The organism is Variovorax sp. RCC_210, assembly GCF_041355175.1.
Taxonomy (GTDB): Bacteria; Pseudomonadota; Gammaproteobacteria; order Burkholderiales; family Burkholderiaceae_C; genus Variovorax.
Map to the genome: position 1 here is coordinate 451850 of NZ_JBFUPJ010000003.1, position 55969 is coordinate 507818.

The 55969-nt window shown below is 69.4% G+C and carries 53 protein-coding genes (2 of these 53 cut by a window edge); 18 read left to right on the forward strand and 35 right to left on the reverse strand.

Features of this window, described 5'->3' with window-relative positions; translation table 11 throughout:
* The 3 genes from AB6807_RS14100 to AB6807_RS14110 all read right to left on the reverse strand — a co-directional run.
* Positions 1-97 carry the 5' portion of a hypothetical protein gene (locus tag AB6807_RS14100; RefSeq protein WP_286515072.1) on the reverse strand. It extends 191 nt beyond the left edge of the window, so only the first 97 of its 288 coding nucleotides appear in the window; the start codon lies at positions 95-97; its stop codon lies off the left edge, out of view.
* Positions 98-247: 150 nt separating this feature from the next.
* Positions 248-1738 (reverse strand): ATP-binding protein, encoded by a 1491-nt coding sequence (locus tag AB6807_RS14105; RefSeq protein WP_371085055.1) that lies wholly within the window; start codon positions 1736-1738, stop codon positions 248-250.
* Entirely contained in the window at positions 1735-2469 is a 735-nt protein-coding gene (locus AB6807_RS14110) for a response regulator (protein ID WP_371085056.1), read from the reverse strand. The genes AB6807_RS14105 and AB6807_RS14110 overlap by 4 nt, the downstream gene beginning before the upstream one ends.
* A gap of 232 nt (positions 2470-2701) precedes the next feature.
* Here AB6807_RS14110 and AB6807_RS14115 point away from each other — a divergent pair, with 232 nt between their 5' ends.
* From AB6807_RS14115 to AB6807_RS14130, 4 genes are all read left to right on the forward strand, one after another.
* The gene (locus AB6807_RS14115; protein ID WP_371085057.1) at positions 2702-3883 is read left to right on the forward strand and encodes an ABC transporter substrate-binding protein; all 1182 of its coding nucleotides are present in this window, start codon (positions 2702-2704) and stop codon (positions 3881-3883) included.
* Between the two features lie 4 nt (positions 3884-3887).
* A complete protein-coding gene (locus AB6807_RS14120) occupies positions 3888-4991 on the forward strand; it encodes a FecCD family ABC transporter permease (RefSeq protein ID WP_371085058.1) in 1104 nt (367 codons plus the stop codon).
* Positions 4988-5818: an ABC transporter ATP-binding protein gene (locus AB6807_RS14125; RefSeq protein WP_371085059.1), complete on the forward strand. Its 831-nt coding sequence runs from the start codon at positions 4988-4990 to the stop codon at positions 5816-5818. Before AB6807_RS14120 ends, AB6807_RS14125 begins: the two co-directional genes overlap by 4 nt.
* 147 nt (positions 5819-5965) lie before the next feature.
* Positions 5966-7540 (forward strand): diguanylate cyclase, encoded by a 1575-nt coding sequence (locus AB6807_RS14130; protein ID WP_371085060.1) that lies wholly within the window; start codon positions 5966-5968, stop codon positions 7538-7540.
* Positions 7541-7580: 40 nt separating this feature from the next.
* Here AB6807_RS14130 and AB6807_RS14135 read toward each other — a convergent pair whose 3' ends face one another.
* The 4 genes from AB6807_RS14135 to AB6807_RS14150 all read right to left on the reverse strand — a co-directional run bounded on the left by AB6807_RS14135 (position 7581) and on the right by AB6807_RS14150 (position 14417).
* Positions 7581-11636: an amino acid adenylation domain-containing protein gene (locus tag AB6807_RS14135; RefSeq protein ID WP_371085061.1), complete on the reverse strand. Its 4056-nt coding sequence runs from the start codon at positions 11634-11636 to the stop codon at positions 7581-7583.
* A 179-nt stretch (positions 11637-11815) separates the two neighbouring features.
* Positions 11816-12115 (reverse strand): hypothetical protein, encoded by a 300-nt coding sequence (locus AB6807_RS14140; protein ID WP_371085062.1) that lies wholly within the window; start codon positions 12113-12115, stop codon positions 11816-11818.
* 142 nt (positions 12116-12257) lie between these two features.
* A complete protein-coding gene (locus AB6807_RS14145; RefSeq protein WP_371085063.1) occupies positions 12258-12989 on the reverse strand; it encodes a FadR/GntR family transcriptional regulator in 732 nt (243 codons plus the stop codon).
* A gap of 102 nt (positions 12990-13091) precedes the next feature.
* The gene (locus AB6807_RS14150; protein ID WP_286515081.1) at positions 13092-14417 is read right to left on the reverse strand and encodes an MFS transporter; all 1326 of its coding nucleotides are present in this window, start codon (positions 14415-14417) and stop codon (positions 13092-13094) included.
* A 181-nt stretch (positions 14418-14598) separates the two neighbouring features.
* Here AB6807_RS14150 and AB6807_RS14155 point away from each other — a divergent pair, with 181 nt between their 5' ends.
* Positions 14599-15135, forward strand: coding sequence for an ureidoglycolate lyase (locus AB6807_RS14155; RefSeq protein ID WP_371085064.1), 537 nt, complete (start codon positions 14599-14601; stop codon positions 15133-15135).
* Positions 15136-15221: 86 nt separating this feature from the next.
* On the opposite strand, the gene AB6807_RS14160 is transcribed toward AB6807_RS14155, so the two are convergent.
* From AB6807_RS14160 to AB6807_RS14200, 9 genes are all read right to left on the reverse strand, one after another.
* Positions 15222-16184 (reverse strand): alpha/beta fold hydrolase, encoded by a 963-nt coding sequence (locus AB6807_RS14160; protein ID WP_371085065.1) that lies wholly within the window; start codon positions 16182-16184, stop codon positions 15222-15224.
* Positions 16185-16367: 183 nt separating this feature from the next.
* A complete protein-coding gene (locus AB6807_RS14165) occupies positions 16368-17174 on the reverse strand; it encodes an HpcH/HpaI aldolase/citrate lyase family protein (RefSeq protein WP_371085066.1) in 807 nt (268 codons plus the stop codon).
* Positions 17175-17190: 16 nt separating this feature from the next.
* Complete coding sequence (locus tag AB6807_RS14170; RefSeq protein ID WP_371085067.1) at positions 17191-17910, reverse strand: RraA family protein; 720 nt, start codon at positions 17908-17910, stop codon at positions 17191-17193.
* The gene (locus AB6807_RS14175) at positions 17907-18956 is read right to left on the reverse strand and encodes a Bug family tripartite tricarboxylate transporter substrate binding protein (protein ID WP_371085068.1); all 1050 of its coding nucleotides are present in this window, start codon (positions 18954-18956) and stop codon (positions 17907-17909) included. The genes AB6807_RS14170 and AB6807_RS14175 overlap by 4 nt, the downstream gene beginning before the upstream one ends.
* Positions 18957-18966: 10 nt before the next feature.
* Positions 18967-19986, reverse strand: coding sequence for a Bug family tripartite tricarboxylate transporter substrate binding protein (locus AB6807_RS14180; RefSeq protein ID WP_371085069.1), 1020 nt, complete (start codon positions 19984-19986; stop codon positions 18967-18969).
* A 35-nt stretch (positions 19987-20021) separates the two neighbouring features.
* Positions 20022-21098, reverse strand: coding sequence for a LacI family DNA-binding transcriptional regulator (locus tag AB6807_RS14185; protein WP_371085070.1), 1077 nt, complete (start codon positions 21096-21098; stop codon positions 20022-20024).
* Positions 21095-21865: an SDR family NAD(P)-dependent oxidoreductase gene (locus tag AB6807_RS14190; protein WP_371085072.1), complete on the reverse strand. Its 771-nt coding sequence runs from the start codon at positions 21863-21865 to the stop codon at positions 21095-21097. Before AB6807_RS14190 ends, AB6807_RS14185 begins: the two co-directional genes overlap by 4 nt.
* Complete coding sequence (gene hisD / locus AB6807_RS14195; protein WP_371085073.1) at positions 21862-23181, reverse strand: histidinol dehydrogenase; 1320 nt, start codon at positions 23179-23181, stop codon at positions 21862-21864. The genes AB6807_RS14190 and hisD overlap by 4 nt, the downstream gene beginning before the upstream one ends.
* 109 nt (positions 23182-23290) lie before the next feature.
* Positions 23291-24232 (reverse strand): LysR family transcriptional regulator, encoded by a 942-nt coding sequence (locus tag AB6807_RS14200; RefSeq protein ID WP_286515094.1) that lies wholly within the window; start codon positions 24230-24232, stop codon positions 23291-23293.
* A gap of 109 nt (positions 24233-24341) precedes the next feature.
* Between AB6807_RS14200 and AB6807_RS14205 the strand changes: the two genes are divergently transcribed.
* From AB6807_RS14205 to AB6807_RS14220, 4 genes are all read left to right on the forward strand, one after another.
* Positions 24342-25574, forward strand: coding sequence for an FAD-dependent oxidoreductase (locus AB6807_RS14205; RefSeq protein WP_371085074.1), 1233 nt, complete (start codon positions 24342-24344; stop codon positions 25572-25574).
* Positions 25575-25596: 22 nt separating this feature from the next.
* Positions 25597-26331 (forward strand): class II aldolase/adducin family protein, encoded by a 735-nt coding sequence (locus AB6807_RS14210; RefSeq protein WP_371085075.1) that lies wholly within the window; start codon positions 25597-25599, stop codon positions 26329-26331.
* A gap of 71 nt (positions 26332-26402) precedes the next feature.
* A complete protein-coding gene (locus AB6807_RS14215; RefSeq protein WP_371085076.1) occupies positions 26403-27320 on the forward strand; it encodes a 2-hydroxyacid dehydrogenase in 918 nt (305 codons plus the stop codon).
* A 60-nt stretch (positions 27321-27380) separates the two neighbouring features.
* Positions 27381-28358, forward strand: a complete 978-nt coding sequence (locus tag AB6807_RS14220) for a Bug family tripartite tricarboxylate transporter substrate binding protein (protein ID WP_371085077.1) — start codon at positions 27381-27383, stop codon at positions 28356-28358.
* A gap of 5 nt (positions 28359-28363) precedes the next feature.
* On the opposite strand, the gene AB6807_RS14225 is transcribed toward AB6807_RS14220, so the two are convergent.
* The 5 genes from AB6807_RS14225 to AB6807_RS14245 form a co-directional block, all read right to left on the reverse strand.
* On the reverse strand, positions 28364-29548 hold the full coding sequence (locus AB6807_RS14225) for a M20 aminoacylase family protein (RefSeq protein WP_371085187.1): 1185 nt from the start codon (positions 29546-29548) through the stop codon (positions 28364-28366).
* A gap of 14 nt (positions 29549-29562) precedes the next feature.
* Positions 29563-30672, reverse strand: coding sequence for a histidinol-phosphate transaminase (gene hisC, locus AB6807_RS14230; protein ID WP_371085078.1), 1110 nt, complete (start codon positions 30670-30672; stop codon positions 29563-29565).
* Between the two features lie 61 nt (positions 30673-30733).
* A complete protein-coding gene (locus tag AB6807_RS14235; RefSeq protein WP_371085079.1) occupies positions 30734-31426 on the reverse strand; it encodes an amino acid ABC transporter permease in 693 nt (230 codons plus the stop codon).
* A 5-nt stretch (positions 31427-31431) separates the two neighbouring features.
* Positions 31432-32160 (reverse strand): amino acid ABC transporter permease, encoded by a 729-nt coding sequence (locus AB6807_RS14240; RefSeq protein ID WP_371085080.1) that lies wholly within the window; start codon positions 32158-32160, stop codon positions 31432-31434.
* Positions 32161-32174: 14 nt separating this feature from the next.
* Positions 32175-33110: a transporter substrate-binding domain-containing protein gene (locus AB6807_RS14245; RefSeq protein ID WP_371085081.1), complete on the reverse strand. Its 936-nt coding sequence runs from the start codon at positions 33108-33110 to the stop codon at positions 32175-32177.
* A 238-nt stretch (positions 33111-33348) separates the two neighbouring features.
* On the opposite strand from AB6807_RS14245, the gene AB6807_RS14250 reads away from it, so the two are divergent.
* A complete protein-coding gene (locus tag AB6807_RS14250) occupies positions 33349-34275 on the forward strand; it encodes an aminotransferase class IV (RefSeq protein WP_371085082.1) in 927 nt (308 codons plus the stop codon).
* A 70-nt stretch (positions 34276-34345) separates the two neighbouring features.
* Here the strand turns inward: AB6807_RS14250 and AB6807_RS14255 are convergent, their stop codons facing one another.
* Positions 34346-35275, reverse strand: a complete 930-nt coding sequence (locus AB6807_RS14255) for a LysR family transcriptional regulator (RefSeq protein ID WP_371085083.1) — start codon at positions 35273-35275, stop codon at positions 34346-34348.
* Positions 35276-35467: 192 nt separating this feature from the next.
* Between AB6807_RS14255 and AB6807_RS14260 the strand changes: the two genes are divergently transcribed.
* Complete coding sequence (locus AB6807_RS14260; RefSeq protein WP_286515106.1) at positions 35468-36205, forward strand: amino acid ABC transporter ATP-binding protein; 738 nt, start codon at positions 35468-35470, stop codon at positions 36203-36205.
* A gap of 36 nt (positions 36206-36241) precedes the next feature.
* Here the strand turns inward: AB6807_RS14260 and AB6807_RS14265 are convergent, their stop codons facing one another.
* A complete protein-coding gene (locus AB6807_RS14265; RefSeq protein ID WP_371085084.1) occupies positions 36242-36655 on the reverse strand; it encodes a winged helix-turn-helix transcriptional regulator in 414 nt (137 codons plus the stop codon).
* A 92-nt stretch (positions 36656-36747) separates the two neighbouring features.
* Between AB6807_RS14265 and AB6807_RS14270 the strand changes: the two genes are divergently transcribed.
* Complete coding sequence (locus tag AB6807_RS14270) at positions 36748-37671, forward strand: NmrA/HSCARG family protein (protein ID WP_371085085.1); 924 nt, start codon at positions 36748-36750, stop codon at positions 37669-37671.
* A 47-nt stretch (positions 37672-37718) separates the two neighbouring features.
* On the opposite strand, the gene AB6807_RS14275 is transcribed toward AB6807_RS14270, so the two are convergent.
* The gene (locus tag AB6807_RS14275; RefSeq protein ID WP_116911311.1) at positions 37719-38612 is read right to left on the reverse strand and encodes a LysR substrate-binding domain-containing protein; all 894 of its coding nucleotides are present in this window, start codon (positions 38610-38612) and stop codon (positions 37719-37721) included.
* 235 nt (positions 38613-38847) lie between these two features.
* Here AB6807_RS14275 and AB6807_RS14280 point away from each other — a divergent pair, with 235 nt between their 5' ends.
* Positions 38848-39714: a fumarylacetoacetate hydrolase family protein gene (locus AB6807_RS14280; RefSeq protein ID WP_371085086.1), complete on the forward strand. Its 867-nt coding sequence runs from the start codon at positions 38848-38850 to the stop codon at positions 39712-39714.
* 43 nt (positions 39715-39757) lie between these two features.
* Positions 39758-40351, forward strand: a complete 594-nt coding sequence (locus tag AB6807_RS14285) for a VOC family protein (RefSeq protein ID WP_371085087.1) — start codon at positions 39758-39760, stop codon at positions 40349-40351.
* 37 nt (positions 40352-40388) lie between these two features.
* Here the strand turns inward: AB6807_RS14285 and AB6807_RS14290 are convergent, their stop codons facing one another.
* From AB6807_RS14290 to AB6807_RS14320, 7 genes are read right to left on the reverse strand one after another with little or no spacing between them, the layout of a single operon-like run.
* Entirely contained in the window at positions 40389-41438 is a 1050-nt protein-coding gene (locus AB6807_RS14290) for an ABC transporter ATP-binding protein (RefSeq protein ID WP_371085088.1), read from the reverse strand.
* On the reverse strand, positions 41435-42442 hold the full coding sequence (locus tag AB6807_RS14295) for an ABC transporter ATP-binding protein (RefSeq protein ID WP_371085188.1): 1008 nt from the start codon (positions 42440-42442) through the stop codon (positions 41435-41437). The genes AB6807_RS14290 and AB6807_RS14295 overlap by 4 nt, the downstream gene beginning before the upstream one ends.
* Before the next feature lie 29 nt (positions 42443-42471).
* Complete coding sequence (locus AB6807_RS14300; RefSeq protein ID WP_371085089.1) at positions 42472-43437, reverse strand: ABC transporter permease; 966 nt, start codon at positions 43435-43437, stop codon at positions 42472-42474.
* Positions 43434-44411, reverse strand: a complete 978-nt coding sequence (locus tag AB6807_RS14305; protein ID WP_371085090.1) for an ABC transporter permease — start codon at positions 44409-44411, stop codon at positions 43434-43436. Before AB6807_RS14305 ends, AB6807_RS14300 begins: the two co-directional genes overlap by 4 nt.
* A gap of 8 nt (positions 44412-44419) precedes the next feature.
* Positions 44420-46030 carry an ABC transporter substrate-binding protein gene (locus AB6807_RS14310; RefSeq protein WP_371085091.1) on the reverse strand — a complete coding sequence of 537 codons (1611 nt, stop codon included), beginning with the start codon at positions 46028-46030 and terminating at the stop codon, positions 44420-44422.
* 10 nt (positions 46031-46040) lie between these two features.
* A complete protein-coding gene (locus AB6807_RS14315; RefSeq protein WP_371085092.1) occupies positions 46041-47231 on the reverse strand; it encodes a M20 aminoacylase family protein in 1191 nt (396 codons plus the stop codon).
* A 25-nt stretch (positions 47232-47256) separates the two neighbouring features.
* The gene (locus AB6807_RS14320) at positions 47257-48450 is read right to left on the reverse strand and encodes a PLP-dependent aspartate aminotransferase family protein (protein WP_371085093.1); all 1194 of its coding nucleotides are present in this window, start codon (positions 48448-48450) and stop codon (positions 47257-47259) included.
* A 138-nt stretch (positions 48451-48588) separates the two neighbouring features.
* Here AB6807_RS14320 and AB6807_RS14325 point away from each other — a divergent pair, with 138 nt between their 5' ends.
* The 4 genes from AB6807_RS14325 to AB6807_RS14340 all read left to right on the forward strand — a co-directional run bounded on the left by AB6807_RS14325 (position 48589) and on the right by AB6807_RS14340 (position 52553).
* Positions 48589-49476 carry a LysR family transcriptional regulator gene (locus tag AB6807_RS14325; protein ID WP_371085094.1) on the forward strand — a complete coding sequence of 296 codons (888 nt, stop codon included), beginning with the start codon at positions 48589-48591 and terminating at the stop codon, positions 49474-49476.
* Between the two features lie 125 nt (positions 49477-49601).
* Complete coding sequence (locus tag AB6807_RS14330; protein WP_286515117.1) at positions 49602-50270, forward strand: DJ-1/PfpI family protein; 669 nt, start codon at positions 49602-49604, stop codon at positions 50268-50270.
* Between the two features lie 37 nt (positions 50271-50307).
* Positions 50308-51309 carry a tripartite tricarboxylate transporter substrate-binding protein gene (locus AB6807_RS14335; protein WP_371085095.1) on the forward strand — a complete coding sequence of 334 codons (1002 nt, stop codon included), beginning with the start codon at positions 50308-50310 and terminating at the stop codon, positions 51307-51309.
* A gap of 32 nt (positions 51310-51341) precedes the next feature.
* Positions 51342-52553, forward strand: a complete 1212-nt coding sequence (locus AB6807_RS14340) for an amino acid aminotransferase (RefSeq protein ID WP_371085096.1) — start codon at positions 51342-51344, stop codon at positions 52551-52553.
* A gap of 33 nt (positions 52554-52586) precedes the next feature.
* Here the strand turns inward: AB6807_RS14340 and AB6807_RS14345 are convergent, their stop codons facing one another.
* From AB6807_RS14345 to AB6807_RS14360, 4 genes are all read right to left on the reverse strand, one after another.
* Positions 52587-53585 carry a GlxA family transcriptional regulator gene (locus tag AB6807_RS14345; protein ID WP_371085097.1) on the reverse strand — a complete coding sequence of 333 codons (999 nt, stop codon included), beginning with the start codon at positions 53583-53585 and terminating at the stop codon, positions 52587-52589.
* Between the two features lie 72 nt (positions 53586-53657).
* A complete protein-coding gene (locus tag AB6807_RS14350) occupies positions 53658-54440 on the reverse strand; it encodes a citryl-CoA lyase (protein ID WP_371085098.1) in 783 nt (260 codons plus the stop codon).
* Positions 54441-54489: 49 nt separating this feature from the next.
* Positions 54490-55257 carry an SDR family oxidoreductase gene (locus tag AB6807_RS14355; RefSeq protein ID WP_371085099.1) on the reverse strand — a complete coding sequence of 256 codons (768 nt, stop codon included), beginning with the start codon at positions 55255-55257 and terminating at the stop codon, positions 54490-54492.
* Positions 55254-55969: the 3' end of a class I adenylate-forming enzyme family protein gene (locus tag AB6807_RS14360; RefSeq protein ID WP_371085100.1), read on the reverse strand. Its footprint extends 832 nt past the window's final position; only the last 716 of its 1548 coding nucleotides appear in the window; its start codon lies off the right edge, out of view — the gene reads right to left on this strand; its stop codon occupies positions 55254-55256. Before AB6807_RS14360 ends, AB6807_RS14355 begins: the two co-directional genes overlap by 4 nt.

Here is a 55969-nt window from a genome sequence, read left to right on the forward strand (position 1 = left end):
GGTTCTCTTCGCCTTCGAGCACGGCCTGCGAGATGTCCAGCGGGGTCAGCGTGTCGTCGGCGATCGATGCGGGCATGGCGGTATTTGCAGCGGTCATGGTGGCTGGCCTTTCTTCTGTGGATGACGGATCTGAAACCTGAAACGCAAGGCTCTCGCGACACGCGCGGCCATCCGTACGGCGAAGTGCCGACATTCGAGTAGGCCAATGTCCCGGTCGCCGGCCGGAAAGCGCGGTCTGGGCGTTGGTTCAGGCCGGCAGGGCATCCCCGCCACGCGGAAACTCCAGCAAGGCCTCCAGCCCGCCCTCCGCGCGGTTCGCGAGCACGATGCGCCCGCCGTGCGCGGCCACCACCGTGCGCGCGATGCTCAGGCCCAGCCCGAAGCCGCCCGAACTCGCATTGCGCGAGGCCTCCAGCCGGTAGAAGGGCTCGAACACCTGTTCGAGCTGCGTGGCCGGAATGCCCGGCCCGTCGTCGCGCACGGCGATGCGCAGCAGCCCGGCACTGTCCTCGACGACGATGTGCGCGCGCTCGCCGTAGCGCAGCGCGTTCTCCACCAGGTTCTGCACGCAGCGCTTCAGGCTCTGAGCAAAGCCGTGCAGGGGCTGCAGGGCCTGGCCGGTCACCATGACGTCGGCGCCGGTCTCGCGCCAGTCGTCGGCCAGGCTGTGCAGCAGCGCGCTCACGTCGATGTGCTGGCGCCGGTCTTCGGCATCGATGCCGCGCACGAAGTCGAGCGTGGCGTTGACCATGTTTTCCATCTCCTGCAGGTCGGTGCGTAACTTGTCCTGCAGTGCCTTGTCGGGCAGGAACTCGGTGCGCAGCCGCAGCCGGGTGATGGGCGAGCGCAGGTCGTGCGACACGGCGGCCAGGAAGCGCGTGCGCTCGGCCATGCCGGCGATCAGGCGGCGCTGCATCGCGTTGAAGGCCTCGGCGGCCTTGCGCACTTCGCGCGGCCCCTGCTCGGCCAGCGGCGGGCTGTGGATGTCGCGGCCCAGCGTTTCGGCTGCCTGGGCCATGCGCTCCAGCGGGCGGATGGCCAGGCGAACCGCGACGAGCGAAATCGCCACCACGACGACGATGCGCAACAGGTAGATGCGCAGCAGGTAGTCGACCAGCGCCGAAATCGGGCGCGGGTCGCGCCCGCCCTGGCCTTCGAGCGCGTCGAGCTGCAGCCAGCGGCCGTCGGACAGGCGCGCCTGGATGCGGAAGCGCCCGGTGGGCGAATGCGATTCGAGCAGCGCCCAGGTGCCGGCGGGCCGGGCGTCGTCGCCGAGCAGGCCGAGGTCCAGCAGCTGGAGTTGCGGTTGCGGTCCTGGTTGCAAGGGCGGTGTCGGCGGTTGGCCCAGGCGTTTCGCGAAGACGGAGGCGATCAGCTGCTCGGTGTCCGCGAAGGCAGTAGAAGTAGAGCTAGATGCCGATGCGGTTCTCGCGGCGGACGAAACGGGCGCATCGCTCAGCGTGAGCCGGAACGTGTCGGCGCTCAGCGTGCGCAGCAGGGCGGCGCGGCCTTCGGGCGGCATCGATTCCACCAGCCGCACCGTGTCGGCCAGCCGGCTCGCCACCAGGCGCGCCGGCACCTCGAGCAGCTGGCCGTAGCGCATGTCGTACCAGATGGAGCTGGTCAGCATCTGCGCCATCAGCATGCCCGTCACCAGGATGACCACGATGCGCCCGAACAGCGAGCTCGGCCAGCAGCGCCGCGCCCAGCGGCCCAGGGTGTGCAAGGCGCGCGTCACGAACCGGCCATGGCGCGGGTCGTCACCTCGGCCGTGAGCACGTAGCCCGCGTTGCGCACGGTGCGGATCACGGCGGGGCTGCGCGCGTCTTCTTCCAGGTGCTGGCGCAGCCGGCTGATGCACACGTCGATGGCGCGGTCGAAGGGCGAGCGCTCCTTGTCGAAGGCGTGCTCGATCAGGTAGTCGCGGCTCAGCGTGCGGTTGGCGTGGCGCAGCAGTTCGCGCAGCACGCGGTAGTCGGTGCCGCCGAGCGCTACCAGCACGTTCGCGGGCGAGGTGAGCTGGCGCGTGCGCGTGTCCAGCTGCCAGCCGTTGAAGTGCAGTACGCCGGCTTCTTCGGCGCGCGCATGCGGCGGAAATTCCTGCGTGCGGCGCAGCACGCCCTTGATGCGCGCCAGCAGTTCGCGCGGATCGAAGGGCTTGGGCAGGTAGTCGTCGGCGCCCATTTCCAGGCCGACGATGCGGTCGATCAGCGCGCCGCGCGCCGTGAGCATCACCACCGGCAGCCGCGTGCGCTCGCGCAGCGCGCGGCACAGGGCCAGGCCGTCGGTGCCGGGCAGCATCAGGTCGAGCACGATGAGGTCGGCCACGTGGTGCTCCAGCCAGGCCCACATGGCCTGGCCGTCCGCGGCGGCGGCGGGGCGCATGCCGGCCTCGCGCAGGTAGTCGCACAGCAGCTGGCGGATGTCGGGGTCGTCGTCGACCACCAGGATGCGGTCACCGGTGCTCACCGAACCCCTCCGAACAGGCCAACGCCACCGCAAGCGGCGCTTTGTAATGGATTGTGTTGAAACGCCGCCTGGCCACATTCCATTGCACACGGCCGTACGGCCAACATATTTTTCAAGGGTCGCCTCAATAAAGTGCTGCGTGTTCCCAAACAAGAACGATTTGCATTTTATTGAGGAAGTCGATGCCGGGAGCTCCCGCGCCGCGCCGCTGGCCGGGCATCGAGACGACACCATGACCACTGCCATCTTCAAGCCCGCGCTGCGCCTTGCCGCCGCGGGCGCCTTCTTCGCTTGCGCCTTGCTCGCCTTCGCCACCCCGGCGCACGCCGTGGAAGTGACCGACATCCTCGGGCGCAAGGTGAACGTGCCCGACAAGGTCGAGCGCATCGTGCTCGGCGAGGGCCGGCTCTTCTACGCGCTGGCGCTGCTGGACCGCGACGCGCCCTTCAAGCGCGTGGCCGGCTGGCAGAACGACCTGCGCCTGATGGACCCGCACACCTTCGACCGCTACGCCGCGAAGTACCCCGAGGTGAAGAACGTGCCGCTCATCGGCCAGGCGTCGGAGCAGAGCGTGAGCGCCGAGCGCATCCTGTCGCTCAAGCCCGACGTGGCCGTGTTCAGCATCGCGGGCCACGGCCCCACCGAGCACAGCGGCGTGGCCGACCTGCTGGAGAAAGCCGGCGTGGCCGTGCTGTTCGTGGACTTCCGCGTCAAGCCCATCGAAGACACGCCGCGCAGCATCGCGCTGCTGGGCAAGGCGCTGGGCCGCGAGGAAGAGGCGCAGGCCTACGTGTCGTTCTATGCGTCGCACCTCAAGCGCATCACCGACGCGGTGGCGCCGCTGCCCGAGGCGGCGCGGCCGAAGGTCTTCGTCGAGCTGCTGGCGGGCATCTGGCAGGCGCCGGGCCACACCACGGGCAAGGGCGGCATGGGCGACATGGTCGCGGCCACGGGCGGGCGCAACGTGGCGGCCGCCGCAGTGCCCGGCGCCATCGGCGACGTGAGCGTCGAATACGTGCTCAAGGCCGACCCCGACGTGTACGTGGCCACCGGCAACCGCAGCCCCGGCCTGCAACTGGGCGCGGGCGTGAACGCAGCCGACGCGCAGGCCAGCCTGGTGAAGGTGCTGGCCCGCCCCGAGTTCAAGGAACTGCGCGCCCTTCGCGAAGGCCGCGCGCACGGGCTGTGGCACGACTTCTACAACTCGCCGTTCAACATCGTGGCCATCGAGGCGCTCGCCAAGTGGACGCACCCGGCGCTGTTCAAGACGCTGGACCCGGCGAAGACGCAGGACGAGGTGTTCAACCGCTTCCTCACCATCGGCAACGACGGGCAGTACCTGGTCGGCAAGGCGACCGACGCGGCATTGGCGAACGCCGCGAACGCGGCAGGCGCCACAAGCGCCGCGCGCTGAGCCGATGCGCGTGCCTTCCACCGTGGCGCCTCTGGCGATATCGCAGGCACCGGCGCTTCGTGCCCAGGCCCGCGACGCGGCGCACGCGGGCTACCGCGCAGTGCTCGCGCGCCGCACCGCGCTGCTCGCGTTGCTGCTGTGCCTGCTGGCGGCCAGCTTCGTCACCGACGTGGTCACCGGCTCGTCGGGCCTGAGCGTGGCCGACCTGCTGCAGGTGCTGCTGCACCCGGGCAGCCTGGACCGCACCACCGAGGTCATCGTGTGGAACGTGCGCCTGCCCTACGGGGTGATGGCCGTGCTGGTGGGCGCCGCGCTGGGCCTGGCCGGCGCCGAGATGCAGACCGTGCTCGACAACCCGCTGGCCAGCCCGTTCACGCTCGGCGTGTCGTCGGCCGCGGCGCTGGGCGCCTCGCTGGCCATCGTGTTCCGCTTCGCGGTGCCGGGCCTTTCGTACAACGGCGTGGTGGCGGCCTGCGCCTTCGTCTTCGCCTGTGCCTCGGTGTTCCTGCTGCAGCTGATGTCGCGCCTGCGCGGGGCCGGCGTGGAGTCGCTGGTGCTGTTCGGCATCGCGCTGGTGTTCAGCTGCAATGCCGCGGTGGCGATGCTGCAGCTGGTGGCCACCGAAGACGTGCTGCAGCAGCTGGTTTTCTGGACGCTGGGCAGCGTGGCCCGCGCCACCTGGGACAAGGTGGGCGTGCTCGCCGCGGCGTTCTTGCTGGTGCTGCCGTTCTCGCTGCGCGCGTCGTGGCGGCTCACCGCGCTGCGCCTGGGCGAAGACCGCGCGCGCAGCTTCGGCGTGGACGTGAAGCGCCTGCGCGTGGCGTCGCTGTTGCGCATCAGCCTGCTGGCTTCGTTCGCGGTCGCGTTCGTCGGGCCCATCGGCTTCATCGGGCTGGTGGGTCCGCACATGGCGCGGCTGTGCGTGGGCGAGGACCAGCGCTTCCTGCTGCCGGCCAGCGCCACGGTCGGCGCGCTGCTGCTGTCGCTGTCGTCCATCGCGAGCAAGCTCATCCTGCCGGGCGTGATCGTGCCGGTCGGCATCGTCACCGCGCTGGTGGGCGTGCCGGTGTTCGTGGTGCTGGTGTTCAGCCGGGGAGGCCGCGCGTGACGCAGCAGCCGGTGCAACAACAAACCCGCACCCAGGCCTTGGCGCTGTCCGATGTGTCGATCGCCTACGGCCGCCGCACGGTGATCGACGCGCTGAACCTGCCGCCGCTGGCGCCGGGCACGCTCACCGCGCTCATCGGTCCCAACGCGGCCGGCAAGTCGACCTTGCTGCGCGGCATCGCGGGGCTGTGCCCGGTGCGCGGGCGCGTGCTGCTGGGCGCGCAAGACCTCGCACAGCTGGCGCCCGCCGAGCGCTCGCGCCGCATGACCTACATGCCGCAGACGCTGCCGCCGGCCATCGGGCTGAGCGTGGTCGAGACGGTGATCAGCGCCCTGCGCGCCAGTTCACCTGTGGCGTCGGCCATGGCGGACTCGCGCGCCGCCTATGTCGACCAGGCCTTCGACGCGCTCGAGCGGCTGGGCATCGGCGCGCTGGCGATGCGCTCGCTGGCCGAGCTCTCGGGCGGCCAGCGGCAGCTTGCGAGCCTGGCGCAGGCCATTGCGCGGCGCCCGCAGGTGCTGCTGCTCGACGAGCCCACCAGCGCGCTCGATTTGCGCTACCAGGTGCGCGTGCTGTCCAGCGTGCACCAGCTGGTGCGCGAGCACGGGCTGGTGGGCGTGGTGGTGCTGCACGACATCGGCCTGGCGGCACGCTTCGCCGACAGCGTGGCCGTGCTGCATGAGGGTCGCGTGGCGGCGTTCGGCACGCCCGAGGAGGCCATCACCGCCGGCATGCTGGCGCGCGCCTGGCAGGTGAGCGCGCGGGTGGAGCGCTGCTCCCGCGGGTTGCTGCAGGTGATCGTGGACGACACGCTGGACGTGCACTGAGCCGCGCGCCCCGTTTCAACGCAAGGGGGTGGGGTGGGCATGCCCTGAACGGAAATCAGGTGCGTAATTGTTGATTCGTGAAACAATCTGGTCAGGAAGGGACGTGCGCGGCGTACGGCTCCAAACAGCCAGGGGTTGACGATTCAGATGGTTTCCGGCTCAGAGTTTCTGGCGCAGGCGTTGATGGCGCACGGCGCGTCCGCCGTGTGCGGCTACGACGCGTCGGACCGGATCACGTTCTGGAATGAGCGCTACCTCGCCTTCTTTCCCGAAGTGGCGCCTTTCCTGCGGGTGGGCACGCCCTTCCTGGAGACGCTGGAGCCCTTTCTGGCGCTGCAGCATCCGCAGGCCTCCGCGCAGGAGCGCGCCGATGCCGCGCGCAACGCCATCCACCGCCACGCGCACGAAGAAGGCCCGTTCCAGTACCAGCGCCCCGACGGCCGCTGGCTGGAGCTGCGCATGTTCCCGCAGCCCGACGGCGCCCGCTTCAAGATCTGGTCCGACGTGTCGGCGCAGAAGGCGCCCGGTGCCGAGGGCAGCCTGCTGCAGGGCCTGATGGCCGTGGCCAACGTGGGCCTCATCGTGCACGACACGGCGGGCGTGCTGCGCTACGTGAATTCGAGGTTTTTCTCCGAGCACTTCATGGGCCTGATCCAGCGGGTGCCGGCCATCGAGCGGCGCGGCGCGCAGCAGGGCGGCTACTGGAAGAAGTTCGAGGACATCTTCGGCGGCGACGAGGTCTACGAGCAGCTGTGCCTGAGCACCGCGCGCGGCCCGGTGCAGGCACCGCTCACCATGCGCGCGCGCACCGGGCGCTTCTACCGCGTGCAGGAGCAGGCGTGGGACGCGGGCGGCACCGCCGGCGTCTGGACCGACGTGACCGAACTCATCCAGCGCGAGGACGCCCTGCGCGCCGCGCACCGCGAGCTGTCGCTGCTGAACCGCAAGCTCATCGACCTGTCGGAAACCGACGCGCTCACCGGCCTGCCCAACCGCCGCCGCTTCAACACGGCCATGCAGTCCGCGCAGGCGGTGGTCGACAGCGGCTCGCAGGCGTCGGTGGCCATCATCGACCTGGACTTCTTCAAGTCGATCAACGACCGCTTCGGCCACGACACGGGCGACGTGGCGCTGGTGGAGGTCGCCAGGCGGCTGCGCGCGCTGGTGCCGGGCCAGGTGCCCATCGCACGGCTGGGCGGCGAGGAATTCGGGCTGGTCTTCGAGGCGATGCCGCTGGTGGAGGCGCACGCCTGCGTCGAGGCCGTGCGCCAGGCGTTTTCGGACCACCCCTTCGTGACGGGTTCGCAGGCGATGCCGCTGACCGTGTCCATCGGCATCGCGCCGCTGACGACCACGCGCGACACCAGCGCGTCGCTCAAGGAGGCCGACATGGCGCTGCTGAAGGCGAAGGCGCGCGGCCGCGACTGCGTGGTGCTGGCCGGAAGGAATTTGGCGGGCGGGCCGGACAGCGGCACGGGCGGCGCATTCGGCACGGGTGGCGTGACCGCGGCCGAGGCATCGTTGTCGATGGACGCCTTCGCCGAAGAAATCGACCTGGGCGCCGCGGGCCTGCGCGACAAGTACGCGCCCGCCACCGAGCATCCGGCCTTCGCGCTCGCCAACTGGGAAAAAGCCGTGCGCGACGGCACCACGCTCGACCACTACTGGGGCTGGGTGGAGTACCAGATTTCGGCGAGCCTGCAGGCGCCAGACACCGAGTAAGCCGCGCGCCGGAAAAATCGAAAGAAGCCGAGGCGCTGCTTCAGCCCTTGCGCCGCCAGCCGCCGAATGCACGCCCGAGCAAGCCGGGGCCGCGCGCGCCGGGCGCCATCGCGATGTCCGGCATGTCCTGCTCGTCGGTCACGTCTTGGCTGGGGCTCCGCAACTCGCCGTCCGCTGCCGCACCTGTTGCCGACGCCGCGATCTGCCCGAGCGTCTCGTACAGGTAGCGCTGCGGTTCCACGCGGTAGCCGAGCAGCTTCTCGGTCTGCTGCACCGCGCGCTGCGCCAGCAGCGAATCGCCGCCGAGCTCGAAGAAGTTGTCGTTCGCGCGAATGTCCCTCACCTCGATGCGAATCACGCCCGCCCACACCTGTGCCAGTTGGGCCTGCTCGGCGTTGGCCAGGTGGGCCGTCACAGGTGGCGTGGGGGACACGGTTTCGGCGACGGCCGTGGCCTCGCGCCTTGCGCTCGCGTCGGCTGCGGAGAGCTTCTGCAGCCACGCCGCGCTGGCCGAGCCCTCGGTGCTCGCGATGTACGCGAGCGTGGCTTCGGGCCGGTCGGCCGCGCGGTGCAGCAGCTCGAGGTAGCGCTCGCGCAGCCGGGCGCCGGTCTCGCGCAGGTAGATGCCGCTGTTGCAGGCCAGCGCGCCTTCGAGGCCATGCGCGCCTTCGACCAGCCGCAGCGCGATGTCTTCCGTGGCGCCGCGCTGCGCCAGCGGCATGCGCCGCGTGTGCAGGTCCGCGAGCTGCGCCGGATGCTCGCGCGCATCGATGAAAGAAAAGCTCCAAGGGCACGGCGCCACGAACTGCTCGAACGGCGCGTGCTGGTGGTCGGCCAGCGCCAGCAGCTCCTGCTGCACGCGCTGCACGAACTGCGGCAACGACGCTTGCATGTCGAGCGCGAGACGCACCGGCACCACGGTGTCGAACGGGCCCATCACGTCGTGCGCCTCGGGCTGCTGGCGCCCGCGCACCGGCGCGGCGATGGCGACCGTTTCGCGGCCGGTCACCTGGCCCAGGGTCAGCGCGTAGAGGGCGAGGGCCAGCACGTCGAGCGTCGTGCCTAGGCCGTGCGCCGTGTCGTGCAGGCGCCGCGTGGCGGCGGGGTCGATGCCGATGGGTTGCACGCCGCCCTGGCCGCTGCGGCCGCGGCGGCCCGTGGGGCGGGGCATGTCGGTGCGCGGCAGCGGCAGGGACGCGGGCGCGGCGCGTTGGCGCCAGAAGCCGAGTTGTGCATCGAAGGCGGGCGCCTGCATCCAGTCGGCCAGCCACTCGGCGTGGTCGCCGTGCGTGCTGGCGAGCGCGGGCAAAGCGTCGCTCGACAGCGAAGACCGCACATACAGCGCAGCGAGTTCGCGCTGCAGCAGCTCGAACGATCCGTCGTCCCACACCAGCCGGTGCGGCACGAACACGAAGGCATGGTCTTCCTCGTCGAGCTGGAACAGCGCGGCATGCGCCATCGGCGCGGTGCGGATGTCGATGGGGCGGTCGGCCAGCTCCTGCATGCGGTCCGCCAGCTCGGCGTCGCGCTGGTCGGCCGGCAGGCCGCGCAGGTCGATGGTGGGCAGCGCGAAGTCGACGTGCGGCGCCATCGACTGCATCGCTTGCCCCTGCGGATCGGCGCCGATGCAGGTGCGCAGCGCGGGCTGGCGAAGCACGATGGCGCGCAGTGCCGCCTCGAAACGCGCCACGTCGAGCGCGCCTTGCAGCCGCTGTGCCGAGGGCATGTTGTGGAAGGCGCGGCCGGGGTGCAGCGTTTCCTCGTGATGGATGCGCGCCTGCGCGGGCGTGAGCGGCGCGGTCCGCCGGTCGGGCCGAACGACGAGCGGGGGCCGAACGGCCGCGGGCATCGGTGGCTGCTCGACCTGTACTGCCTGCACCGAATGCGGCGCGGGCAGCGCGCCCCGGTCGATCTTGCCGTTGGGCAGCGTCGGCAGCGCCGCGAGCGTGACCACGTGCTGCGGCAGCATGTAGCTGGGCAGGCGCTCGCGCAGGTGCTGCGTGAGCGCGCGGCGGTCTAGCGCCGTGCCGGGCACGAGCGCCAGGTAGGCCACCAGGCGCACGTCGCCCGGGTGGTCTTCGCGCGCCACGACCACGCTGCGCGACACGCCCGCATGTTCGTTGCAGCGCGCCTCGATCTCGCCGGGCTCGATGCGGTAGCCGCGCACCTTCACCTGGAAGTCGAGCCGCCCCAGGTGCTCCAGCAGGCCGTCGTTGCGCCACCGGCCCCGGTCGCCGGTGCGGTACACCGGCGTGTCGGTGCCCAGGATGCGCACGCTCACGAAGCGCTCGGCCGTGAGCTCGGCGCGCTCGAGGTAGCCCAGCGTCATGCCGGCGCCGCCGATGCAGATCTCGCCCGGCACCCCGACGGGGCAGGGCTGCAGTTGCGCGTCGAGGATCCACACGCCGGTGTTGTCGATGGGCTTGCCGATGGCCACGCCGCGCGCGGCCACCGCGTCGCGCTGCATGTGCCAGGCGGTCGACCACACGGTGGTCTCGGTCGGGCCGTAGAGGTTCCACAGCGCGGTGCAGCGATCGAGCAGCGCCAGCGCCAGGTGCGCGCGCACCGGCTCGGCGCCGATCCAGCCACGCAGGCCGGGGCTCGCGTCGTGCTCCTTGCGGCCTTGCCACTGCGCCTCGAGCAGCAGCTGCCACATGCCGGGCGTGGCCTGCAGGATGGTGATGCGCTGCGCCTCCAGCAGCGCGCGCAGGCGCTGGCCGTCCATGGCGGTCTCGCGCTGCACCAGCACGATTTGCGCGCCCGCGGCCAGTGGCAGTAGCACCTCGGGCACCGCCATGTCGAACGACAGCGTGGTCACCGCCGCGATGCGGTCTCGCGGGCCGATGCCGGGCTCGCGCTGCATCGACTGCAGCAGGTTGGCCACGGCCCGGTGCGGCACGCACACGCCCTTGGGCTTGCCGGTGGAGCCCGAGGTGTAGATGACATAGGCGGCGTCGTCGGGCCGGGCGTCCTGGTCGCCCGGTGGCAACGCGTCCGCGGGGGCTTGGTGCCAGGCGGTGTCGCGGTCGATCTCGAACACGCGGGCGGCGGCGCCCTCGCACCATGTGCGCGGGGCCGACGCAACGCCCGAGGCGGTCAGCAGCAGGCTGAAGCCGGCGTCCTGCGCGTAGTAGTCGAGCCGCGCTTGCGGAAAGCTGGGGTCCAGCGGCACATAGGCCGCGCCCGATTTCAGCACCGCCAGCAGCGCGACAAACATGTCGGCGCTTCGCTCCAGGCACAGCCCCACGCGCTGGCCGCGGCCCACGCCGCGTGCGCGCAGGGCATGGGCCAGGCGGTTGGAAAGTGCATCGAGCTCGCCGTAGCTGCAAACGCGTTCGCCGTCGCGCACGGCGATGTGCGCGGGGTGCCGGGCGGCATAGGCGATGAAGCCGGCGTGCGCGAAAGGTTCGCCCACCAGGGCGGTGGGCGGCGGCTGCAGCGCGGCCAATTCGCGCGCCGCTTCGGGCGACAGCACGTCGAGGCGGCCGACGAGTTCCGCGGGGTGGGCCGCGGCCGAACGCACGACGCACGCGAACATCTCTAGCCAGCGCTGCACGCTGGCTTCGTCGAACAGGTCGGCGTTGTAGCGGGCTTCGGCGCGCAGGGTACCGTTCTCGTCTTGATGTGGGCGCAGGACCAGCGAGAGATCGAAGGACTCATCGCTCTCGGCGGCGCTCGGGTCGAACGCGAAGCGCACGCTGGTCAGCCCGTGCGGCTGTTGCTGCTGTTTCGGGCTTCGAGCCTGCACGCCCGCGTGGCATTCGCTCATGAGCGCATCGAAGGGCTGTGCGGCATGCGGGGCGACATGCAGCGTCAGCCCTTCATCGGCCTGCGCTCCGTTCGTCCGAATGCCAACCGCGATGTCGTCCTGCCCGCTCAGCCGGTACAGCGTTGCCACGAAGGCGGCCAGCAGGCCATCGAACAGGTCGAAGCCTGCGTGTTCGCTGGCCGCGCGCATCGCCGCGAGCAGCGCAGGGTCCAGCGTGCGCGCGGTGCGCCGCATGTCGGTGCCGTGCCCGGCGGGGCGTGGGCGGTCCAGGGGAAGGTCGAGCACATGGCGCGCGGGGGCGACGGGCGGCGCGTCGGCGGCACTCATCGTGTGGCCCGCTCGTCGTGTACGCGACCGATGGGCACAGGCGGGCGCATCGCGCCACGGGAGGGGGCTGAAGTCACTCGTGGCACATCTCTCTCCAATGTTCTTGCCGCCATCCTAGGGTGTTTGATAGGACGGAGGTATTACTCTGCTGACGCGGTTACATCAGGAAAAGATCGTTGCTAACGGGTACTAACCTCACCGTCTTGACTATCGGCGGCGGCAGGGCCATGCACGGCGCCGCGACCCCGGCCGCGCTCGTTGACGAAGCGCGCGAGTTCCTGCAGGCCATCGGTGGTGATGCCCTTCACGACCACGATCCGCGGCGCCACATAGGAGCCTCGCAGCGTAGGGTGGGCGCCGAACTCCGCATCGACCAGCCCGGTGGCAGCCAGCACGGAGATTCGCCTGACCTCTTCCGGCTCTTCCAGGCGCAGCGGGAAACGGGCGTGCTGAAGCCTCATGAGGCAGAAGAGCGGCATTTCATTCCTCCATGGGCCTCGGCTTTTCTTGCCGAACAGGTCGGCGCCGGGGCGTGAAGAGCAATGTATGCAATTGAGGGTAGGTCGCAATCCTCAATTCAAGGGATGCGGCGACATGGGGGCATGTGGTGCCCCGCGAGGCTCAGGCCGCCGCGGACGGCCCGTTGAACCCGGTCGGAAAATGCACGCCCGCGCGCTGCGCGGCCTGCACGATGTGCTGCGCCATGGCCTGCTGCGCCAGCGTGGCGTCGCCCTGGGCCAGCGCATCGATGATGGCCATGTGCTCCTCGTACGTCGCATGGCGCGCGCCGCGCTTGTAGAACGGCAGGCGCTGGCTTTCCTGCATCACGTCGGCGCTGTTGCGCAGCACGTCGGCAATGGCCTGGTTGCCCGCGATGCCGATGATCTGCATGTGGAACTCGAAGTCGAGCTGTGTGGCCTGCGCGAAGTCGGAGGCGTCGATGCAGGCCCGCAGGGCCTGTGCGTTGGCCCGCAGCGCGGCCAGGTCTTCGGCTTCGACGACCAGGCAGGCAAGCCGCGCCGCGAAATTCTCGAGCGCAAAGCGCAGCTGATACACGTCGGTCAGCGAGTGCGAGCCGGCAAACCGCCAGTCGGGCGCCGAAGGGGCCTGCGCGGGGACCTGTGCTGGCGGAGGCGCTTCGGCCACGTACATGCCCTTGCCCGGATGCGCGCTCACCAGGCCCGTGCCTTGCAGTGTCGACAGCGCCTCGCGCAGCGACGTGCGGCTGATGCCGAGTTCTTCCGCCAGCTCGCGCTGCGAAGGCAGCAGGCCGCCGGCCGCGTAGGTGCCGTCGGCAATCCGCTGCTGGATCAGGCGGGCTGCGGTGGTGGCAACGGCGGGGGTGGTGGGCATGGGCGGTGTCTGTGGAGGGCGTGTTCGCGTGGGGACCGAAATCTTACTTGGGCCGCACCGCGGGCCTCGCCCTGCCTGCAGGTTTGCTCGCTGGCTCACCGCCTATTTGTTGACCAGCTTCGCCGGCACCGTGTAGGTGAGGAAGGCGCCGAACAGCAGCACGCCGGCCAGCACGAAGAGCGCGATGTCGGTGCTCTTCGTCGCGTCCTTGATCAGCCCGATCATGTACGGGCTCACGAAGCCCGCCAGGTTGGCGAAGGAGTTGATCAGCGCAATGCCCGCGGCCGCGCCGGCGCTCGACAGAATGGCTGTCGGCAGGCTCCAGAACAGCGGCGACGTGGCCAGGCTGCCGCCGGCCGCCAGCGCCAGCGCGGCGAGCGACAGGTACACGTTGTTGCTGAAGATGGCGCTGAGCATCAGGCCGAGCGCACCGCAGCAGAACGGCACGATCAGGTGCCAGCGGCGCTCGCGCATGCGGTCGGAGCTGCGGCTGACCAGCAGCATCGAGCAGATGGCCACCGCGAACGGCACGGCCGTGAGCAGACCGATGTTCAGCGCGCCCGACACGCCCGACTGCCGCACCAGCGTGGGAAGCCAGAAGGTCAGGCCGTACTGGCCCATCACCGTGCAGAAGCAGATCACGGCCATCTTCACGATGCGCCGGTCGGCGAACAGCGCGCGCAGCGACATGGGCGCGTTGTCGGTCTTGGTGGCGTTCTCGGCGGCGATGTTGCGCGCGAGCAGCGTCTTTTCCTCGTGCGTGAGCCAGCGCGCGGCCTGGATGCTGTTGTCGAGGTACACGATCACGAGCAGGCCGATCACCAGCGAGGGCAATGCCTCGATCAGGAACAGCCACTGCCAGCCGCGCAGGCCGCCCATGCCCTGCATCGCTTCCATGATGAAGCCCGACAGCGGCCCGCCCAGCACGCCCGACACCGGAATGGCGCACATGAACACCGCCACCATCTTCGCGCGGCGGTGCGAGGGAAACCAGTAGGTGAGGTACAGGATCATGCCGGGGTAGAAGCCGGCCTCGGCCGCGCCGAGCAGGAAGCGCAGCACATAGAACTGCGTGGGCGTCGTCACGAACATCATCGCGGCGGAAATCAGGCTCCACGTGATCATGATGCGCGAGATGGTGGCCTTGGCGCCGATGCGGTGCATCAGCAGATTGCTGGGCACCTCGAAGAAGAAGTAGCCGATGAAGAACAGGCCCGCGCCCAGCCCGTACATCGCCTCGCTGAACTGCAGGTCGTTGAGCATCTGCAGCTTGGCGAAGCCCACGTTCACGCGGTCGAGGTAGGCCGCGACGTAGCACAGCATCAGGAACGGCATGAGCCGCCAGGCCACTTTCTTGTAGAGCGCGTTCTCGGCCGCGGCAAAAGAGGAGGCCGACTGCTGCGCCGGATGGAGTGTGGTGGTTGACATGCGTGTCCTGTGGATGGTGGCTACTGGTATGACCAGTAGGACTTGTGGCGCCGGGCGACGATAGCGCGGGAGTTTTCATTCACGGATAGTGGATTTCCCTGAGCCCCTTGCATTGACCGGATTTCCGTCTGAAAGGCATACTGGTCATACCAGTTGATCCAGAGAAGAACAGGAGCTTTCGTTGACGCTTGCCCGTCCCCATTTCCTGCCCACCGAGGCGCAGGCGCTAGAGCTTGTCGCGCAGCCGTTGACGCGCGAGGCCTTCGCGGCGTTCGGCGATGTCATCGAGAGCGGGCAGCGGCCGCCCCTGTCCATCAACGCCGGCATGACGGCGCGCCACCACGACCTGGCGCACGTGGACCTCGGGCCCGAAGGCGGCCGCGCGCTGGTGAACATCTTCGAGACGCAGCCCTACGCGCTGCCGCTGCGCGTGGCCATGCTGGAGCGGCATCCGCTGGGCAGCCAGGCCTTCGTGCCGATGGACGGCAGCAGCTTCCTGGTGGTGGTGGCGCCCGCGGGCGACACGGTGTGCGTGGAAGACGTGCGCGCCTTCGTCACCGACGGGCGGCAAGGCGTGAACTACGCGCGGGGGGTGTGGCATCACCCCCTGGTGGTGACGCAGCGCGTGGCGAACTTCGTGGTGGTCGACCGCGGGGGGGCGGGGCACAACTGCGATGAGATTCATCTGCCCGACGGGGTCAGGCTTCTGGTCTCCTGAGGGGCGCTACTCAACCATTGCAGGCCGCCATTGCAGGCCGCCATCGCAGCGACCTGCCTGCAGCACGTTCAGTGCCTTCAGCGACTTCAGTGCGCCTGCGCCGCCAGCACAAACGCCCCCAGCTCCCGATTGAACCGCGCCGCGTCTTCCCAGAACGGCGCATGCCCCACGCCCGGGTACTGCGACAGCCTCGCCCCTGGCACGGTAGCCGCCGTGTACCGCCCCACATCGAGCAGCACGGCCTTGTCCTCGATGCCGTGCGTGACGAGCACCGGCACCTTCACGGTCTTGAGCGCGGCCTCGTAGGGCGCGGGCCGGCCCGACATGGCGCGCCGCACGTAGCCTGGCGCCATGGTGTTGAAGCCGAGCATGGTCTCGAACTCCGCCGCCGTCGGCTGCGTGGAGAAGCAGGCGCGCAGGAACGCGCGCGTGGCCTCGATGCTCACCGCCTCGTCCGGCGACACCAGCCCGGGAGCGATCGCGCCGGCCGGCGCCTTGGCGTTCAGCGGGCCGTTGGTGGACGCATCGACAAAGTCGATGCCCGCGATGCCGCTGTCGCCGTAGGTCATGAGGTAGTCGCCGAGCACGCGGCCCGCGTAGCTCCAGCCGACCAGCACGGGGCGCTTCATGCCGGTCTGCTCGATGACGGCCTTGAGTTCGTCGGCCCAGCGCTTGCTGTCGGTGTAGTACTCGGTGCCTTGCGGCTTGTCTGAAAACCCGTGGCCGCGCATGTCGTAGGTGACGATGCGAAAGGTCTTCGCCAGGTCGCTGTCGAACTGCTTGCGCCACGAGAGGTAGCTCTGCATGAAACCGTGGATGAACACGATCTCGGGGCCGGCAGCGTTGCCCCATTCCTGCACATGCAGCTTGACGCCATCGGGCGTGGTCACCGTGTGCAGCTTGTAGGGCAGGGCGGGGGCGGCCGCGCTTGCAGCGGCTGGTGCGGGTGAAGCGTTGAGCGTGGGCGTGGGCGTAGGCATGCCTTGGGCCAGTGCGCATTGCGCGCCCATCGCCATGAGCAGCGGCAGCAGGGATCGTTGGAGTCGCATCGAAGTCTTTCCGTGGTGAAGGTGTCGTCGGGCGCGGAGCACAGGGCCCAATGCCCAGCGCCCCGCGGCGGACCCAATGTCGAAACCTTGCACAGGCATGCAAACAGGGCTAACCCTTCCCGTTCATCGAGCGCGCAGGGGCATGCCTGCACCGCCGTGCATGCCCTTGCAACAAAGGAAAAATCAGTACCCCAGCGCGCCCGCCGCCGGCCGCCGCCCGCCCGCACCGGAGGCCTGCTGGAAGGCCTGCGTGATGAGGCCCGTCGTGGTGCTCGCGAAGTACCGCGCGCCCCACTGGCCGTACTTGTCTTCGTCCTGCGGCGTGAGCGCGATCACGCCGCCGCAGTTGCCCGCGTCGCGAATGGCGCACAGCGCGCGCTGGATCGCGGCCTCCACTTCGGGCGCCTTCCAGTTGTTGTCGAAGCCCATGGCGTGCGACAGGTCGTTAGGCCCGACGAACACGGCGTCCACGCCGGGCACCGACGCGATCTCGGCGGCCTGCTCGACCGCTTCGGGCGTCTCGATCATCACGATCAGAGCCACGCCCGCGTTGCTGCGCTCGGTGTGCGCCACGCCGGGGAACGCGCCGTAGCCCGCGGCGCGCGGGCTGAACGCGCTGCCGCGCCGGCCCACGCGCGGGTAGCGCACCTGCTGCACCAGGTCGCGCGCTTCCTCGGCGCTGCCGACCATGGGTATCTGCACGCCGCTGGCGCCCATGTCGAGCACGCGCGAGATGTCGTGGCGCAGGCAACGCACCACGGGCACGATGCCGCTCGCGCGCGCGGCGCGCAGCATGTGCTCGGTGGTTTCCAGGCTGGCGCTGCCGTGTTCGTTGTCGAGGATGACGAAGTCGAAACCCGCGTAGCCGCACATCTCGACGATGGCCGGGCTGGGCAGCGAATTGAACAGGCCGCGCAGGCGCTGGCCGCTTTTCAGCAGCGCGGGCAGGCGGGTGTCGAGCGGGTGATGAGGATGAACAGGATGGTCCATGGTGTCTGTGTGTCCTTCAATGGATGTCGTCGGCCTCGCGCATGGCGGCCTCTATCTTCGCCAGGTTGAAGCCGGGGCCGCGCGCGGCGGCCAGCAGCGGTGCTTCCTTGCGCTGCACGCGGTCGATGCACTCGGGCAGCGCCTGCAGGTAACACGGCGAGATGAGCACCGCGCCGTGCCGGTCGGCATGAATCAGGTCGTCGTGCGCCACGCGCAGGCCGAACACCTCCACCGGCTCGCCGATGCGCTCCACGTGCACGAAGGCATGCGAAGGGCCGATGCTGCCCGCAAGAATGGGAAAGCGCGGCGACAGGTCGCCCAGGTCGCGCACCGAGCCGTTGGTCAGCACGCCCGCCACGCCCAGCCCTTCGTGCACGGCCGAGTTGACCTCGCCCCAGAACGAGCCGATGCCGGGGTGCTCGTCCAGGTCCTGCATCACGACGAGGGTGGGCACGCCGTTCACGGGCGCCACGTGGCGGTAGTAGTCCAGGCGCAGCTGGCGCATGTCGGCCGCAGGCCGCGTGGAAGGCTGCGCGGCGCGAATGCACGCGGTGCGCGCAAAGCCCAGCATCGGCGCCATCGGCTGCGGCGCGGCCACCAGCGTGCCACGGGTGAAGCCCTGCGCGCTGCGACCGCCCATCGCGAGCTCGAGCGCGTTGCAAATGGTGGGCGTGTCGACCGAGCGCAGCTTGCGGGCCAGCGCCTCGCTCAGCACCGGGTGCGGCGCGGCGCTCATTCGAGCGTCACGTGGTTGGTCTTGATGAGCTCGGCGAACTTCAGCGTCTCGTCCTGGATGAACTTGCGAAAGGCCTGCGGCGTCATCGGCTTGGGCGTGAAGCCCTGCGCGGCCAGCCGCTCGACCACCGCGGGCGAGCGCAGCACGGCCACCACTTCGCCGTTCAGCCAGGTGACCACCGGCGCGGGCGTCGCGGCGGGCGCGAGCAGGCCGAGCCAGGTCGCGGCCTCGAAGCCGGGCACGCCCGACTCGGCCAGCGTGGGCAGCTCGGGTGCCAGCGGCGAGCGTGCGGCGCTGGTCACGGCCAGCGCCTTGGCCTGGCTGTTCTTGGCGAAGGCCAGCGCGGTGGTCATGTTGTCGAACTGCATGTCGATCTGGTTGCCCGCCAGGTCGACCAGCGACTGGCTGCTGCCCTTGTACGGCACGTGCACCGCCTTGCCGCCGATGCGGTTCAGGAACATCAGCGCCGTGAGGTGCTGCGAGGTGCCGTTGCCGCTGGAGCCGTAGGACACTGCGTCGGGCTTGGCCTTGACCACCGCGATGAGCGACTTCACGTCGGTCGCGCCCGACTTGTTGCCCGCCAGCAGCACCAGCGGCGTGCTCGCGAGCTCGGTCACGGGGGCGAAGTCCTTGTCGACGTTGTAGCTCACCTTCTTCAGCAGCGTTGGGTTGACCGACAGCGCCGTCTGCGTGCCCAGCAGCAGCGTGTAGCCGTCGGGCTTGGCGCGCGCGACGTACTCGGTGCCGATGCCGCCGCCCGCGCCGGCGCGGTTGTCGACCACCACGGCCGTGCCCCAGCGCTTGCCGAGCTCTTCGGCCACCAGGCGCGCGACGATGTCGGTGGCGCCGCCGGGCGCGAAAGGCACGACGATGGTGACGCGGCCGGTGGCGGGGTAGCCGCCCGGGCCGGCGGGCGCTTGCGCGGATGCGAGGTTGCCGATGCCGCCGGCCAGGGCGAATGCGGCGGCCGCGCGCAATGCGGTGCGGCGCAGGCGCGAGGCCGTTGGAAGGGATGTACGGGATGCGATAGGTGTGTCGTGTTTCATGCTGTCTCTCTCATTCGGCCTGGATGCCTGCGTCCTTGATGACCTTGCCCCACTTCGCGATTTCCGATTGCTGGAACGCGGTGAAGGCCTCCGACGTGCGGCCGTCGGGCTCCACGCCCAGGCCGCGCAATTTCTCCTGCACGTCGGGCATGGCGACGATGGCGGCAATCTCGCGCGCCAGCCGGTCGACCACCGGCTTGGGCGTGCCCGCGGGCACGAACACGCCCTGCCACGACTGCATCTCGAAGTTGGGTGCGCCGGCCTCGGCCAGCGTGGGCACGCCCGGCAGGCTGGCGAGCCGCCTGGCCGCAGTCACGCCCAGCACCTTCACGCGCTTGCCGTCGATCATGGGCCGCGCGGCGGCCACGGTCTCGAACACCATGTCGATCTGCCCGCCCACCAGGTCGACGATGGCCTGCGAGCCGCCCTTGTAGACGATCTGGCGCATGCGTGTGTGCGTGATGTTCTCGAACAGCTGGCCCGACAGGTGCTGCGACGTGCCCGGCCCCGCGGTGCCGTAGGTGAGGCTGTCGGGCTTGGCCTTGAGCTCGGCGATGACCTGCGCCACCGAGTTGAAGCGGCTGCCCTCGGGCACCACGAGCACGTTGCTCACCATGCCCACGAGGTTGACGGGCACGAAGTCCTTCACCGGGTCGTAGCCCAGGTTCTTGTTGAAGAAGGGGTTGACCGCGTGCGTGGTGATGGTGCCGCCGATGACGGTGTAGCCGTCGGCCGGCGCGCGCGCCACGGCCTGCGTGCCGACGATGCCCGACACGCCCGGGCGGTTGTCGATGATCACCGGCTGGCCCAGCCGCTCGCCCAGGTGCTGGGCCACCAGGCGCGCCACGCCGTCGGACACGCCGCCGGGGGAGAAGGGCACGACGTACTTGACGGGCTTGGTGGGCCAGGCGGCCGGCTGCGCATGCGCCACGCCCGCAATGCCGCTCAATGCGGCGAACGTGGAAAGGGCGAGCGGGAGTGCGAGTGCGGCAAGCGTGGCCCGCAGGGCGGGGCGGATTCGGGGGCTCATGGATTTGTCTCCTGGAATGAATGAAATCGTCCCGCTCAGGCGGGCTTCGAAACCTTGGCTTTGCCTGGGTTGCTTCGTTTGCCTTGCGAGGGCCGTGCCGCGCGCACCGAGTCGCGCTCGACCACGCGGCACGCAATGACCACGTTGCGCGGCTGCGCGTCGTCCTGCATCTGCTCGTGCAGCAGCTCGACCGTGGCCTCGACCATCGGCTCCACGCCCTGCACCACGGTCGTGAGGCGGTAGGCGCCCCAGGCCGCCTGCGGCACGTCGTCGAAGCCGACCACGCTCACGTCCTCGGGCACCCGCAGGCCCAGCTCGTGGCGCAGCACGTCCATGGCGGCGATGGCCATGTGGTCGTTGGCCACGAACACCGCGTCGGGGCGCCTGGCGGCAGGCACGCCGGCGAACATGGCGCGCGCCGCGTCGCGTGCGCGCTCGAAGCTGTAGTGGCCCACCTCGCGGCGGAACACCTGCACGCCCGCTTGCGCGAGCACCTCGTTGAAGCCGCGCTCGCGCTCCAGGTTGGTCGAAGACTTTTCCAGCCCCGCCAGGAACGCGATGCGCTTGTGGCCGCGCGCGAGCAGCAGCTCGGCCACCATGCGCCCGCCCTCGCGGTTGTCGGAGGTGACCGAACTGGTCGTGTGGCGTGCGAAGGCGCTGGTGTCGGGCACGCGGTTGAACAGCACCACCGGCACGCCCGAGTCGGCGCACTGGCGCGCGAGGTCGGGCGACAGCATGGCCGAGGCCATGACGATGCCGTCGATCTGGTACTGCAGGATCTCGTCGAGCACGCCGTCGGTCTCGTCGCCGTCGCTGATGAACATCAGCACGTGGTAGCCCTGCTTCTGCAGCTTCTGCGAGAGCTTCTCGATCACCAGCGGATAGAACTGGTTCTCCAGGTAGCCCATGACCAGCGCGATGATGCGGCTGCGCCGTGTGATCAGGCTGCGCGCCATGGCGTTGGGCCGGTAGCCCAGCGACTTGGCCGCGATCATCACGCGGGCGCGCGTGTCTTCCGACACGCTGGCGCCGGGCGTGAAGGTGCGGCTCACGGCCGACTGCGACACGTTGGCCAGTTTGGCGACGTCCTGCGCGGTGGCGTTCGACCTCATGCCGCGCTCCAGCCGCCGTCGAGCATCAGCGCGCTGCCCGTCATGAGGCTCGAGGCCTCGCTGGCCAGGAACACCACGGCGCCCATGATCTCCTCGGTCTTGCCGAGCCGGCCCAGCGCGATGCGCTCGGTGACCCAGTCGCGGAAGGCGGGGTCGGCGAACATGCCCGCCGTCATCGCGGTTTCGATGAAGGTGGGGCAGATGGTGTTCACGCGGATGTTCGCCGGGCCCAGTTCCCAGGCCAGCGCCTTGGTCATGCCCTCGACCGCGTGCTTGCTCGCGCAGTACAGCGTGCGGCGCGGGCTGCCCACCACGCCCATCTGCGAGGAGATGGTGACGATGGAGCCCGGCAGCCCGGCCGCGAGCAGCCCGCGCGCGACCGTGCGCGTGACGTACAGCGTGGCCTTCACGTTCAGCTCGAACACCGCGTCGATGTCGTCGTCCTGCACGTCGACCAGCAGCTTGGGCCGGTTGAGGCCGGCGTTGTTCACCAGCACCTGAAACGGGGCCGCGGCACCCAGCGCGGCGGTCACCGCGGCCGAGTCGGTCACGTCGAGCACCAGCCAGTCGCACGCGCCGCCTTCGGCGCGAATCAGCTCGCAGGCCTCGCGCAGTTCGTTCTCCGAGCGTGCGGCCAGGGTGACGTGGGCGCCGGCGCGTGCCAGCGCCGCCGCCGCGGCCAGGCCGATGCCGCGCCCGGCTCCGGTGACCAGCGCGCGCCGGCCGTCGACCCGAAAGCCCGGCGAGCGGGGCAGCGCGCCGGTCACGACAGCGCCGGCACCGGCTGGTACCACGGCACCTCGGGCCGCGTGCCGTAGCGGCGCACGCGCAGGTTGGCCTGCTCGCCGTGGCCCGCGAAGTTCTCCATGTGGCACAGGCGCGAGCAGTACTCGCCCATGAGCGCGCTGGCCTCGTCGGTCAGCACCTTCTGGTAGGTGCAGGTCTTCAGGAACTTGCCCACCCACAGGCCGCCGGTGTAGCGCGCGTTGCGGTTGGTGGGCAGCGTGTGGTTGGTGCCGATGACCTTGTCGCCGAAGCTCACGTTGGTGCGCGGGCCGAGGAACAGGGCGCCGTAGTTGGTCATGTGCGCCAGGAAGTAGTCGGGGTCGCGCGTGAGCACCTGCACATGCTCGAATGCCAGCTCGTTGGCCTTGCGCAGCATTTCTTCCTGCGTGTCGCAGACGATCACCTCGCCGTACTCGGCCCAGCTCACGGCGGCGATGGCGGCGGTCGGCAAGATCTTCAGCTGCCGCTCGATTTCGGCGAGCGTGTCGTGCGCCAGCTGCTCGCTCGTGGTGAGCAGGATGGCCGGCGACGTGGGGCCGTGCTCGGCCTGGCCCAGCAGGTCGACTGCGCACATTTCGCCGTCGGCGGTGTCGTCGGCGATCACCAGCGTTTCGGTCGGGCCCGCGAACAGGTCGATGCCCACGCGGCCGTAGAGCTGGCGCTTGGCTTCGGCCACATACATGTTGCCCGGGCCCACCAGCATGTCGACCGGCGCGATGGTCTGCGTGCCCACGGCCATGGCCACCACGGCCTGCACGCCGCCCAGCACCAGGATCTCGTCGGCACCGGCCATGGCCATGGCCGTGACGATGGCCGGGTGCGGCGCGCCCTGGTAGGGCGGTGCCGTGGCCACCACGCGCTTCACGCCGGCCACCTTGGCCGTCAGCACGCTCATGTGGGCCGACGCCAGCAGCGGGTACTTGCCGCCGGGGATGTAGCAGCCCACGGCGTCCATCGGGATGTTGCGGTGCCCGAGCACCACGCCGGGGTAGGTCTCGACCTCGACGTCCTTCATCGATTCGCGCTGGATCTGCGCGAAGTTGCGCACCTGTTTCTGCGCGAAGGCGATGTCTTCGATCTCGCGTGCCGAGAGGCTCTCGCGCGCCTTCTCGATGGCATCGGCGGAGAGCCGGAAGTCGGCCGGGTTCCAGTTGTCGAACTGGCGGCTGTAGTCGCGCACGGCATCGTCGCCGCGCGCCTCGACCGCCTTGATGATGCCTTCGACGGTGGCGCGCACCTTGGCATCGTCGTCGGCACGGACTTGCACGTCCTTGCCGCGCTTGAGGTATTTGATCATCGGGTGTTCCCAGTGGTTTGGCGTTGCATACGAATGCAATGTCGAAACCTTGCATTCGTATGCAAACAGGGAAAACCCTAGGTTTTTTTCCGATCGTTCGACTGCCTGTTCAGGCCGAGTTGATCTGGCTCAGCTTCTGAAAATGCTTGCCGAGTTCGTCGATCAGCTTGGACGCCAGCTCGCTCTTTTGCCGCCCCTTCTTGCTCACCACGAAGAAGTCGATGGGCACCAGAGGCTCCACCAGTGTTCGAACCGCCACCTCGTAGCGCGTGCAGGCAGGCGCCACGAATCCCGGCAGCGCCGCCACGCCGTGCCCGGCCTCCACCATCGCGATGATGGCCTGGATGTTCTGCAGCGCACCGCTGCGCGCGGGCGCGGCGTCGAGCTCGCGCAATTGCGCATCCACCAGCTTCTGGATGGGGTTGTCGTTGGGCAGCGCGAGCAGCCGCTCGCCGGAGAATTCAGACCAGGCCGCGCGCTGCCCCGCGCCCGCGCGCCGGCCGCGCGAGCGCGCCGGGGCCGGCGTGCCGGCGCCCGGACTGACGCGCACCATGTGGAACGTGGCGAGCAACTGGCGCTCGATGCCGGCCGCTGGCTTGAAGAAGGCACCCAGCCCGAGGTCGACCTCGCCGGCCTCGATGCCCTGCAATATCTGCCTTCGGTCGAGGTCGCTCACGTTCACCCGGATGCTCGGCTGCACCTGCCGGAAATCGTGCAGCCAGCGCGGCAGCACGCTCGACGCGATCAACGGCGTGGCGGCCAGCGACACCTGCTGCCCGGCCACCGCCGACAGCTGCCCAATGTTGGCGGTCGCGTTGTCCCAGTCGGCCAGCATGCCGCGCGCGGTGGGCAGCAACGACTCGCCCGCCGGCGTGAGGCGCACCGAGCGCGTGGTGCGGTCGAACAGGCGGGCACCCACCTGCGCCTCGAAGTCCTTGAGCATCAGGCTCAGCCCCGCCTGCGTCACGAAGATTTCCTCGGCTGCGCGCGTGAAGCTGCCCAGCCGTGCGATGGCCAGGAAAGCCTGGAGCTGGCGGGTGCTGATATTCATTAGCAGGGCCTATCAATTGATTTGATAGTTTAACTTCTCAAATTTCTCTCGCTGCGATGCAATTGCCCGGTGGCCAATCGGGCCCATTGGCAATGAAGGAAAGAAACACATGGCGGCCCAACCTCTTCACGTACTGATTGCCGGCGCCGGCATCGGCGGCCTTTGCTGCGCATTGGCGCTGCAGCGACGCGGCTTTCGCGTCACTGTGCTCGAACAGGCGCCCGAGCTGGGCGAGGTCGGCGCGGGCTTCCAGGTGAGCGCGAACGGCTCGCGTTGCCTGGCGGACATCGGCCTGGGCGACGAGCTGCCGCAGCTGGCGACCCAGGCCGCCGGCAAGCAGGTCAGGCTGTGGAACACCGGGCAGACGTGGAAGCTGTTCGACCTGGGCGCGGAGTCGGTGCAGAAGTACGGTTTTCCGTACTACCTGATCTACCGCGCCGACCTGCATGCGCTGATGGCGCGCCATGTGCGCGAACGCCAGCCGCACGCGATCCGGCTGGGCGCCAAGGCGGTCGGCTTCACGCAGGACGTCGAAGGCGTCGAGGTCGAGCTCGAGGGCGGCGAGCGCGTGCGCGGCGATGTTCTCGTCGGTGCCGACGGCGTGCACTCGCGCATCCGCCGCGCCATGTTCGGCCCGAGCGATGCGCAGTTCACCGGTTGCGTGGCGTGGCGCGGCCTGGTGCCGCGCGACAAGCTGCCGGCCCACCTGCATGCGAACCTGGGCACCAACTGGATCGGTCCCGGCGCCCACGTCATCCACTACCCGCTGCGCGAGGGCCGGCTCGTCAACTTCGTGGGCATCGTCGAGCGCAGCGACTGGCAGGTCGAGTCGTGGACCGAACGCGGCAGCGTCGACGAGTGCCTGAACGACTTCAGGCACTGGCATGACGACGTGCAGCGGCTCATCCAGGGCATCGACCAGCCCTTCAAGTGGGCCCTGCTGAGCCGCCAGCCCATGGACAGCTGGACCGACGGACGGGCCACGCTGCTGGGCGACGCCTGCCACTCGACACTGCCCTTCCTGGCGCAAGGCGCGGTGATGGCGCTGGAAGACGGCGTGGTGCTGGCCCGCTGCCTGGCCGCCCACCGCGGCGACCCCGCGGCCGGCTTGCTGCGCTACCAGGCGCTGCGGCTGGAGCGCACCTCGCGCATCGTGCGCGGCTCCGCGGCCAACGCGGCGCGTTTTCACAACCCGCTGCTGGCCGACGCCGCGGAGGCGAGCCGCTATGTGGACCGCGAATGGAACGAGGACAGCGTGCGCCAGCGTTATGAGTGGCTGTTCAGCTACGACGCGACCACCGTCGACGTCGGCGGCGCCGTCGATGCCCAGGCCACGAACTGAATTCAAACAAGGAACCCGACGAATGAACGACGACCACGCATTGCCGGCATTGATCCACGACCTGGTGCACGCCTTCCAGGTGCTTGCCATGGACGGGCAGGGCAGCGGCATTTCAGGCCACCTCACGGCTCGCCTGCCGAACGCCCGCACTTTCTGGAGCATTCCCTACGGCTTCGGCTTCGAAGAGGCGACGGCCGAGCAGCTGATCGAATCCGACTTCGAGCTGCGCACGGTCACGGGCGCGCTGCCCTGCAACCCCACGCTGAACATCCACACCGAGATCTACGAAGCCCGGCCCGAGGTGTGCTGCATCCTGCACACGCATTCCGAGGCTTCGCTGGCGCTGGGCATCGTGGGAAGCAACCTCGAGCCGGTGACGCAGAGCGGCGCGCTGTTCTACGAAGACATCGTGCTGTTCGACGAGTTCGACGGCATCGTGCTCGACAAGAAGGAGGGCGCCAGCATCGCCGCGCGGCTGGGCACCAACCGGGCCATCCTGCTGCGCAACCACGGCTCGGTGGTGGTCGGTGAATCCATCGCTGACACGGCCATCGCGGCCACCGTGCTCGAGTTCGCGGCGCGTGTGCAATTGCAGGCCATGGCCGTCGGCACGCCCAAGAAGCTGCCGCCCGCAGAGGCGCGCCAGACCAAGGCCTTTCTGCGCCGCCCCGACGTGGTCGACCTGCGCTGGCAACTGCTGGTGCGCCAGGCGCGGCGGCACAACCCCCACTTCACCTTCGAGAGAACCTTTGCATGAACGCACCCGCAGAAATACCCGCTGGAACAGCCGCTGAGGCAGTCGCTGACGCACGGCCCCCCAAGGTCCTGATGCTGCTGACCTCCGACTTCGTCACCGCGCGCTACGAAGCACTGCGCAAGCGCGCGCCCGACCTGCAGATCGTGACCGAGCTCGGTGCCGGCGCCGACCCCGACGTGACCGCGCTCTTCGCGTTCAAGCTGCCGGCCGGCATCGCGCCGCGCCTGCCCAACCTGCAGCTCGCGGCATCGGTCGGCGCCGGCGCCGACGGCATTCTTTCGGCGCCCGACCTGCCGGGGCATGTGAAGGTGACGCGCGCGGTCGAACCGGGCCTGGGCCTGAGCATGGCGCAGTACGTGTCGCTGCAGATCCTCAGCCACTTCCGCGCGCTGCCGCAAATGCAGGCGCAGCACGCGGCGGGCGAATGGAAGCGCCTGCCGGTGCCCGATGCGCGCGACGTCACGGTCGGCGTCATGGGCCTGGGCGCCATCGGCTCGGTGGTGGCCGAGGTGGTCGGCGCACTGGGCTTCAAGGTGATCGGGTGGACGCGCTCCGAAGCGCGTGCGGCCCGCGTGCCGGTTTTCGTGGGCGAGGGCGGCATGGACGCGTTTCTCGCGCGGTGCGACTACCTGGTGTGCCTGCTGCCCATCACCGCGCAAACCACCGGCCTGCTCGACCGCTCGCGCCTGTCGAAGCTGCCCACGGGCAGCTATGTGGTCAATGTGGCGCGCGGCGGCATCGTGGTCGAGCAGGACCTGCTGGCGCTGGTGGACGAAGGCCACCTGGGCGGCGCCACCTTCGACGTGTTCGCGACCGAGCCGCTGCCGCCCAGCAGCGCCTTCTGGCGGCACGACAAGGTGCTGGTCACGCCGCACATCGCGGCCCAGCCTTCGGTCGGCCCGGTGGTGGCGCAGTTCATCGACAACCTGCGGCGCCTGTCGCAAGGCGAGCCCTTGCTCGACGAGGTCGACAGGCGACTGGGCTACTGAGGCGCTGCACACCACCGCACACCTTGCGGTTTCAAGAAACAAACACGACGGAGACAACCAATGACAAGACGCAAACTGCTCTACGGCCTGGGCGCCGCCCTGGCGCTCGGGCTCGCCCCGCAGGCCGGCCTGGCGGCCGATGCCTATCCCTCGAAGCCGATCAAGGTCATCCTGCCGTTCGCGACCGGCGGCCAGTCGGACGTGGTGGCACGGCTCATCACCGCCCGCCTGTCGGCCGGCCTCGGCCAGCCGATGGTGGTCGAGAACGTGCCCGGCGCGGGCGGGATGATTGCCGCGGCCAACGTGGCGCGCGCCGCGCCCGACGGCTACACGCTGTTCCTGGCGAACGCGAGCACGCTGACCATCGCGCCGTATCTGCAGAAGGGCGTCAACGTCAAGCCGTCGGACTTCACGCCCGTGACCACCGTGAGCCAGTTTCCGCTGGTGCTGGTGGTCAATGCCGCTTCGCCGTACAAGTCGCTCGCCGACGTGATCGCCGCCGCCAAGGCGCGCCCCGACAAACTGAGCTTCGCGTCCCCGGGCTATGGCACCACGCCGCACCTGGTGGGCGAGACATTCAGGCGCGAGGCGGCGATAGAGATCACGCACGTGCCCTACAAGGGCGGCGCGCCGGCGCTGAACGATTTGCTCGGCGGCCAGGTCGACCTGTTCTTCGAAGCGCCCAGCACGCTGCTACCGCAGATACGTGCCGGCAAGATTCGCCCGCTCGCGGTCACCAGCAAGACGCGCATGAGCGCCTTGCCAGAGGTGCGGACCGTGGCCGAGCAAGGCATGCCGCAGCTGGCGCTGGAAAGCTGGTCGGGCTTCGTCGCGCCGCCCCACACCCCCGTCGACGTGGTGGCGCGGTTGCGCATCGAGACCGACAAGGTGCTCAAGAGCCCGGACATCGTGAACAAGCTGCGCGAGCTGGGCTTCGAGGCCACCTCCAGCACGCCGCAGGAGCTTGCGCGCATGGTCCGCGACGAAGGCGCCACCTGGTCGAAGCTGATCAAGGAACGCAACATCACGGTCGACTGAAGCCCTCAGCCCAGGAAGCGCTCGACCAGCCTCACCCAGTAGGTGGCGCCCAGTGGAATCAACGCGTCGTTGAAGTCGTAGCTGGGGTTGTGCAGGCTGCAGGGGCCCGGGCCGTGCGGCATCGCGCGATGGGCGCCGTCGCCGTTGCCGATGAAGGCATAGGCACCGGGCCGCGCCTGCAGCATGAAGGCGAAGTCTTCCGCCGTCATGGCGGGCTCCTGCACGAGGACGTTGCCCTCGCCGACGATGCCGGCGATGACGCCACGGGCAAAGTCGGCCTCGGCCGCCGAATTGACGGTGGGCGGATAGCTTCGGTTGAAGCGCACCTCGCTGCGCGCGTCGTGCGCGCTGCACACGTGGCTGGCGATCTGGGTCATGCGCTGTTCGATCAGGTCGAGCGTGGCCAGCGAGAAGGTGCGGATCGTGCCCCTCAGTTCGCAATTGTCCGCAATCACGTTGTTCGACTGGCCGGCCTGCAGCACGGTCACGGTCAGCACCGCGGCCTCGTCCGGGCTTTTGTTGCGCGAGAGGATGGTCTGGAACGCCTGCACCAGCTCGCAGGCCACGGGCACCGGGTCGACGGCCGCGTGCGGCAGCGCCGCATGGCCGCCCTTGCCGTGAACGATCACGGTGAACTCGGTGCTCGACGCCATCACGCCGCCCGGGCTCACGGCGAACTGCCCCTCGGCCATGCCCGGCCAGTTGTGCATGCCGAACACGGCATCGACGGGAAACCGGTCGAACAAGCCGCCGTCGATCATCGCGCGCGCGCCCGCGCCACCCTCTTCGGCGGGCTGGAAGATGAAGTGCACGGTGCCGTCGAACCGGCGCGTTTGCGCCAGGTGCCGCGCCGCCGCCAGCAGCATCGCGACGTGGCCGTCGTGGCCGCACGCATGCATCTTGCCGGGGTGCGTGCTCGCGTGGCCGAAGGTGTTGAGCTCGGTGACGCGCAGCGCGTCCATGTCGGCGCGCAGGCCGATGGACCTGCTGCCGCTGCCTTGGCGCAGCGAGCCCACCACGCCGGTGCGCGCCAGGCCGCGGTGCACGTCGATGCCGCATTGCGCCAGCTCGGCCGCGACCAGGTCGGCGGTGCGGAATTCTTCATAGCGCAGCTCGGGGTGCGCGTGAATGTCGCGGCGCAGCGCGGCGTTGGCGTCAGTGCGCGCGACGATGGCGTCGATCAATGCCATGGGGGTGCGGGCGGTCATGAAGCCGGCCGCAGTTCTTGCGCGAGCGCATCGAGGAAGCGCGAATTTTCCGTGGCCGTGCCAATGCTCACCCGCAGCCAGTTCTTGAGGCCGTAGGAGCCCAGCGGCCGCGCGATGAGGCCGTGCTGTTCCAGCCGGCCGGCCAGCGCGGCGCTGTCCCCCGTTTCCACGGAGACGAAGTTGGTCGACGACGGCAGGTGGCGCAACCCCCGTGCACGAAAGGCGGCGCACAGCTGTTCGTGGCCCTCGCTGTTGACGGCGAGCGTGCGCGCGAGGAAATCGCCGTCGCCGAGCGCGGCTGCGGCGCCCGCCTGCGCGGGTTGCGACACCTGGAACGGCGCGCGCACCCGGCGCAGCATGCCGGCCAGCGCGGGCTGCGCGATGCCGTAACCCACGCGAAGACCGGCCAGCCCGTAGGCCTTGGAGAAGGTGCGCGTCACGAGCAGGTGGGGGTGACGCCGCACCCAGGCCACGGCGTCGCCCCGCGCGGCGGCGGGCAGGTACTCCAGGTAGGCCTCGTCGAGCACCACCACCGTGCCGTCGGCCTGGGCCGCGATGAAGGCCTCGAGCGCATCGGGGTCGAGGCTGGTGCCGGTCGGGTTTCCCGGGTTCGCGATGTACACGAGCGAAACGGGCTGGCGCGCGCCGAGGCGCAGCATCTCGCCGAGATCGACCGTGAAGTCCGGCGACGGCACCACCACCGCGGTGGCGCCCGCGCGCTGCGCCGCGTTCACATACGCCTGGAACGAGTACTGCGCGTAGAGCGTGAAGCGGCCCGCGCTCAGCAGCGTCGTGGCAGCCATGCCGATCACGCTTTCGGAGCCGGCGCCGGTCACGATCCAGTCGGGCGGCACGTCGAGCTGCAGCGCCAGCGCTTGGGTGAGGTCGGTGCAGTCGTTGTCCGGGTAGCGGGAGAGGTCGATGGACGACGCGGCCAGCGCGGCCAACGCACGGGAGCTGGCCCCCAGCGGGTTTTCGTTCGATGCGAGCTTGACGATGTGCGCGAGCGGCATGTCGATGCGGCGGGCGAGGTCTTCCATCGGCAAGCCCGGCGAGTACGACTTGAGCTGCTCGATGTGCGGGGGGTAGACGGGTGCGTTTCTCACGGGAGGTTTCTTTCGACGTTGGGGAGGGTGGTTGGGTTTCCGGTGTCCGGGTGCCTGGATGTCAGCCCGCGCGGGCAATGCGCGCCTGCAGCGTGCGCACATAGCTGGAAAGCGCGAAGGAAACGCAGAAGTAGAAGAGCGCGATGAACAGGTACATCTCGACCAGCCGGCCGTCGCGCTGCGCGATCTTCGAGGCCGTGCCGAACAGGTCGTCCAGCGACAGCACGTACACCAGAGAGGTGTCCTGGAACAGCACGATGAACTGCGTGAGCAGCACCGGCAGCATCTTGCGCAGGGCCTGCGGCAGCACGATGTACAGCATGGTGCGCGTGCCGTTCATGCCCAGCGCCTGCGCCGCGGCCGCCTGCCCGTTCGGAATCGAGCGGATGCCGGCGCGAATGACTTCGCAGAAGTACGCCGACTCGAAGAGCACGAAGGTCAGGTACGCGGACGCGGTGGCGCCGACCGCCACCGGCGTGGGCGACCCCGCCGCCCACGCCGCCGTGTACGGAACGAGCACATAGAAGGCGAAGAGCCCGAGCACCAGTGGAATGGCACGGAACAGGTTGACGTACGCGTCGCCGGCGGCGCGCAGCACGCGGTTGCCGCTGAGCCGCGCCATCGCGATGCCGCAGCCCAGCAGCAGGCCCGAGAAGCCCGCGACCAGCGTGAGCTTGACGGTGAACGCCAGCCCGGTCGTGAGCATGTAGGGCAACGCATGCCAGACCGAGGCGAAGTCGAAGCTGGAGAACATGCCGCTCACCTTGCGCCGAAGCCCGGCAGTTCGAGACGGCGCTCGAAGCGGCGCATGGCCGTGACGACCGCGAAGTTCAGCAGCACGTAGATGCCCAGCGCCGCGAGAAAAGCCTCGAACACCTGGAACGAGAACTCCTGCATCGCATGCGCCTGCGCGGTCAGCTCGACCAGGCCGATGGTCAACCCGACGGACGTGGCCTTGACGGTGTTCATGGCGTCGGTGGTCAGCGTCGGCCAGATGATGCGGAACGCGCGCGGCAGCAGCACGTGCCGGTAGGTCTGTGCCAGCGTGAGGCCCAGCGCCGCTGCGGCCAGTTGCTGGCCGCGCGCCAGCGCGTGGATGCCGCTGCGCAGCTGCTCGGCCACGCGCGCGGCCATGTAGCAGCCGATGCCGGCCACCACGGTGAAGAACGGGCCGCCCGGCCACTGCTTGACCCAGTCGCCGGCCGCCTTCGGCAGCAGCTCGGGCAGCACGAAGTACCAGACGAACAGCTGCACGATCAGCGGGATGTTGCGAAACAGCTCGACATAGATGCGGCCCGCCGCCTGCGCCTTGGCGGACGGGTGCGTGCGCAGCACGCCCACTGCGGTGCCCAGTGTCAGCGCCACGATGTAGATCAGCAGCGTGGCGGCCACCGTGCATGCGAGCCCGACGGCCAGCAGGTAGCCGTAGGCGCCGCCACCCGTGGGCGACTGCTCGAGAAACACCCGCCAGTTCCATTGGTAGTTCACGCGTTCACCTGCGCTCAGTAGGCGGCCGGGTCGATGGAGTCCGTGGGCTTGGCGTAGGCCTTTCGCAGGGCGGGGCTCATCGGGAAGTTCATTCGCAGGCCGCGCGGCGCAATGGGCTGAACGAACCACTTGTCGTAGTTGGCCTTGGCCGCGGGCGAAGCCAGGTAGGCACTGAGCGCCTTGTCCACGGCGGCCTTGAACTCGGGGTCGTCGCGGCGCATCACCAGGCCGTAGGGCTCGGGCGGTGCAAGGGTGTCGGGCGAGATCACGTAGTCGCCCGGGTCCTTGGCGCTTGCGATGGCGCTGGCCAGCAGCACGTCGTCGCTGACGAGCGCCGCGGCCCGGTCGGTCGCCAGCATCAGGAAGGCCTCGGGCTGGTCCTTCGCGTTGACGATGCGCAGGTTCAGGTTCTGCTTCAGGTTGAGCTCGTTGAGGATCACCATGTGGTTCGAGCCCGGCACCGCCACGACGGTCTTGCCCTTGAGGTCGGCAATCGACTTCAGGTTGCTGGCCTTCTTGGCCGCGAAGGCGGTGGCCGTCAGGAAGAAGGTGTTGCTGAACGCCACCTGCTTCTGGCGCGCCGCGTTGTTGGTCACGCTGGCGCAGTCCATGTCGATGGTTCCATTGCCCAGCAGCGCGAGCCGGGTCTGCGCCGTGACGGGCTTGAGCTCGACCTTCAGGGTCTTGATGCCGGCGTCGGCCTTGAGGCTCTCGACCAGCGCCTTGCAGATGTCGACGGTGAAGCCGATCACGTTCTGGCTGTCGTCGACATACGCGAACGGCACCTGGTTCTCGCGCACGCCGAGGGCGATCGTGCCGGTGTCCGCGAGCTTTTTCAGCGTGCCCGAAAGCGGTGCCGCCGGCGGCTGGGCGCCCGTCTGCGCAACGCTCATTGAGAAGCCCGTCAACAGCGCGGCGCCGACGATCCATGTGGAGAAAGCTTTGCGCATTTTTTTCCTTCGAGGAGAGTGGAGGGAGACCGGCGAATGGTCTTTGCTGCGGCGCGGGCTGTCCATGCCGCGGGCGGCATCGCGATTCCACATCGCTATCAGCCGGCAACGAACGGGCCGCGGGGCAGGCGCGCGACCGCGGCCGGGCGATGCGCAACGGCTATCCCGATGACGCCGAAGCGGTGGACGCGCCGCAGCACTGCGCACACGATGCCGGGCATTTCAGGAGTTCACTTCCATGCCGCTCGACACGCCGTTTCCCGCCTCTTTCCAGACACAGATCCCCGACACCATTCCGCCCTGGCCTTGCTACCTGAACGGCGAGTTCACCAACCTGCGCGAGGCGCGGGTGTCGGTGCTCGACCGGGCCTTTCTTTTCGGCGACGCGATCTACGACGTGGTGCCCGCCTACGACGGCCAGCCCTTCATGTTCGATGCGCACATGGCGCGCCTGGCGCGCGGCCTGGCCGAGATGAGGATTCCCGAGCCGATGGCGCGCCACGCATGGCACGCGCTCACGATGCGTTTGCTGGCCATGCATGCGGAAGCGGACCCGCACCCGAGTGGCATGCGCTACCAGCTGGTGTATTTCCAGGTCACCCGCGGTGTCGCGATGCGCGAGCACGCAATGCCGCAAGGCATCGCGCCCAACGTGTTCGCCATGGTCAACCGCATGCCCGTGCCGAGCGAGGCACAACGCCGCCATGGCGTGGCCTGCATCGCGGCCGAAGACTTCCGCTGGCGCAAGGCGCACCTCAAGTCCACCAGCCTGCTGGGCGCTGTGTTCTCGAAGCAGCTGAGCGTGGACGCGGGCGTCGCCGACACCATCATGTTCCGCGACGGCCAGCTCAGCGAGGCCTCCGCCAGCAACGTGTGGCTGGTGAAGAACGGCCGGGTGTTGGGCGTGCCGAAAAGCAACCGGGTGCTCGAAGGCGTGCGCTACGGGCTGCTGGAGTCGCTCTGCCTTGAGGAAGGTCTGCCCTTCGAGCTTCGCGAGGTGTCGCGCGCGGAGGTGTTCGACGCGGACGAGCTGATCCTGTCGTCCGCGGTGAAGGAGCTGGTGCCGGTGGTCGCGCTCGACGGCCAGCAGATCGGGGACGGCACGCCGGGCGCCGTCTTCGCAAGGCTGTATGCGGCCTACACACGGGCCTACACGCGGGCCTAGACACGGGCCTGCATGCAGGCCTGAACTCGGGGCTGAACGCATGCCATCGCGCGCGCTCGCGATGGCAGTTTCAGGGCGGAGGGCGCCGCGACGCGGCCTGGCTGATGCGCGAGAACGAGCGAAGCATCGCGACCAGCGTCTTCGCCTCGGGGCTCAGCCTGCGGCTCGCCCTCGACACGATGCCCACCTCGTAGCGCCGCGAGGGGTGCGGGAGCTTGATTTCCACGAGCTGCCGCGCCGTCAAGGGATGGTCCAGGATGGACCTTGGCATGCGCGACACGCAGTCGGAGTCGATCAGCATCGAGACGGCGCCGAACAGCGAATCGGACACCGCGGCGATGCGCGGTCGCCCCATTTGTTGCTGCAGGAACAGCTCCTGGATGCTTTCGTCGTCCTGCCCGGGTCGCCCGGGCGCACCCACCACCACCCATTGCAGGCCGGCCAGCTCGCCGATGGCGCGCGCACCGGCGCTCGGGTGACCGGCGCGCGCGACGATCACCGCCTCCGACTCGTAGAGCACGTCCACCCGCAGGTCGGCCGCGTCGAGCTTCTCGGGCAGCCGCATGACCGCGAGTTCCAGCCTGTTGTCGCGCAACGCTGACAGCAGTTCCGAGTTCGCGCTTTGCGTCAGGTGGATGGCAACGTCCGGCAGCGCGCGGCGAAAGTCCTGCAGCACGGCAGGCACGAGCCGCAGCGACGGCTCGACCGACACGCCCAGCGCAACCTGTGTCGCCCGGCGGCCCTGCGCGCCGCGCAGCCATTCCTCGGCCCGCGTGGCCTCGATGAGCGCCGCCTGCGCATACGGAAGAAAGGCCTGGCCGTCGGCGGTGAGCGCCACGCCCTTGGCCGTGCGCTCGAACAGCGAGAGCCCGTGTTCGTTCTCCAGCCGCGCCACGCTCTTGGTCAGGCCGGCTTGCGAGACGTCGAGCGCGCGTGCCGCGGAGCGGAAGCCGCCATGCGTGATCACGGCGTTCAAGTCACGAAGTTGCTGCAGATTCATGGCGCGGCCCGGAGCTGTGAAGGCAGCCACTATGCCGCGTCAGCGCGGTGGCGAACAGCCTTGCGTGCGCGCAATCGGATTGATTGGCAGAGGATATCAATTGATTTGATATTTAAATTTCACAAATCTAAGGCGTGCGCGTGAAATACCCGGCTTCGGCTTTCAGCCCCTCCGGTTTTCAAAGGCAGTGACTTGATCAAGATTCAGAACGTATCGAAGTGGTACGGCCCGGTGCAAGTGCTCGACGACTGTTCGGTGAGCATCTCCAAGGGCGACGTGGTGGTGGTGTGCGGGCCTTCGGGCTCGGGCAAGTCCACCCTCATCAAGACCGTGAACGCGCTCGAGCCCTTCCAGAAGGGCGAGATCACCGTCAACGGCATTCCGCTGCACGACCCCAAGACCAACCTGCCCAAGCTGCGCTCCAAGGTCGGCATGGTGTTCCAGCACTTCGAGCTGTTCCCGCACCTTTCGGTGACGGAGAACCTCACGATCGCGCAGATCAAGGTGCTGGGCCGCACGCCCGACGAGGCCAAGACCCGCGGCCTGAAGATGCTCGACCGCGTGGGCCTGATGGCGCACAAGGACAAATTCCCGGGCCAGCTGTCGGGTGGCCAGCAGCAGCGCGTGGCCATTGCGCGTGCGCTGTCGATGGACCCGATCGTGATGCTGTTCGACGAACCCACCTCGGCGCTCGACCCCGAAATGGTCGGCGAAGTGCTCGACGTGATGGTGAGCCTGGCCAAGGAAGGCATGACCATGATGGTGGTTACGCACGAAATGGCATTCGCCCGCAAGGTGGCCAGCCGCGTGATCTTCATCGACGTGGGCGGCAAGATCCTGGAAGACTGCCCGAAGGACGAGTTCTTCAGCCACCCGGAAAACCGCCAGCCGCGCACCAAGGACTTCCTGGACAAGATCCTGGCGCACTGAAAGCGCCGCGGATGCGTTTTCAGCGTGCTGCCCGGCTCACTGCCGCGCTTCGTCGTAGCTGCGCCGGCATTCCTCGATGCGCGGCCAGTGGTCCCGTATCCACGAGGTGAACCCTTCCAGCGCGGGCAGCATGCCCGCGCCCATTTCGGTGAGTTCGTACTCCACGCGTGGCGGCACTTCCGCGAAGTAGTGCCGCACCAGCAGCCCGTCGCGCTCCAGGTTGCGCAGGGTGAGCGTCAGCATGCGCTGGGTGATGCCCTCGATGCCGGTCTTGAGCGCCGAGAAACGAAGCCGGTGGCCGGGTGCTACAGCAAGGTGCGACATGACCAGGATCGTCCATTTGTCTCCCAGCCGCGCGAGCACGCCGTGGGGTGCGCAGGGCGTGAAGCGAGGGCCCTGCTCGGTCTCGGCGTAGGGCCGCCCGTTGATTGTTTTCTGCAGCCGTACCATCCGTGTGCCTCAGGTTAAGCAATGTGCCGCCGCCGGCCATTTTTTCGTGAGTATAGATTCGTAACCCTTGTTCATTCACGAGGGTATTTTTCATGTCGGACAGCAAGAGAATCCTGGTTTTCGGCGCCACCGGACAGCAGGGCGGGTCGGTCGCCGCGGCGGCGTTGAAGGCCGGATGGCAGGTGCGCGCACTGGTGCGAGACCCTGGGTCCGCGAGGTCGCTGGCACTTCGCGAGGCGGGTGCGGACATCGTGCGCGGCACCTTCGCCGACACCGAGGCCATCCGCAACGCGATGAAGGGCGTGCACGGCGTCTTCAGCGTGCAGCCGAGTTCGGGCCAGGGCCCGGCGCTCGGGCTCAGCGACGAGGAAGAAGAGCGCTACGGCATTGCTGTTGCCGACCTGGCGCTCGAGAGCGGCGTCGAGCACCTGGTCTATACCTCGACCGGCGCGGTGAGCGACGGGCTCACCGGCATGGGCCATTTCGACAGCAAGGCGCGCATCGAGGCACATGTGCGCACGCTGCCGATCACCTTCACCATCGTGCGGCCGGCCGCGTTCATGGAAATGCTGGTGATGCCCGGCTTCGGGCTGGACACCGGACGCTTCAATTTCTTCATGAAGCCCGAGCAGGCGATGCAGCTGCTGGCGGTGGAAGACATCGGCAAGCTCGTGATGAAGGTCTTCGCGGACCCTGCCCGTTTCGGTGGGCAGGCCTTCGAGCTCGCGGGCGACAAGGTGACCGGCCAGCAGCTGCAGGCCTTGTTCACCGAGGCGGCGGGCCGGCCGATCACGTACGCGCGGTTTTCCGATGATGTGCTGAGGGGCAACCCCTTTCTTGCCAAGCTGACGGCCCTGCTCGACGACGGACGCCTGGTGGGCAAGGCCGACCTGGCCGCGTTGCGCGCGCTGAACCCCGAGCTGCAATCGTTCCGTGCCTGGCTCGCAGGCAACGGGCGCGATGCGTTCCGGGCGGCGCTGGGAACCGGCGGTGCGTGGGGCTACGGCCACGCGTAAGGCCGGACCTGCGCAGGGCCTCGGCCCGCAGGGCGCCATCAAGGCGGCTAATCGACCTGCTGGTGCCCGTCCAGATAGTCCAGCAACGCCCGAACCGCCGGCATCATCCCTTTGCGGCTCGTGAACGCCGCCTGCACATGCCCCGGCGGCGAGGCCCAGCCCGGCAGCGCGAGCGCGAGCCGCCCGGCGCGCAGGTCGTCGTGGCAGATCTTGCGCGGCAGCAAGGCCAGGCCCAGCCCGTTCACCGCGGCCTCCTTCAGCGCGAACATGTCGTCGGTGACCAGCCGGGGCTCGTGGCGCACTTCCACCACGCGCTGCCCGTCGCTCAGTTGCCAGCGCGCCCGCTCGCCGACCGCGGGCAATGAGAGCGTCGGCAAGCCGGCCACGTCCTCGGGTGCGCGGGGGCGGCCCACCGCGGCCAGGCAGGCGGGGCTTGCGACCAGCACGTCGACCGATTCACCCAGCTTGCGCACGACCTGGTCGGAGTCTTCGAGCGGCGGCCTGCGCACGCGCAGCACCACGTCCATGCGCTCCTGCACCGGGTCGATGCGCCGGTTCGAAATGAGCACCTGCAGCCGCACCTTGGGGTGCAGCGTCATGAAGCCGGGGATGAGCGGCGTGAGCCACACCTGCGCCAGCGTCATCGGGCAGCTGATGCGCACCTCGCCCGCGGGCTCGCTCGATGCCTGCTTCACGCCGTCGTCGGCCGCCTGCGCCAGCTCGACCAGCGCGCGGCATTGCTCGAAGTAGCCCTGGCCGGCGGTGGTGAGGGTCACGCGGCGCGACGAGCGTTGCAGCAGTCGCACGCCCAGCCGGGCCTCCAGCGCGGTGATGCGCCGGCTGAGCCGCGACTTCGGAATGCCGAGCTGGCGGCCGGCCTCGCTGAAGCCGCCGTGCTCCACCACCTTCGCGAAATAGACCAGGTCGTTGATGTCGTGCATGGCGCAAATGTGGCAGTGGTGCGGTCGAAGCAGCGCGGTTCGTCGTTGCGCCCGCGGAACGATTCGTTCCAGCCGACCCGCTGGATCGCGCGCTTCGCTCGCCGGATGATGGCCGTTCTTATATCCCGGAATGCTCTATGAAAGCCCTGCTCATCGACCCGCGCCCGCCCTGCGATCCTTCCGTCCACAGGCCGACCCTGGTTGCGTTCTGCGACCGCGCACAGGCGGTACTCGCATGAAGCTCGTGTCTTTCGCGTTCGAAGGGCACGAGGGCTTCGGCCTCGTGCGCCGCGACGAGGTGCTCGACGTGAGCGCACTCGAAAACGGGCCGCGCGAGCTGCTGTCGATGCTGAACATGGAAGCCGCCGGTTGGCAGTGGCTGGAACGCGCCACGCCGAAAGCCCGGCGGCTGCCGCTGGCCAGCGTGCGCCTGCGCGCGCCGGTGCCCGCGCCGCGCAAGTTCCTCGGCCTGGGCGGCAACTACGCCTCGCACCTGGAAGAGGCCCGCAAGATCGGCCTGGTCAGGGCGCCGGGCCAGGTCTGGTTCAACAAGCAGGTGAGCTGCGTCGCCGGCCCCTTCGACCCGGTGCACCTGCCGGCCGTGTCGGGCGAGTTCGACTACGAGGGCGAGCTGGGCGTGGTCATCGGGCGCCGCTGCCGGCACGTGACGCGCGAGAACGCGATGGACATGGTGGCCGGCTTCGTGGTGGTCAACGACCTGAGCGTACGCGACTGGCAGATGCGCGCGCCCACGCACACGCTGGGCAAGTCCTTCGACACGCACGGCCCCTTCGGCCCCTGGCTGGTGACGCGCGACGAGCTGCCCGACCCGCACCGCCTGCGCCTTCGCACCTGGGTCAACGGCGAGCTGCGGCAAGACGGCAACACCGCCGAGATGACCCACCGCGTGGAAGACATGCTGGTCGAGCTGACCACCGCCTTCACGCTGGAGCCCGGCGACGTGCTCACCACCGGCAGCCCCGCCGGCGTGGGCGGCCTCATGGACCCGCCGACCTACCTGCGCGTGGGCGACGTGGTGCGCGTGGAGATCGAAAGCATCGGCGCCATCGAGAACACGGTGATCGCCGAGCCGCTGCCCTGAGCAACGACCCACCATTCAAAAAAACAAGAGAGACAACGACACCATGACCCCCCGAACCCTACCGGACGCCGCCGCCGAGCCCATCCGCCCCTCCAAGCTGGCCCATGTCGTGCTGCGCGTGAGCGACCTGCCGCGCTCGCGCGCCTGGTATCTCGAACTGCTGCAGGCCTGGCCGGCCTTCGAGAACGAGATGCTGTGCTTCATGACCTACGACGACGAGCACCACCGCATCGGCCTCATCGCTCGCCCGGACCTGGGCGTGGCCGACGACGCGCTGGCCGGGCTCGAGCACATCGCCTTCACCTTCGCCACGCTGGAGCGGCTGCTCGCGACCTTCCGGCGCCTGAAGGCGGCGGGCGTCACGCCGTACTGGAGCATCAACCACGGACCCACGGTGTCGCTGTACTACAAGGACCCGGACGGCAACCGCGTCGAGCTGCAGTACGACGTTTTCGACCGGCCCGCAGACCTGGACGCCTTTTTCGGCGGCGGCGCGTATGTGCGCAACTTCATGGGCGTGCGCTTCGACCCGGAGGACCTGATACGCCGCTACGAAGCGGGCGAGCCGCTGCGCAGCCTCACGGCGCGGCCGGAGCTGCCGGTGGGCAGCACGCCGTGGGATGAGTTGGTGAACTGACGAGTTGGTGAACTGACGAATTGGAGAGCCATGAGCGTCAGGCGCCCGGTGCGGCATCGAGGTGGCAGGCCCGCGAGTGCCCTGGCGCCACCGTCTCCAGCACCGGGCTGCGCACGCTGCACACCGGCATGGCCTGCGGGCAGCGTGGATGAAAGGCGCAGCCTCCGGGCGGATTCATCGGCGAGGGCAGCTCGCCCTTGATCGGGATGTAGACCCGCGCGCCGCCATCGAGCGATGGAATCTCGTTGAGCAGCGCGCGGGTGTAAGGGTGCGACGGCCGCAGGAACAGGTCGCGCGCGGGAGCGGACTCGACGATCTTTCCCAGGTACATGATGAGCACGCGGTCGGCCATGCGCTCCACCACCGCCAGGTTGTGGCTGATGAACAGGTAGCCCAGGTTCATGTCGTCGCGCAACGCCATGAACAGGTTCAGCACCTGCGCCTGCACCGACACGTCGAGCGCGGCCACCGCCTCGTCGCACACCAGCAGCGTCGGCTGCACGCTCAACGCGCGCGCGATGACGATGCGCTGGCGCTGGCCGCCGGAGAACTGGTGCGGAAAGCGCTGTGCGTACGCGGGGTCGAGCCCGACCTTGCGCATGAGCTGCGCGACATGGTCGGCTAGGTCGGCCTTCGCCACCAGCCCGTGCACGCGCGCCGCCTCGCCGATGGCCTCGCCCACGCGGATGCGCGGGTTCAGCGACGCGAAGGGGTTCTGGAACACCATCTGCACGCCCAGGTCGAAGGCGCGGCGTTTTGCAGGGGCCAGCGTGTCGACGTTCTCGCCACGGAACATGATCTCGCCGCCGCTCGGCCTCGCGATGCCCGCCGCCACGCGGCCCAGGCTGCTCTTGCCGCAACCGGATTCACCCACGAGCCCGATCACCTCGCCGGGCCGCACCGACAGGTCAACCTCGCGCACCGCGTGCACTTCGTTGGCCGGCGGGCGCAGGCCGAGGCGCGCCATCAGGGCCGCGCCCATGCCGGGGCTGCGGGCGCCGTAGCGCTTCTCGATGCCCTTGAGTTCGAGCAACGGCGCTCCTGCCGATAGTGCAGCCGGGGCGGAAACCGGCATCGCGTCGTTCATGCGGCCTCCGCGACATCGAGCGGAAACCAGCACCGCCAGCTCACGCCAGGGCTGGGCTCGGTGAGCCCGGGTTCATGCTCGCGGCACTGTGGCTGCGCACGCGCGCACCGGGGCGCGAAAGAGCAGCCCGTGCGCGCCTCCAGCGGGTTGGGCGCGCTGCCCGGAATCTGCGCCAGCGCCTGGCCGTGCGCCTGCCCGATGCGCGGCACCGCGCCGATGAGCCCGGCCGTGTAGGGGTGGCGCGGCCGTTCGATGAGCATGCGCGTGGGCGCCGACTCGACGATGCGCCCCGCATACATCACGGCCACGCGGTCGGCCAGCCCCGCGACCACCGCCAGGTCATGCGTGATCCACAGCAGCGCGGTGCGCGACTCGCGGCACAGCCGCTGCATCTCATAGAGGATCTGGCCCTGGATGGTCACGTCGAGCGCGGTGGTGGGCTCGTCCGCGATGATCACGTCGGGCCGGTGCAGCAGCGCAATGGCAATGGCCACGCGCTGGCGCATGCCGCCCGAGAGCTCGTGCGGATAGGCATCGAGCCGCTTCTGCGGCGCCGCGATGCCCACGCGCACCAGGCTTTGCAGCGCACGCTCGCGCGCCTCATTCCTCGACACCTTCTCGTGCGCGGTGACGGCCTCGGTCATCTGCGTGCCCACGCTGAGCACGGGGTTGAGCGTCATCATCGGGTCCTGGAAGATCATCGCGAGCTTGCGCCCGCGCAGCGAGCGAAGGGCCTCCGGCGTTTCGGCCACCACGTCGCGCCCGCCCAGCAGCACGCGCCCCGCCACCACGCGGCCCGGCGGGTCGATGAGCCCCATGATCGAGAAGCCCGTCACGCTCTTGCCCGAGCCCGACTCGCCCACCAGCCCCACGATTTCGCCGCGCGCCAGTTCCAGGTCTACGCCGTCGACCGAGCGCACCATGCCCTCGCGGGTGTCGAACCAGGTCTTCAGGCCGGAGACGGACAGCACGGCGTCGGGCGGCAAGTGCTGCAGGTCTTGCATGCCATGGGTGTCATGGGTGATGGATGCGTTCATCGTTCGCCCCTCGGATTGACGATCTGGCGGAACCTGTCGCCCACGATGTTGAAGGCCAGGATGGCAATGGCCAGCGCCAGGCCCGGGAACAGGCTGAGCCAGTAGCGCCCCGACATGAGGTAGTCGAAGCCGTTGGCCGTGAGCATGCCCAGCGACGGCTCGCTCACCGGCACGCCCACGCCCAGGAACGACAGCGCCGCCTCGGCCGCGATCGCCTCGGCGAATTCGATGGTGGCAATCACGATCAGCGGCGGCATGCAGTTGGGCAGCAGGTGGCGCAGCAAACGGCGCGCGCGGCCGAAGCCCAGGCACACGGCCGCCTCCATGTACTCCTTGTCGCGCTCCACCATGGCCGCGGCCCGCGCGGCGCGCGCGAAGTAGGCCCAGCCGCCGACGATGAGCGCGATGACCACCTTGTCCACGCCCTTGCCGAGAATGGCCAGCAGCACCAGCGCGATGAGCACGCCGGGCAGCGCCAGCTGGATGTCGACGATGCGCATGATGAGCGCGTCGACCCAGCCGCGCGAAAAGGCCGCGAGCAGCCCCATCAGCGTGCCGATGACCAGCGCGCCCAGCGTGGCGAGCACGCCCACGTAGAGGCTGATGCGCAGGCCGAACAGAATGGCCGAGAGCATGTCGCGCCCCTGCTCGTCGGTGCCCAGCCAGTAGCGCATGCGGCCGTCCCCCGAGAGGCTGCCTGGCGCCAGCTTGGAGTCGAGGATGTCGAGGCTCGCAAGGTCGTAGGGGTTCTGCGGTGCGATCCACGGCGCCAGCAGCGCGGCCAGGACGATGAGCGCCAGCACCATGCTCGCGCACACGGTGACGCGGCTTTCGAACAGGCGTTCGAAGGTGCTGCGCCATCGGCCCTGGGGCGGCGTTCTCTTAGGCAGGGCGGGAGCTGCAGGCACGGCAGGTGGAGCCGGCAAGGCTGAAGAGGCCTCCGGCGGCGGGAGCTTGGTCATGCGGCACTTGCCTTCAAACGAATGCGCGGGTCGAGCACGCCGTACAGCAGGTCGAGCACCAGGTTCAGCACCACCAGGAACGACACCACCACCATCACATAGGCCACGACCACGGGGCGGTCGAGCTGCACGATGGAGTCGATCAGCAGCTTGCCCGCGCCGGGCCACGCGAAGATCGATTCGGTGATGACCGAGAACGCCGCCAGCCGGCCGAACTCCATGCCGATCACCGTCACCAGCGGCACCAGGAGGTTGCGCAGCATGTGCACGCCCACGATGCGCGAGCGGCGCAGCCCCTTGGCGCGCGCGAACTGCATGTATTCGCTGCCGACGATTTCCATGGCCGCCGCGCGCGTGAGCCGCGCCAGCAGCGCGATCTTGGGCAACGCCAGCGTGAGCGAAGGCAGCACGATGTGCGCGAGGCCGTCGAGCGTCAGGAAGCTCCACGGAATGCCCAGCACCATGCGCGTGTCGCCGCGCCCCGACGAGGGCAGCACGCCGGCCCACACGGCCAGCACCATGATCAGCACGATGGCGATCCAGAACGACGGCAGGCTCAGCCCCACGATCGAAAACCCCATGCCCGCGCGCGAGATCCACGCGCCGGGCTTCACCGCCGCGTAGAGCCCCAGCGGCACGCCGACGAGCGTGGCGACCAGGATGGCCGTGACCGCCAGCTCCAGCGTGGCGGGCACGCGCTGGAAGATGAGCTGCATCGCGGGTTGCCCGGCCAGGAAGCTGCGGCCGAAATCCGCATGCAGCGCACCGGCCAGGAAGCGGCCGTATTGCACCCACACCGGCTGGTCCAGCCCCAGCGACTGCGCCACGGCCAGCTTCTCGGCCTGCGTGGCCAGCGGGTTGATCATCACGTCCACCGGGTTGCCGATGACGTACACCCCCACGAACACGAGCGCCGACACCGCCAGCAGCACGATGGCGGCCTGCATCAGCCGCGCGAAGACGAAGCCCGGCATGCCCGGTCCTACTTGCTGCGGTCGGTGCCGCGCTCGGCCACGGCCGCGCCGGCGGCGCGCACGTACTGCGACATGTAGATCTGGTCGGCCCGCGTGGCGTAGCTCAGCCCCTTGCGCATGGCCATGGCCGTCTTCTCGAAGTGCAGCGGGATCACGGCCACGTCGTCTTCCACGGCGGTCTTCTCGATCTTGCGCACCAGCGCGATGCGCTCGGCTTCGTCGAGCGTGGACGATGCGCGCTCGATGAGCGCGTCGAGTTCGCGGTTGCTGTAGCGCTCGTAGTTGGTGGCGCCGTCGCTGGGCTTGCCGCCGCGGGTGGCGAACAGGGCGCGCATGCGGTCGGTCGACACCAGGTCGGCCCAGCCCGTGATGTGGCTCGGATAGTCGTAGGCCACGAGGTTCTTGAAGAAAATGGCGGTGGTGGGCGTGTCCAGCGACACCTTCACGCCCGCGCGGCCCCACATGGAGGCCACGGCCTGCGCGACCTTGGCGTCGTTGATGTAGCGGCCGTTCGGCGCGCCCAGCGTCATCGTGAAGCCGTTGGGGTAGCCGGCCTCCTGCAGCAGCTTCTTCGCGCCCGCGACGTCGGCCGCGGGCAGCCTGGCGGCGGCGCTGCCGCCTTCCATCATGGGCGCGATGGTGCCGGCGGTGGGCAGGCCCACGTCTTCCATGATGCGTTCGCCGAGCACCTTGCGGTCGATGGCCAGCGCCAGCGCGCGGCGCACGCGCACGTCTTTCAGCGGATTGGCGTCGAGGCCCGCGAACTTGGGCGCGGCGGTGTCCAGGCCGATGTACACCAGCCGCGTGGTGGGCGCGCTGGACACCTTCACCTGCGGATCCTTCAGCAGCCGGGGCAGGTCGTCGGGCGTGGGGTCTTCGATGATGTCGATGCCGCCCGACAGCAAGGCGCTGATGCGCGCGGCCGGGTTGGTCACGAAGCGCAGCACCACCTTCTGCCAGTGCACGGGCTCGCCCCAGTAGAGCGGGTTGCGCGCCAGGGCTATCTCCGCGCCGCGGGTCCACGAGACATACACGAAGGGGCCGGTGCCGACCAGGCCGTCGCCGCCGTTCAGCTGTGCCGTGGTCTTGCCTTCGGGCGCAGGGCCCGAGGCGCTTTTCTTCGACATGATCATCAGCCGCTCCAGCGCGCGCGGCAGGCTGGGGTTGGGCGCGTCGGTCTCGATGCGCACGGTGAGCGGGTCGACGGCCTTCACGCGCTGGATGCCGCGCGCGAAGATCGACATGGGCGAGGGGCTGTTGGGCACCTTGAGCGCGCGCTCGAAGGAGAACACCACGTCGTCGGCGGTGAAGGGCGTGCCGTCGGAAAACTTCACGCCGGGGCGCAGCTTGAACACCCACGCAGTGGGCTCGACGAGCTTCCATTCGGTGGCCAGCGCGGGCTTGAGCTTCATGTCCGCATCGGAGGTGACCAGCGGCTCGAAGATGTGGCGCGCCACCACCATGTCGGTGGTGATGGCGCGAAACGCCGGGTCCAGCGACATCGGCTCGCCCTTCAGGCCGACGGTGAGCGTCTGTGCGCACAGCGGGCCGGCCAGCGCCCCGAGCAGTGCCGCGGCCAGAAGGCCCCGGCGCGAATTGGCACGAACGAAGCGCTTCATGGCGTGTTCCTCAGGAGGCGTTGGCGCGCAGGTAGCGCTCTGTCAGTCGGACCCAGTAGCTGGCCGCGATGGGCAGCAGCGCATCGTTGAAGTCGTAGCCCGGGTTGTGCACCATGCAGCCGCCGGTGCTGTGGTGGTCACCCGTGCCGTTGCCCATGTAGAAGTATGCGCCGGGCACCGCTTCGAGCATGAAGGAAAAGTCTTCGCTGCCGGTGCTGGGGCGCATGTTCGGGATCAGGCTTTCCTTGCCGAACCACTCCACTGCCACTTCGCGTGCGAACTCGGTGGCGGCCGCGTCGTTGATGGTGGCGGGGCAGCCGAACCCGTAGTCGACCTCGGCCACGCACTGCATCGCGATGGCCTGGGCCTTCACCACCTCGGGGATGCGGGTGCGCAGCCAGTCGCGGATGGCCGGGGTGAAGGCACGCACCGACACCGTGAGCTTCACTTCCTCGGGAATCACGTTCGAGGCTTCGCCGCCATGGATGGCGCCCACCGTGATGATGGCGGTGTCGCGCGGGTCGGTGTTGCGCGAGACGATGGTCTGCAGCGCCAGCACCACGTGCGCCGCCGCCACCACGGGGTCGGTCGCGTCGTGCGGTTTGGCACCATGGCCACCCTTGCCGCGCACCGTGATGCGCACCGTGTCCGCCGACGCCATGAAGGTGCCCGTCAGGAAGCCGAAGGTGCCCAGCCGTTCGCCGGGCGCGTTGTGCAGCGCGAACACCATGTCGCAGGGGAACATTTCGAACAGCCCGGCCTTGACCATGATCTCGGCGCCGCAGTCGCGCTCTTCGGCGGGCTGGAAGATGAGATGCAGCGTGCCGTCGAAATTGCGCGTGGCCGCCAGGTGGCGCGCGGCGGTCAGCAGGATGGCCGTGTGGCCGTCGTGGCCGCAGGCGTGCATCACGCCCGGGTTCCGGCTGGTGTAGTCCAGGCCGGTGTTCTCGTGGATGGGCAGCGCGTCCATGTCGGCGCGCAGGCCCAGGCGGCGCGTGCCGCTGCCGCAGGTGAGCGTGCCCACCACGCCGGTGCCGGCCAGGCCGCGATGCACCTCGTAGCCGTAGGAGGCCAGCGTTTGCGCGACCAGGTCGCTGGTGGCGTGCTCCTTCAACGAGAGCTCGGGGTTGGCGTGGATCTTGTGCCTGATCGCGACCATTTCGCGTTCGATGGCGCGAACGCCTGAAAGTACCGTGTCCATGGGGCTCCTGGGTTGAGTGAGGGGGTCAGTTGTCGATGCCGTTGTCGGTGCCAGTGCCTGCGCGATTGGCGTCCAGCGCCTGCGCCAGGTCGGCCACCAGGTCGTCGGCGTGTTCCAGGCCCACCGACAGCCGCAGCAGGCCTTGCGGCACCGTGCTGTGCGGGCCGGCGATGGAAGCGTGATGCTCGACGAGGCTTTCGACGCCGCCGAAGCTGGTGGCGCGCGTGAACAGCGCGAGCCGCGCCGCGAGCGCCAGCGCGGCCGGCTTGCCGCCTTCGACCTCGAAGGAAAGCATGCCGCCGAAGCCCGTCATCTGTGCCGCGGCGACGGCGTGCGTGGCATGGCCGGGCAGGCCGGGGTAGTGCACGGCGGTCACGTCGGGCCGCTGCGCCAGGAACTCGGCCACGCGCTGCGCGTTGGCGCAGTGCGCGCGCATGCGCAGCGGCAGGGTGGGCAGCGAGCGCATCAGCAGCCAGCAGTCGAACGGCGCCAGCACACTGCCTCCGTAGACCTGCGCGGCGCGCACGGCCTCGAAGTGCGCGTCGTTCTCGCGCGAGACCACCACGCCGCCCAGCACGTCGCTGTGGCCGCCCAGGTACTTGGTGGTGGAGTAGGTGACCATGTCGCACCCCAGGCGCAGCGGCTGCTGCACCACCGGGCTGGCGAAGGTGTTGTCGGCCACCACGCGGGCGCCGCGCGCATGGGCCAGCTCGGCCACCGCCGCGATGTCGATGCAATGCAGCAGCGGGTTCGACGGCGTTTCGATCCACACCATGCGCGTGTGCTCGTTGAAGGCATCGCGCACGGCGTCGAGCGAGCTCATGTCGACGAACGAGGCCTGCACGCCCCACTTCGCGAAGATGCGCTGCAGCACGTTGACCGTGCCGTAGTAGCCGTGCAGCGGCGCCACCACGTGGTCGCCGGGCTGCAGGCCCTGGAACACCGCGGTGGCCGCGGCCACGCCCGAGCTGAAGGCTGCGCAGGCCGCGCCCCCGTCGAGCACGGCCACCGCTTCCTCTAGCGCGGCGCGCCCGGGGTTGCGGTTGCGCCCGTACATGAAGCCGCGTGGGTAGCCGCCGTCCGCGTCGCGCTCGAAGGTGGTCGACAGCTGGATCGGCGGGGCCACCGCACCCGTGCCCTGGTCGATGCCGCGGCCGGCGTGAACGGCGAGGGTTTCCAGCCGATGGGGCGCGGTGCGGCGCGGGCGCGTGCTGTTCATTCGTGGACTTCGTGGTTCGCTGGCGGCGGAGATCGCTGCAGCCCTGAAGGCGAATCTAGGGCGCGTTCAAAGCAAAGTCCAATGCATTGTTGTATGGAATATGATGAATTGAAGTCATCATTTGATTGGATGCGCACCATGACCCTGGTCCAGCTTCGGCACCTCATTTCCCTTGCCGCCACCGGCTCCTTCACGCACTCCGCGCGCGAGGCCTTCGTCACGCAGCCGGCCTTGAGCCGCAGCATCCAGGCGTTGGAAGAAGAGCTGGGCCAGCCGCTGTTCGACCGCGTCGGCCACCGCAGCGAAGTCACCGCGTTCGGCCGCGAGATCGTGCAGCGCGCGCGCAAGCTCATCATCGACGCCGACGAACTGGTGGCCTGCGGACGCCGCCTGACCGAAGGGCGCGCCGGTTCGTTGCGCGTGGGCCTGGGCTCGACCCCGGCCATGCTGCTGATGACGCCCATCCTGAAGCTGGCTGCCGCGCAGGGGTCGTCGCTGCGCGTGTCGTGCTCGCACGGCGATTCGGAACAGCTGGTGCGCGGCCTGCGCAACCGCACGCTCGATGCTTTGGTCGTAGAGGTGCGCTCCGTGAAGCCGGCGACCGATCTCAACGTGAGCTCGATCGTCGAGATGCGCGGCGCCTTCATGTGCCGGCCCGGCCATCCGCTTACGCGCGTGCGCGGCACGCTGAGCTTCGAGGAAATCAACCAATACCCCATCGCCTCGACCTTGCTCGACGACGAGATCGCCCGTTCGATGATCGAAGCCTACGGACCCACCGCGCACCCCGACGAATGCCTGGCCGCGCAATGCAACGACTTCGAAAGCCTGATGAGGATGGTGCGCGAGACCGACACGATCTTGAACGGCATCCGCAACGCCGCGCCGGAACTGATCGAGTTGCCGGTGAAGCCGGCGCGACGCAGCGTGTCGCGCTTCGGCCTGTTCACCCTGGCCAACCGTGCCGAGGCGCCGGCCTTGCCGCTGCTGCGTGAGCTGCTGCAAAGCCGAATGATCGGCGGGTAGCAACGCTGGCGGCGGGGCCTGCGTTCAGCAACGCCGCCGTGGCAGGAATCGTGGGCATTCTGTCTTCGCGGACAACGCCGTCGTTCCTAGACTGGCCCTCATCGCAACCCCCCGAGAGCCGCGCCATGAACATCGGCATGCTTGTTTTTCCCGACATCACCGCCATCGACTACGTGGCGCCGGCCGACCTGCTGGTGCGCATTCCCGGCGCCACGCTGAACCTGGTGTGGAAGCACACCGAGCCGCTCAAGACCGAGCTGGGCTGGGAGTTTCGCGCCACCGCCTCCTATGAAAGCTGCGGCCAGCTCGACATGATCGTGGTGCCGGGCGGCCCCGGCATCGCGGCGCTGCTGCAGGACGAGCAGACGCTGTCGTTTCTCGCGCAGCAGGCGCGCGGCGCCACCTGGATCGTGGGCATCTGCACCGGCCCGCTGGTGCTGGGCGCGGCCGGCCTGCTCGAAGGCTACAAGGCCACCTGCCACTGGGGCTCGCACGAGCTGCTGGCGCAGGTCGGCGCCATCGCGGTGGACGAGCGCGTGGTGGTCGACCGCAACCGCATCACCGGCGCGGGCATGACCTCGGGCATCGACTGCGCGCTGAAGGCAATTGCCCTGGCCAGCAGCGACGACGTGGCACGCGGCGTGCAGCTCTTCGCCGAATACGACCCGCAACCGCCGTTCGACAGCGGCACGCCGCACAAGGCGCCGGCCGCGCTGGTGGAGGCCATGCGCGAAAGGTTGCGCCCCATCGTCGAGCAGCGCCGGGCCTTGCTCGCGGCGCGGCGCGCGCGTTGAGCCTTTTCGGTCACCGGCACTTTCATTCGAGGTCTCCATGTTTCAACGCATCTCTTCGCATCGTCCCTGGCGTGCCTTGCGCACATGGCTGATGGGCCTGTCGCTGGGCCTGTCGCTGTCGCTGGTCGGCCTGACCGCGCAGGCGCAGGGCAGCGGCCCCATCCGGCTGCTGGTCGGCTACACGCCAGGCGGTCCGGCGGACACCGCCGCGCGCATCGTCGCGGAAAAGCTCAGCACCGAGCTGGGCCACCCGGTGGTGGTCGACAACAAGCCCGGTGCGGGCGGGCAGATTGCCGCGCAGGCGCTGAAGGCCGCGCCGGCCGACGGCTCGGTGCTCTTCCTGAGCAACACGCACACGGTGGTCACGGTGCCGCTCACGGTAAAAAACCCGGGCTTCGCCACGGCGAAAGACTTTCGCACCGTGGGCGGCGTGGCCACCTTCGAGCTCGCGCTCGCGGTCAACCCGAAGACCCACGCGCACACGCTGAAGGAGCTGGGCGCGTGGTTCGCGGCGCACCAGAGCGAGTCGTCCATCGGCGTGCCCGCGCCGGCCAGCTCGCCCGAGTTCGTGGCGGCGAAGGTGTCGCGCACCTTCAAGGCCGACACGGTGGCCGCGTCGTACCGCGGCGCGCCGCCCATGGTGCAGGACCTGCTGGCGGGGCAGCTCGCGGCCGGCGTGTCGAGCATCTCTGACTTCCAGCAGTACCACCAGGCCGGCACGCTGCGCATTCTCGCGGTCACGCGCACCACGCCGCTGCTGCCCGGCGTGCCGTCGTTCGCCGAGGCCGGCCTGGCCGGGCTGGACAACACCACCGACCTGCTGGGCATCTACGCCCCCGCGGCCATGCCCGACGCGCTGGTCGCGCGCTACAACACGGCGCTGAACCGCGTGCTGGCCAACCCCGAGGTGGTCGCCAAGTTCAAGAGCTACGTGATGACGCCCGCGCCCATGACGCCGGCCGAGCAGCAGCAGCGGCTGGTGCAGGCGTCGGCCGTGCTGTCCACGCTGATGAACGAAAGCGGCTTCGTGCCGCACTGAAACTGCCAAGGCCACCGAAAGTGATTGCCGCCATGTTCGACCACATCGGTGCCCACGCGGGCGACCCCATCCTCGGGCTGAACGAAGACTTCCAGAACGACACCCGGCCCGGCAAGACCAACCTCGGCATCGGCGTGTACCTGGACGACAGCGGCACGCTGCCGCTGATGGCCGCCGTGGCGCAGGCCGAGGCCGAGCTGCAGTCGCGCGCCGGTGCACGCTCCTACCTGCCGATGGCGGGGCTCGCGGCGTACCGCGACGCGCTGCAGGCGCTGGTCTTCGGCCCCGGCCACGCGGCCCGCGCCGAAGGCCGCATCGCCACGATCCAGTCGCTCGGGGGCTCGGGCGCCTTGCGCGTCGGCGCTGACTTCCTGAAGAAGCACTTTCCGGGCGCGGGCGTGTGGGTCAGCGACCCGAGCTGGGAGAACCACCGCGTCGTGTTCGAGGCCGCGGGCTTCAGCGTCGGCACCTACCCGTACTGCGACAAGGCCACCGGCGGCCTGCGCTTCGATGCCATGTGCGACGCCATCGGCGGGCTGCCTGCGCGCAGCATCGTGCTGCTGCATGCCTGCTGCCACAACCCCACGGGCGTGGACCTCACGCAGGCGCAATGGCGCACCGTTGCCGCGCTGATGCGCGAGCGCGGCCTGATCGCGTTCGTCGACATGGCCTACCAGGGCTTCGGCGACGGGCTCGACGAAGACGCCTTCGCGCCCCGGGTGCTGGCCGATGCGGGCGTGGCCTGCCTGGTCGCGAGTTCGCTGTCGAAGAACTTCTCGCTGTACGGCGAGCGCGTCGGCTCGCTGAGCATCGTGTGCGCGTCGAAGGCCGAGGCCGAGCGCATGCTGGGCCAGCTCACCGGCACCGTGCGCGCCAACTACAGCAACCCGCCCACGCACGGCGCGACCGTGGTGGCTGCGGTGTTGTCGTCGGCCGCGTTGCGCGCGCTGTGGGAGCGCGAGCTGGCCGCCATGCGCACGCGCATCCAGGCCATGCGCGGCGCGATCCATGCGGCGCTGCAGCGGCAGGACTTGCCGGGCGGTGCCACGCTGTCGCGCTACCTCGTGCAGCGGGGCATGTTCACCTACACGGGGCTGTCGGCCGCGCAGGTCACGCGGCTGCGGGAAGACCACGGCGTGTACCTGCTGATGTCGGGCCGCATGTGCGTGGCCGGGCTCAACCACCGCAACGTCGATGCCGTGGCCCGCGCCATCGGCGAGGTGATGCGCCAGGTGCTGCGCTAGGTGAGGAAACCGGCAATGCGTGCAGGCGCCTGATCAACGCGCCGCGAAGCGCTCGCGGTATTCGGTGGGCGACACGTGCAGGTGCCGCACGAACGCGCGGCGCAGCACCTCTTCGGAATTGAAGCCGCATTGCTGCGCGATCGACTTCAGGCTCTGGCGGCTGGTTTCCACCAGCTGGCAGGCTTTTTCGAGCCGCATGCGCGCCACGGCCAGCGCGGGCGTGATGCCGGCGTGCTGCTGGTAGAAGCGCGCGAAGGTGCGCGGCGTCATGGCCAGTTGCTCGGCCATGTCGGCGACCGACAGCGCCTTGTGCAGCCGCGCGCCCATCCAGGTGTGCAGGGTGTCGATGCGCGCGTCGTCGGCCGTCTGCGCCAGCAGCGCGCTGCTGAACTGCGACTGCCCGCCGGGCCGCTTGTAGAACACCACCAGCTTCTTGGCCACGCTCATCGCAATCTCGCGGCCCACGTCGGCCTCGACCATGCCCAGCGCCATGTCGATGCCCGCGGTGACGCCGGCCGAGGTCCACACGCGGCCCTGGCGCGAGTAGATGGCGTCGCGCTGCACATCGACGCCCGGGTGCTCCTTGGCCAGCTGGTCGCACACCGCCCAGTGCGTGACCGCGCTGCCGCCTTCGAGCAGCCCCGCGCGCGCCAGCACGAATGCGCCGGTGCACACCGACGCGATGCGCGAGAAGCGCGGCGCGGCCCGCCGCACCCAGGCAATCAGCGCGTCGAGCCGCTGTGCCTGCAGTGCATCGGGCGTCGGCAAGCCCGGCCGCCAGATGCCGGGGCCGCCGGGCACCAGCACCGAAGCGATGTCGCGCGAGAGCCTGCGCGGCAGCGCGCCCGCGACCAGCTCTACACCGCTGGAGCTTCGCACCGGCCCCGCCTGCAATGCGTGGATGGAGGTCTGGTACAGCGGCTCGCGGCCCGAGAGCACCAGCTCTTCGTTCGCGCTGGAGAACACCTGCAGGGGACCGCTGACGTCCAGCAGCTGGAAGCGGTCGAAGACGAGGAACCAGATGGGATGCATGGCACAGACTGTGCCTCAGTTGGGCCGGGTTTGCGCCTCGTCCCTGCGCGGCACTCAGTCTGCGCCCGCCTGTCAGCGCGACGCCGGCAGCACGTTGCGCTCGTCCTGCCGCAGCACCAGGTCCCACACCTGCTGCCCGGTCGGCGACGAGCGCTCTTCGTACACATGCGCCACAAGCCCGGCCGCGCGCCCGATCAGCGCGAGCCCGCGGCCCAGCAACGGGTCCAGGCCCATGTCGGCCAGCACGGCGCCGTTGGCGCCGGCCGCGTTCAGCGGCAGGTTGCGGCCGTGGTCTTCGCGCAGCACGTCGGCAATGGCCAGTGCCAGGCGCCAGTGGCGGCCGAAGTAGCCGTTGTCCTTCGAGACGGCCATGAGCGTCGGCACGCGCGGGTCGCCGTTCACATGAATGGGGTGGCCGATGCCGGGAATGGACTTGCGCGCCGCGCGGTGCTCGCGCACCACCTGCGTCGCGCGCTCGCGCACGTCGGCATCGCTGGCGTCGTCGGCCAGCGGCGCGGCTTCGCGCAGCAGGAGCTCGCTGACGTTCTGCACCGTGCCCAGAAAGTTGTTGCCCGCGCCCAGCAGGCCGGCCGCCACGGCGCCCTGCAGCGACTCGGGCGCGCCCAGCCAGGTGAGCCGCGCGGTGATGGCGCTGGGCGTGAGGCCGTGGTCGGCCGCCGTCACCAGCAGCAGGTTGACCATGTTCTTCTCGCGCGGCTCGGGCGTGCGCCCGAAGGTCAGGAGCCAGATCATTTCCACGAAGTCGAGCTTGCCGATGAGCTCGGTGGACAGGTTGCGCCCGCGCACCCAGATGGTGTCGGGCGTGGTGTAGCCGATGTCGGTCTTGATGGGCATGGGGTGTCCTCGCGTATGTCGGTATTTGCGTATGTGGTTCCCGCCGCGTTCAGCCCGCGAGCCCGACGGTGATCCCGCCGCACACGTACAGCACCTGCCCGGTCATGAACGACGCCATCGGGTGCATGAAGCAGCCCACCGCGTGCGCCACCTCGGCCGGCTCGCCGAAGCGCTGCACCGGAATGCCCTGCGCGATGCGTTGCGTGCGCGGGCTGTCGGCCGGGTTGGCGGCCTTGAACGCGGCGGTGGCGATGGGCCCGGGCGCCACGGCGTTCACCGTGATGCCCTGGGCCGCCAGCTCCAGCGCCCAGGTGCGCGTGAGCGCATTGAGCGCGCCCTTGGCCGCCGAATAGCCGCTGCGCAGCTCCTTGCCCAGCGCCGCGCGGCTGGTGATGTTCACGATGCGGCCGTGGCCGGCCGCGCGCATCGCGGGCAGCACGGCCTGCGTGCATTGCAGGGCGGCGCGCGTGGTGACGGCCATCTGCAGGTCGAAGTCGTCCAGCGAGGTGTCTTCGATGGGCGCCGGGCGAATGGCCGCCACGTTGTTCACCAGGCCGGTGAAGGCGCGCTGCGCGGTGGCCTCGGCCAGCGCCGCGGCCAGCGCGGCCTTGTCGCCCATGTCGACACGCACGAACGCGCCGGAGCTGTCATCGGGCGGCGGCTGGATGTCGAAGTTGACGACCTGCCAGCCCGCCGCCATCAGCGTGTGGCAGGTGGCCAGGCCGATGCCCGAGGAGCCGCCGGTGACCAGGGCGTGGCGCGGGGTGCCGTCCTGCGTGGCTTGGTGATGTTCGTGTTGTGCGATTGGCGATGTCATGTCGTGGCCTTGGTGCTGTCGTGCTGCATGCGCCGGACGATGTCCGCGCGTGCGTCCTTCTTCGACACCTTGCCGTTCGCGGTGCGCGGCAGCGGGTCGAAGAAGTGCACGGCCTTGGGGGTCTTCACGGGGTCGAGATGCGCGCGCACCCAGGCGATGAGTTCGGCCTGCGTGGTTTGCTCGCCGGCGCGCAGCTGCACGGCGGCGTGCACCGCCTCGCCCCACTTGTCGTCGTCGATGCCGACCACCGCGCAGTCGTACACCGCGGGGTGCTTGCCCAGCGCGTTCTCCACGTCGGTGGGGTACACGTTGAAGCCGCCGGTGATGATCATGTCGCGCACCCGGTCTTTCAGGAACAGGTAGCCGCGCTCGTCGAGGTAGCCGCCGTCGCCGGTGCGCAGCCAGCCGTCGTGGAAGGTCTCGGCGGTCTTCTCGGGCTGCTTCCAGTAGCCCGACATCAGCAGGTCGCCGCGCACCACCACCTCGCCGGTCTCGCCCGGGGGCAGCAGCTTGCCCGCGGCGTCCATGATGGCGATGTCGGTCATCAGCGCGGCGCGCCCGACCGAGTCGAGGTTGCGCGCGTCGAGCAGGTCCTGTACAGGCATGTACGAAATGATGGCCGGCGCTTCGGTCTGGCCGTAGCCGGTTTCCACATGGCCGAACACCTGCTGCGCCTCGATGATCTTGTCGCGCCGCATCGGTGCCGCCGCGT

Coding starts and splice junctions, on each gene's coding strand:
- AB6807_RS14115 (WP_371085057.1), top strand. CDS start 2,702: ATGACCACTGCCATCTTCAAGCCCGCGCTGCGCCTTGCCGCCGCGGGC.
- AB6807_RS14120 (WP_371085058.1), top strand. CDS start 3,888: ATGCGCGTGCCTTCCACCGTGGCGCCTCTGGCGATATCGCAGGCACCG.
- AB6807_RS14130 (WP_371085060.1), top strand. CDS start 5,966: ATGGTTTCCGGCTCAGAGTTTCTGGCGCAGGCGTTGATGGCGCACGGC.
- AB6807_RS14135 (WP_371085061.1), bottom strand. CDS start 11,636: ATGAGTGCCGCCGACGCGCCGCCCGTCGCCCCCGCGCGCCATGTGCTC.
- AB6807_RS14140 (WP_371085062.1), bottom strand. CDS start 12,115: ATGCCGCTCTTCTGCCTCATGAGGCTTCAGCACGCCCGTTTCCCGCTG.
- AB6807_RS14145 (WP_371085063.1), bottom strand. CDS start 12,989: ATGCCCACCACCCCCGCCGTTGCCACCACCGCAGCCCGCCTGATCCAG.
- AB6807_RS14150 (WP_286515081.1), bottom strand. CDS start 14,417: ATGTCAACCACCACACTCCATCCGGCGCAGCAGTCGGCCTCCTCTTTT.
- AB6807_RS14160 (WP_371085065.1), bottom strand. CDS start 16,184: ATGCGACTCCAACGATCCCTGCTGCCGCTGCTCATGGCGATGGGCGCG.
- AB6807_RS14165 (WP_371085066.1), bottom strand. CDS start 17,174: ATGGACCATCCTGTTCATCCTCATCACCCGCTCGACACCCGCCTGCCC.
- AB6807_RS14170 (WP_371085067.1), bottom strand. CDS start 17,910: ATGAGCGCCGCGCCGCACCCGGTGCTGAGCGAGGCGCTGGCCCGCAAG.
- AB6807_RS14175 (WP_371085068.1), bottom strand. CDS start 18,956: ATGAAACACGACACACCTATCGCATCCCGTACATCCCTTCCAACGGCC.
- AB6807_RS14180 (WP_371085069.1), bottom strand. CDS start 19,986: ATGAGCCCCCGAATCCGCCCCGCCCTGCGGGCCACGCTTGCCGCACTC.
- AB6807_RS14185 (WP_371085070.1), bottom strand. CDS start 21,098: ATGAGGTCGAACGCCACCGCGCAGGACGTCGCCAAACTGGCCAACGTG.
- hisD (WP_371085073.1), bottom strand. CDS start 23,181: ATGATCAAATACCTCAAGCGCGGCAAGGACGTGCAAGTCCGTGCCGAC.
- AB6807_RS14200 (WP_286515094.1), bottom strand. CDS start 24,232: ATGAATATCAGCACCCGCCAGCTCCAGGCTTTCCTGGCCATCGCACGG.
- AB6807_RS14205 (WP_371085074.1), top strand. CDS start 24,342: ATGGCGGCCCAACCTCTTCACGTACTGATTGCCGGCGCCGGCATCGGC.
- AB6807_RS14210 (WP_371085075.1), top strand. CDS start 25,597: ATGAACGACGACCACGCATTGCCGGCATTGATCCACGACCTGGTGCAC.
- AB6807_RS14215 (WP_371085076.1), top strand. CDS start 26,403: ATGCTGCTGACCTCCGACTTCGTCACCGCGCGCTACGAAGCACTGCGC.
- AB6807_RS14220 (WP_371085077.1), top strand. CDS start 27,381: ATGACAAGACGCAAACTGCTCTACGGCCTGGGCGCCGCCCTGGCGCTC.
- AB6807_RS14225 (WP_371085187.1), bottom strand. CDS start 29,548: ATGGCATTGATCGACGCCATCGTCGCGCGCACTGACGCCAACGCCGCG.
- AB6807_RS14235 (WP_371085079.1), bottom strand. CDS start 31,426: ATGTTCTCCAGCTTCGACTTCGCCTCGGTCTGGCATGCGTTGCCCTAC.
- AB6807_RS14245 (WP_371085081.1), bottom strand. CDS start 33,110: ATGCGCAAAGCTTTCTCCACATGGATCGTCGGCGCCGCGCTGTTGACG.
- AB6807_RS14250 (WP_371085082.1), top strand. CDS start 33,349: ATGCCGCTCGACACGCCGTTTCCCGCCTCTTTCCAGACACAGATCCCC.
- AB6807_RS14255 (WP_371085083.1), bottom strand. CDS start 35,275: ATGAATCTGCAGCAACTTCGTGACTTGAACGCCGTGATCACGCATGGC.
- AB6807_RS14265 (WP_371085084.1), bottom strand. CDS start 36,655: ATGGTACGGCTGCAGAAAACAATCAACGGGCGGCCCTACGCCGAGACC.
- AB6807_RS14270 (WP_371085085.1), top strand. CDS start 36,748: ATGTCGGACAGCAAGAGAATCCTGGTTTTCGGCGCCACCGGACAGCAG.
- AB6807_RS14275 (WP_116911311.1), bottom strand. CDS start 38,612: ATGCACGACATCAACGACCTGGTCTATTTCGCGAAGGTGGTGGAGCAC.
- AB6807_RS14280 (WP_371085086.1), top strand. CDS start 38,848: ATGAAGCTCGTGTCTTTCGCGTTCGAAGGGCACGAGGGCTTCGGCCTC.
- AB6807_RS14285 (WP_371085087.1), top strand. CDS start 39,758: ATGACCCCCCGAACCCTACCGGACGCCGCCGCCGAGCCCATCCGCCCC.
- AB6807_RS14290 (WP_371085088.1), bottom strand. CDS start 41,438: ATGAACGACGCGATGCCGGTTTCCGCCCCGGCTGCACTATCGGCAGGA.
- AB6807_RS14295 (WP_371085188.1), bottom strand. CDS start 42,442: ATGCAAGACCTGCAGCACTTGCCGCCCGACGCCGTGCTGTCCGTCTCC.
- AB6807_RS14300 (WP_371085089.1), bottom strand. CDS start 43,437: ATGACCAAGCTCCCGCCGCCGGAGGCCTCTTCAGCCTTGCCGGCTCCA.
- AB6807_RS14305 (WP_371085090.1), bottom strand. CDS start 44,411: ATGCCGGGCTTCGTCTTCGCGCGGCTGATGCAGGCCGCCATCGTGCTG.
- AB6807_RS14310 (WP_371085091.1), bottom strand. CDS start 46,030: ATGAAGCGCTTCGTTCGTGCCAATTCGCGCCGGGGCCTTCTGGCCGCG.
- AB6807_RS14315 (WP_371085092.1), bottom strand. CDS start 47,231: ATGGACACGGTACTTTCAGGCGTTCGCGCCATCGAACGCGAAATGGTC.
- AB6807_RS14320 (WP_371085093.1), bottom strand. CDS start 48,450: ATGAACAGCACGCGCCCGCGCCGCACCGCGCCCCATCGGCTGGAAACC.
- AB6807_RS14325 (WP_371085094.1), top strand. CDS start 48,589: ATGACCCTGGTCCAGCTTCGGCACCTCATTTCCCTTGCCGCCACCGGC.
- AB6807_RS14330 (WP_286515117.1), top strand. CDS start 49,602: ATGAACATCGGCATGCTTGTTTTTCCCGACATCACCGCCATCGACTAC.
- AB6807_RS14335 (WP_371085095.1), top strand. CDS start 50,308: ATGTTTCAACGCATCTCTTCGCATCGTCCCTGGCGTGCCTTGCGCACA.
- AB6807_RS14340 (WP_371085096.1), top strand. CDS start 51,342: ATGTTCGACCACATCGGTGCCCACGCGGGCGACCCCATCCTCGGGCTG.
- AB6807_RS14345 (WP_371085097.1), bottom strand. CDS start 53,585: ATGCATCCCATCTGGTTCCTCGTCTTCGACCGCTTCCAGCTGCTGGAC.
- AB6807_RS14350 (WP_371085098.1), bottom strand. CDS start 54,440: ATGCCCATCAAGACCGACATCGGCTACACCACGCCCGACACCATCTGG.
- AB6807_RS14355 (WP_371085099.1), bottom strand. CDS start 55,257: ATGACATCGCCAATCGCACAACACGAACATCACCAAGCCACGCAGGAC.